General features: G+C 59.0%; 40 protein-coding genes and 1 pseudogene. 23 read left to right on the plus strand and 18 right to left on the minus strand.

All coding sequences use genetic code 11. The features are described 5' to 3' along the window. Positions 1-125 precede the first annotated feature (125 nt). Complete coding sequence (locus AAF555_08205; protein ID MEM6911554.1) at positions 126-272, plus strand: hypothetical protein; 147 nt, start codon at positions 126-128, stop codon at positions 270-272. Between the two features lie 2 nt (positions 273-274). Here the strand turns inward: AAF555_08205 and AAF555_08210 are convergent, their stop codons facing one another. The 3 genes from AAF555_08210 to AAF555_08220 all read right to left on the minus strand — a co-directional run bounded on the left by AAF555_08210 (position 275) and on the right by AAF555_08220 (position 2,209). Then, complete coding sequence (locus AAF555_08210; protein MEM6911555.1) at positions 275-694, minus strand: transposase; 420 nt, start codon at positions 692-694, stop codon at positions 275-277. A gap of 522 nt (positions 695-1,216) precedes the next feature. Then, on the minus strand, positions 1,217-1,768 hold the full coding sequence (locus tag AAF555_08215; protein ID MEM6911556.1) for a thermonuclease family protein: 552 nt from the start codon (positions 1,766-1,768) through the stop codon (positions 1,217-1,219). Between the two features lie 48 nt (positions 1,769-1,816). Continuing rightward, positions 1,817-2,209 (minus strand): helix-turn-helix domain-containing protein, encoded by a 393-nt coding sequence (locus AAF555_08220; GenBank protein ID MEM6911557.1) that lies wholly within the window; start codon positions 2,207-2,209, stop codon positions 1,817-1,819. Between the two features lie 64 nt (positions 2,210-2,273). Between AAF555_08220 and AAF555_08225 the strand changes: the two genes are divergently transcribed. Further along, positions 2,274-3,263, plus strand: coding sequence for a zinc-dependent alcohol dehydrogenase family protein (locus AAF555_08225; GenBank protein ID MEM6911558.1), 990 nt, complete (start codon positions 2,274-2,276; stop codon positions 3,261-3,263). A 253-nt stretch (positions 3,264-3,516) separates the two neighbouring features. On the opposite strand, the gene AAF555_08230 is transcribed toward AAF555_08225, so the two are convergent. Together AAF555_08230 and mqo are read right to left on the minus strand one after the other, a co-directional pair. Continuing rightward, positions 3,517-4,194 carry a nitroreductase family protein gene (locus AAF555_08230; protein ID MEM6911559.1) on the minus strand — a complete coding sequence of 226 codons (678 nt, stop codon included), beginning with the start codon at positions 4,192-4,194 and terminating at the stop codon, positions 3,517-3,519. A gap of 4 nt (positions 4,195-4,198) precedes the next feature. Continuing rightward, complete coding sequence (gene mqo / locus AAF555_08235; protein MEM6911560.1) at positions 4,199-5,716, minus strand: malate dehydrogenase (quinone); 1,518 nt, start codon at positions 5,714-5,716, stop codon at positions 4,199-4,201. Between the two features lie 180 nt (positions 5,717-5,896). Here mqo and AAF555_08240 point away from each other — a divergent pair, with 180 nt between their 5' ends. The 8 genes from AAF555_08240 (at position 5,897) to AAF555_08275 (ending at position 13,837) form a co-directional block, all read left to right on the plus strand. Then, complete coding sequence (locus AAF555_08240; protein MEM6911561.1) at positions 5,897-6,805, plus strand: DUF1080 domain-containing protein; 909 nt, start codon at positions 5,897-5,899, stop codon at positions 6,803-6,805. A gap of 33 nt (positions 6,806-6,838) precedes the next feature. Beyond that, on the plus strand, positions 6,839-7,411 hold the full coding sequence (gene msrA / locus AAF555_08245; protein ID MEM6911562.1) for a peptide-methionine (S)-S-oxide reductase MsrA: 573 nt from the start codon (positions 6,839-6,841) through the stop codon (positions 7,409-7,411). A gap of 153 nt (positions 7,412-7,564) precedes the next feature. Further along, positions 7,565-8,125 (plus strand): elongation factor P, encoded by a 561-nt coding sequence (efp, locus tag AAF555_08250; GenBank protein ID MEM6911563.1) that lies wholly within the window; start codon positions 7,565-7,567, stop codon positions 8,123-8,125. A 12-nt stretch (positions 8,126-8,137) separates the two neighbouring features. After that, complete coding sequence (locus AAF555_08255; GenBank protein ID MEM6911564.1) at positions 8,138-8,980, plus strand: hypothetical protein; 843 nt, start codon at positions 8,138-8,140, stop codon at positions 8,978-8,980. 38 nt (positions 8,981-9,018) lie between these two features. After that, a complete protein-coding gene (gene pyk / locus AAF555_08260) occupies positions 9,019-10,443 on the plus strand; it encodes a pyruvate kinase (protein MEM6911565.1) in 1,425 nt (474 codons plus the stop codon). A gap of 52 nt (positions 10,444-10,495) precedes the next feature. Then, complete coding sequence (locus AAF555_08265) at positions 10,496-11,422, plus strand: hypothetical protein (protein ID MEM6911566.1); 927 nt, start codon at positions 10,496-10,498, stop codon at positions 11,420-11,422. A gap of 2 nt (positions 11,423-11,424) precedes the next feature. After that, entirely contained in the window at positions 11,425-12,066 is a 642-nt protein-coding gene (locus tag AAF555_08270; GenBank protein ID MEM6911567.1) for a class I SAM-dependent methyltransferase, read from the plus strand. Between the two features lie 46 nt (positions 12,067-12,112). After that, positions 12,113-13,837, plus strand: a complete 1,725-nt coding sequence (locus tag AAF555_08275; protein ID MEM6911568.1) for an ABC transporter ATP-binding protein — start codon at positions 12,113-12,115, stop codon at positions 13,835-13,837. Between the two features lie 225 nt (positions 13,838-14,062). On the opposite strand, the gene AAF555_08280 is transcribed toward AAF555_08275, so the two are convergent. The 3 genes from AAF555_08280 to AAF555_08290 are packed head-to-tail and all read right to left on the minus strand — an operon-like array spanning position 14,063 to position 20,168. Then, the gene (locus AAF555_08280) at positions 14,063-15,319 is read right to left on the minus strand and encodes a hybrid sensor histidine kinase/response regulator (protein MEM6911569.1); all 1,257 of its coding nucleotides are present in this window, start codon (positions 15,317-15,319) and stop codon (positions 14,063-14,065) included. Positions 15,320-15,323: 4 nt separating this feature from the next. Then, complete coding sequence (locus tag AAF555_08285) at positions 15,324-18,101, minus strand: ATP-binding protein (protein MEM6911570.1); 2,778 nt, start codon at positions 18,099-18,101, stop codon at positions 15,324-15,326. 60 nt (positions 18,102-18,161) lie between these two features. Continuing rightward, positions 18,162-20,168: a class I SAM-dependent methyltransferase gene (locus tag AAF555_08290; GenBank protein MEM6911571.1), complete on the minus strand. Its 2,007-nt coding sequence runs from the start codon at positions 20,166-20,168 to the stop codon at positions 18,162-18,164. Between the two features lie 132 nt (positions 20,169-20,300). Here AAF555_08290 and AAF555_08295 point away from each other — a divergent pair, with 132 nt between their 5' ends. After that, complete coding sequence (locus AAF555_08295; protein ID MEM6911572.1) at positions 20,301-21,557, plus strand: outer membrane protein transport protein; 1,257 nt, start codon at positions 20,301-20,303, stop codon at positions 21,555-21,557. A 208-nt stretch (positions 21,558-21,765) separates the two neighbouring features. Beyond that, entirely contained in the window at positions 21,766-22,149 is a 384-nt protein-coding gene (locus tag AAF555_08300) for a response regulator transcription factor (protein MEM6911573.1), read from the plus strand. 199 nt (positions 22,150-22,348) lie between these two features. On the opposite strand, the gene ahcY is transcribed toward AAF555_08300, so the two are convergent. The 3 genes from ahcY to metK are packed head-to-tail and all read right to left on the minus strand — an operon-like array spanning position 22,349 to position 25,374. Next, positions 22,349-23,773: an adenosylhomocysteinase gene (gene ahcY, locus AAF555_08305; protein ID MEM6911574.1), complete on the minus strand. Its 1,425-nt coding sequence runs from the start codon at positions 23,771-23,773 to the stop codon at positions 22,349-22,351. A gap of 30 nt (positions 23,774-23,803) precedes the next feature. Next, positions 23,804-24,172 (minus strand): four helix bundle protein, encoded by a 369-nt coding sequence (locus AAF555_08310; protein MEM6911575.1) that lies wholly within the window; start codon positions 24,170-24,172, stop codon positions 23,804-23,806. Between the two features lie 26 nt (positions 24,173-24,198). Then, a complete protein-coding gene (gene metK / locus AAF555_08315; GenBank protein ID MEM6911576.1) occupies positions 24,199-25,374 on the minus strand; it encodes a methionine adenosyltransferase in 1,176 nt (391 codons plus the stop codon). A gap of 52 nt (positions 25,375-25,426) precedes the next feature. Here metK and AAF555_08320 point away from each other — a divergent pair, with 52 nt between their 5' ends. Beyond that, positions 25,427-26,362 carry a metalloregulator ArsR/SmtB family transcription factor gene (locus AAF555_08320; protein ID MEM6911577.1) on the plus strand — a complete coding sequence of 312 codons (936 nt, stop codon included), beginning with the start codon at positions 25,427-25,429 and terminating at the stop codon, positions 26,360-26,362. 37 nt (positions 26,363-26,399) lie between these two features. Beyond that, the gene (locus tag AAF555_08325) at positions 26,400-27,494 is read left to right on the plus strand and encodes a M42 family metallopeptidase (GenBank protein ID MEM6911578.1); all 1,095 of its coding nucleotides are present in this window, start codon (positions 26,400-26,402) and stop codon (positions 27,492-27,494) included. 222 nt (positions 27,495-27,716) lie between these two features. On the opposite strand, the gene AAF555_08330 is transcribed toward AAF555_08325, so the two are convergent. Next, positions 27,717-29,129: an RNA polymerase sigma factor RpoD/SigA gene (locus AAF555_08330; protein MEM6911579.1), complete on the minus strand. Its 1,413-nt coding sequence runs from the start codon at positions 29,127-29,129 to the stop codon at positions 27,717-27,719. 338 nt (positions 29,130-29,467) lie between these two features. On the opposite strand from AAF555_08330, the gene polA reads away from it, so the two are divergent. Continuing rightward, positions 29,468-32,236 (plus strand): DNA polymerase I, encoded by a 2,769-nt coding sequence (gene polA / locus AAF555_08335; GenBank protein ID MEM6911580.1) that lies wholly within the window; start codon positions 29,468-29,470, stop codon positions 32,234-32,236. A gap of 32 nt (positions 32,237-32,268) precedes the next feature. On the opposite strand, the gene rpsU is transcribed toward polA, so the two are convergent. From rpsU to AAF555_08360, 5 genes are all read right to left on the minus strand, one after another. Continuing rightward, complete coding sequence (rpsU, locus tag AAF555_08340; protein ID MEM6911581.1) at positions 32,269-32,508, minus strand: 30S ribosomal protein S21; 240 nt, start codon at positions 32,506-32,508, stop codon at positions 32,269-32,271. Positions 32,509-32,657: 149 nt separating this feature from the next. After that, entirely contained in the window at positions 32,658-34,979 is a 2,322-nt protein-coding gene (gene secD, locus AAF555_08345; GenBank protein ID MEM6911582.1) for a protein translocase subunit SecD, read from the minus strand. A gap of 130 nt (positions 34,980-35,109) precedes the next feature. Then, positions 35,110-35,478: a preprotein translocase subunit YajC gene (gene yajC / locus AAF555_08350; GenBank protein ID MEM6911583.1), complete on the minus strand. Its 369-nt coding sequence runs from the start codon at positions 35,476-35,478 to the stop codon at positions 35,110-35,112. Between the two features lie 24 nt (positions 35,479-35,502). Next, positions 35,503-36,642 carry a tRNA guanosine(34) transglycosylase Tgt gene (tgt, locus tag AAF555_08355; protein MEM6911584.1) on the minus strand — a complete coding sequence of 380 codons (1,140 nt, stop codon included), beginning with the start codon at positions 36,640-36,642 and terminating at the stop codon, positions 35,503-35,505. Beyond that, the gene (locus AAF555_08360; protein MEM6911585.1) at positions 36,639-37,328 is read right to left on the minus strand and encodes a hypothetical protein; all 690 of its coding nucleotides are present in this window, start codon (positions 37,326-37,328) and stop codon (positions 36,639-36,641) included. The genes tgt and AAF555_08360 overlap by 4 nt, the downstream gene beginning before the upstream one ends. 111 nt (positions 37,329-37,439) lie before the next feature. Between AAF555_08360 and AAF555_08365 the strand changes: the two genes are divergently transcribed. Then, entirely contained in the window at positions 37,440-38,045 is a 606-nt protein-coding gene (locus AAF555_08365; GenBank protein ID MEM6911586.1) for a methyltransferase, read from the plus strand. Positions 38,046-38,150: 105 nt separating this feature from the next. Here AAF555_08365 and AAF555_08370 read toward each other — a convergent pair whose 3' ends face one another. Further along, entirely contained in the window at positions 38,151-38,486 is a 336-nt protein-coding gene (locus tag AAF555_08370; GenBank protein MEM6911587.1) for a hypothetical protein, read from the minus strand. A 113-nt stretch (positions 38,487-38,599) separates the two neighbouring features. On the opposite strand from AAF555_08370, the pseudogene rpmH reads away from it, so the two are divergent. From rpmH to smpB, 7 genes and pseudogenes are all read left to right on the plus strand, one after another. Further along, positions 38,600-38,725: pseudogene (gene rpmH, locus AAF555_08375) on the plus strand (50S ribosomal protein L34). A 90-nt stretch (positions 38,726-38,815) separates the two neighbouring features. After that, positions 38,816-39,172 (plus strand): ribonuclease P protein component, encoded by a 357-nt coding sequence (locus tag AAF555_08380; GenBank protein MEM6911588.1) that lies wholly within the window; start codon positions 38,816-38,818, stop codon positions 39,170-39,172. Between the two features lie 13 nt (positions 39,173-39,185). Further along, complete coding sequence (gene yidD / locus AAF555_08385; protein MEM6911589.1) at positions 39,186-39,458, plus strand: membrane protein insertion efficiency factor YidD; 273 nt, start codon at positions 39,186-39,188, stop codon at positions 39,456-39,458. Between the two features lie 12 nt (positions 39,459-39,470). Further along, complete coding sequence (gene yidC / locus AAF555_08390) at positions 39,471-41,300, plus strand: membrane protein insertase YidC (GenBank protein MEM6911590.1); 1,830 nt, start codon at positions 39,471-39,473, stop codon at positions 41,298-41,300. Between the two features lie 64 nt (positions 41,301-41,364). Beyond that, positions 41,365-41,829: a R3H domain-containing nucleic acid-binding protein gene (locus AAF555_08395; protein ID MEM6911591.1), complete on the plus strand. Its 465-nt coding sequence runs from the start codon at positions 41,365-41,367 to the stop codon at positions 41,827-41,829. A gap of 102 nt (positions 41,830-41,931) precedes the next feature. Beyond that, on the plus strand, positions 41,932-42,210 hold the full coding sequence (locus AAF555_08400; GenBank protein MEM6911592.1) for a DNA-directed RNA polymerase subunit omega: 279 nt from the start codon (positions 41,932-41,934) through the stop codon (positions 42,208-42,210). Between the two features lie 49 nt (positions 42,211-42,259). Further along, a complete protein-coding gene (smpB, locus tag AAF555_08405) occupies positions 42,260-42,730 on the plus strand; it encodes an SsrA-binding protein SmpB (GenBank protein ID MEM6911593.1) in 471 nt (156 codons plus the stop codon). Positions 42,731-42,907 lie beyond the last annotated feature (177 nt).

Raw genomic sequence — 42,907 nt, forward strand, 5'->3', positions numbered from 1 at the left:
CACGCCACTACCCGTTGGCTACAAGAGTTCTGGTCACACCCACAACGCATCTTCTCCCTCATCGGTCGCGGTTGGATGCTCTCTCAAGCAAACTCTTGCTCCGTATCTTGTTATACCAATAAATAATGTGGATTGGTATTATGTGGGGCGATCATTTCAATGCTTTGCTGGGCGAGAGTCTCGTCCAGTTCATCGGAATCATAGGCAGCGTCTCCAATGAGGCGCCCGGGGCTCACCTCCACCACCGAGAGATCCAAGGTCAACTGCACTAGCTTTACTTCGTGGTGTTCATTGGAAGCCCCTCGCGATCAACGATAGCCATGATCTTGGTTCCTTTGCCCTTGTAGCCGAAGCCTACTTCTTCTCCTCCCAATCGAGCTGGGACGAACATACCGTCGATGTAGGCTTCATCGTAGCCTTGGACATCTCGTTCTCGCGCTTCATTGGCCAAGTCCTTAAAGATATTCCGCAATACTTCGCTGTCGCACCAGCGTTGGAATCTACGATGCACCATCTTGTAGTTGGGAAAGCTCTGCGGGAGCATGTGCCACTGCGCTCCTGTCTTCAAGATCCACACTACGGCCTCCAGAATCTTACGCGTCGCCACGGGTTTTGGCCCTGGTTTGCTCTTCTTCTCACCTTCTTCCGGAAAATGATGGCGCATCCTATACCATTGAGCATCAGTGACTTCCATGCCTCTCATAAGAGCAAATTTAACGCCCATACTACTATATAATATCACTTAATTAATTTGAGATAGGTTCAAGAAAAAGGGCATGCCGGATTTTGCGCTAGAGGCCAAAAGCGAAGCAAAGAATTAGACGAAGCGAGCACTTGGCTCATGTAGACAAAGTCCTTAGAAGCGGTATCGCAAATAGAAGTCGTATTCTTTGTGAGGTGTATAAGAGTCGTCGATGAATAGGGTAGAGAACCAATTGGATATCGCGAAGACTATCCTAGCAGAAGCCCTCCGAAAACTACAGTAGCGAGCTTTCTCCGGTGGCCCGCGACGTCCCCGGCGCGGTGGGGGGAGACTTCTTGTTCTGGGTGCAGCTGATCCCAAGTGATAGGTAGCCAGAAAGGCCTTGGGTAGGTGACTTGTTCACGAATTAGCTCATCGCACCCGCCGCGCCGGGGACGTCGCGGCCCACCAGTACTAGGCGGTTTCAAAAAGCGGTCTCCATGAATAGAAATCGTTCTATTTATGAGACCGCTTCTAGAACATCCAAGCCCCGCGCCGCGCCTCTTTCGCTCTTCTTTCGAGCGAATAGAGTTGCTCTTTATAGGCTCGCCATGATTGCCCTTTCGGGGTCTCTTCCCCGCGCGTGTGGATGCGTCCGAGGCCTTCCCGCACCAGCAGCTCGGTGAGGTAGATCTTCTCGGAAGGTTTTTGAGGATCATCGATTTCGACGAACCCGTGGTAACGATCCCCGTCATAAACCTGTTCCCAAGCGGTGTAGACAGTGAAGCTTCCCTGTTCTTGGAAAAGCCTCTCGACATAGGTTTTCGCTACCTGTCCGAGAGCGATGGTTTGATCTAAGCTGAGCCCAAAGTAGTCCGCTTGCTCAGCGACTCGCTCTCGCTGTTTCGCATGCTCGTCGCTAAGATACTTCTCAGGTGTATCGACATAGTAGAGACGCAGCTCAAACTCGTCCTCCCCATGACGGACCAAAAAACTATCGCCATCGTTGTAACGATGCTCCAGCGGGCAAACGCCCGTCAGCCTGTAGTAAGATCCGATGCGTTCGGTAGAGTATTCGGGCTTCATGGCGCTTCTCTGCCCCGTCTCTTTACCGAGCGCAACGCTCGGGATTGACTACCCTCCCTCTTTCTGTTTTGACTTTCGCTCTTCCAGCAGGCGAAGCGCGTAGCCGTCTCCCCACTTTTTTAGCTCCATCAGAAGAGGCCGGAGAGACTCTCCTTCGGAGGTGAGTTCATACTCCACCCGTGGAGGCACCTCGGCGTAGACGATGCGATTCACCAGCCCACTCGCCTCCAACTCTCGCAACTGCTTGGTCAGCATCCGTTGGGTCACACAGCCGATGGCCCGCATCAATTCACTAAAGCGCATCTTTCCCTCCAGCAGGTAAAAGAGAACCATGCCTTTCCATTTGCCTCCAATCAGCTCCAAAGTTGCCTCCACCGGGCAAGCTGGCCTTCCATAACTGGAGTGCCGGGAACCACCTTCTGCTGCGCCTTTGGTATCCATTCTGTAACTACTAGCCCAAATTGTGCGTTATTGCCAAGATGCAAGTAGTGGCTAGATGAACGGGATGAAAGCCATGTTGCTCCCAAGCTACGGAAACGATGCCCCCTTCACTGCTGCCGAGATCGCCGAACCAGAGATCCGCGCGGGGCATGTGAAAATACGAATCGCCGCCTCCAGCGTCAACACGGTCGACACCATGATCCGCCAGATGGGGAAGGAACTTCCCCTCTCACCCGACGCGCCCGCCCTCCTCGGTATGGACTTCGCCGGAACGGTCGTGGAAGTAGGCGACCAAGTCGCTGGCTTGGCCGTGGGCGACGAAGTTTACGGCTGCGCAGGGGGCCTGGCCGATCTCCCGGGCACCTTGGCGGAGTTCATGGTGGCCGACCAGAACCTGGTGGCACCCAAACCGAAAAATCTCTCTTTACGCGAGGCCGCCGCGCTTCCCTTGGTCGCCATCACCGCCTACGAAGGCCTGATGCGGGCCGGGCTCCAAGCCAGGCAAAAAGTGCTCGTCCACGGAGGCTCGGGCGGGGTCGGGCACGTCGCTCTCCAGATCGCCCGACACCTCGGCGCAGAGGTCTACGCCACCGGCGGCGGCCCGCCTCAACTCGACCTCATCCGAGAACTCGGCGCCACTCCCATCCACTACAAAAAAGAAAGCGTGGCAGACTATGTCCAGGCCCACACCGGCGGAGCCGGCTTCGACCTGGTCTTCGATTCGGTAGGCGGACTCAACATGAGCAAGTCCTTCGAAGCGGCCGCGCTCAACGGTCAAATCGCCTCGACGGTCTCCCTCTGCGAAATCGACCTCACCCCCGCCCACTTCAAGGGTCTGTCGCTGCACGTCGTCTTCATGCTCCTACCGATGCTGCACCATCACCGCCGAGAAGAACATGCCCAAATTTTGCAAGCGGTGGCCGAAATCGTGGAAGCCGGAGGCTTGCGCCCCATCCTCGACGAAACCCGCTACTCCCTGGAAGAAGTCGCCGCCGCCTACGCCCGGCTCGAAAGTGGACAAGGCATGGGAAAAGTCGTCATCGACCACCCCTAATACCAAGGTGCAGAATTGGCTGGTAGAATGGCCGAGTGGATTTCGGGCCAGACCAAGGCGCGACGAGGGCGCGGTGCAGGCACCGTAACCGAGCAGCAACGCGGGGCTGGCTCGAAAGACTCCGGCTCTTCCTTCCCCGCGCTTCAGCGCCTCTTCCCCACAACACCTTCCCTCCATTCTACCTGTGAATTCTGGAGCTTGGTATAATACCGGGTTGCCAAAGCAAGCAAAAGAACAGCCGCGCCCAAAAAAATCAGAAATCGAAACTCGAATCCCCCACTTCCCGCACCCAACCCCTCCCTCGGCGATCACGCAGGGCTCCCGGTTTCCTCTGGAAGCCCTCTTCCCGCATCTCAGGATACTCCAGAAACAAGGCCGCCAAAAGACGCTCCTCCGGGCCCACGCCCAGATGAGCCAAGACCTCCTTCTCCCGGAGCACCCCTCCACTCGACCAATAATTCCCGATCCCCTGCTCGGTCAGCAGCAGCAAAAGATTCTGCACCATGGCGGCGGTGGCCGCGAGGTGCTCTTCGTCGCGAGTGCGCTGTCCTTCTTCTGAGAGCGGGGAGGCTCTCTTCTGCTCGGGCTCGCCAAACTCGGGCAACCACGTCACTAAAAGCAAGGCCTGGCAGGCCGCGGCCAACTGCGGTTCCTTCGTCCGCACGCCCCGCTCCTCGCGCAAGTGGCAAGCGAGTTTCCAAGCCGCTTCGTCCCATAAGACATGCACCCGCCAAGGCTCGGCCAAGCCCCCCTCCTGCCGGGGGTGATGAAAGGGGGCCCAACCCGCCGTTTCGATGGCCGCCAGCACCCAAGAGCGATTGCGAGCAGCCAACTCCTTCGGGACAGCTCGATGCGAATCGACTTCGCCCAGCACCTTCACGGTGCGCCGAGCCCGGATCCAGTGGGTCAGATCATGAGGCGAGGTCGACATGAATTCACTGAGAAACCGCCTTGACCAGCGGCGGGGCTTCTTCCCTCAAGCCGAGCACCTCGTCAGTGGCGCTCCGGATGGGGTGGTAGGCGGCGGCGTCTTCCGCGAGCGAGCGCCGGTAGGAAGGAACCATCACGGCCAAACGCTCTTGCCAAGCTTCCGAGCCCATCTCCTCACCGAAACAACGCTCCAGCACTTGCAGCATGATGGAGACCGCCGTCGAGGCGCCCGGGGAGGCACCCAAAAGGGCGGCCATCGAGCCATCGGCAGCCGCCACCACCTCGGTCCCAAATTGGAGCACCCCCCCTTTTTTAGGATCCTTCTTGATAATCTGCACTCTCTGGCCAGCAGTCGCCAGCTTCCAATCGCTCGCTTCCGCCTCTGGAAAAAACTCGTGCAGCGCCTCGATGCGGGCGGCGGGCGACTGCAAGACCTGCTTGATGAGATAGATCGTGAGCGGAAGGTTGTCCTTCGCCACCGTCAACATCGGAAGAAGATTGTCCAGACGGACAGAAGCCGGAAGGTCGGTCAGGTGGCCCGTTTTGAGGAACTTGGGAGAAAAGCCGGCAAAGGGCCCGAAGAGCAAGCTGCGTTGGCCATCGATGTAGCGGGTGTCCAAATGCGGTACCGACATGGGCGGCGCGCCGACCGCGGCTTTGCCGTAGACCTTGGCATCATGTTTTTTCACCACCTCGGGATTGGAGCAAATCAGCCATTTCCCGCTCACCGGAAACCCGCCAAAGCCCTTGCCTTCGGCAAGACCCGCCTTTTGTAAAAGGGGAAGGGCCCCGCCGCCTGCTCCTAGAAAGACAAACCCGGCTGAGAACTGAGAGACCTTCCCCGACTGCCGATCCCGCACCCTCACTCGCCAGTCGGAACCAGCCCGCCGCAGCTGCGTCACTTCGTGGGAAAAGAGAATCTCCACCTCCTCGTCGGTCGTCAAGGTTTTGGTGAGGGAGCGGGTCAGGGCTCCAAAATTGACATCGGTCCCGCTGGCGACGCGGGTGAGCGCGAAGGGCTGGGAGCGGTCGCGTCCCTGCGCTAGGAGGGGCGCCCATTCGGCGGCTTGGTCCCAATCGGTCGTCCATTCCATCTCCTGAAAAAAATGATGCTGCCTCATGCTCTCGAAGCGGGCGAGCAGCGAAGTGACATTCTTCTCCCCCAGCACAAAACTGAGGTGAGGCACCTTTTGAATGAAATCGCCGGGCTCTCCCAGCGTCCCCTCCCGGACCAAGTGCGCCCAGAATTGCTTCGACTTTTCGAACCCCTCGAAAATTTGGATGGCCTTGGCGGCATCGACCGTGCCGTCGGGTCGCTCCGAAGTGTAGTTCAGCTCACACAGCCCCGCATGGCCGGTCCCCGCATTGTTGAGCGCATTGGAACTCTCCAGACCCGCGCTATCCAGGCGCTCAATGATCCGGATGCGGAGCGAAGGGTCGAGCCTTTTCAGCATCGACGCCAGCGTCACGCTCATGATCCCCGCGCCCACCAAGATCACCTCTTTTTCTACCTGGTTCCCCATCATCAAAAAGCGCCTACGTTTCCTCGGGCGGGGCGGAGAGTCGCTGCGGAAGCCACGAGACTCAAAAAAAAGTTTGGAGAAAGCCCACTTTCTCCCGGAGGTCCCCTCTCTGCCGGGAAGCTTCACTGGACAGCCGCGTCGTCTGGGCGGAGCCATCCCTTCCGACCCCTTTCCCCTGCCATGAAAGCCCTGTCCGCCTCCGCCCTCTTTTTTTTCTCGATCCTACCGAGCCTCTCGGCTGAGGAAGCTCCAGCCATCCGCGCGCTCGACGGACCGCTCGACCTGCTCGACGCCGAGCTGAGCCAATTCGAAATCTGGGTGGGCGTTCCCCATGCCACCGTCAAAGGCCTGCCCGAAGGCACCTTCCAATCGCGCAACGTTCACAAGGGTCGGCCGATCGGCTTCGATCGTGAACTGAAGGGGATCTTCACAGTGCAAAGGGAAGGGGACGAGCCCGTTCTGCGCATCAGCGGCGAAATCTATGCCGCCCTCAGCACCCTGGACGCCTTTGCCAACTATCACCTCAGCACGCAATTTCGCTGGGGAGAAAAGAAGTGGGCTCCCCGTCTCGAAAAGAAACGGGACAGCGGCATTCTCTACCATTGCTACGGCGAACACGCTCGCTTTTGGCAGGTCTGGAAGACCTCGCTGGAGTATCAGGTGCAGGAAACTGATTTTGGCGACTTCATCCCTCTGGCCGGCAACACCGCCAAGCCGAAGAAAGTACCCGGCCCGCTAGTGGACATTCGCGGAGGGCAACGCCAAGACCGGGAACAATTCCTTCCCGATCAGGATGAGTATTTCACTCCCAAAGGCTACGTCGATGCCTCCTCCGAACACGACGCTCCCCATGGCGAATGGAATCTGCTCGAAGTCTTTGTCCTCGGGAACGACGCCGTCCATCTCATCAATGGACACGTCGTCATGGTGGTGGAAAACGCCCGTCAACCCGATGGCACGCCGCTCACCTCGGGGCCGATTCAAATCCAATCCGAAGCAGCCGAATGTTACTACAAGCAGTTGCGGCTTACTCCCATCACAGAATTCCCGCCGAGCGTCCTCGAAAACGTGCGCTTTCGAGAACCTTGAAATTTCTGGCGCGTCCCGGGGCTCTCTCTTGGCATGAGACCCACCTTCCTCGCCCTCGCCCTTCTCGTCCTCGGCCTCCATTCTGAGGCCCTCGCCGACCCGCCCACTTCAGAAAAAGCGGTCTTGGCCGCCGGCTGCTTTTGGTGCCTGGAAGCGGTCTTGGAGGGCCAACCCGGAGTGCTCGACGCGGTCTCGGGCTACGCTGGAGGCGCCAAGGACCATCCCACCTATCGCGATCACGGGCAACACGCCGAGGCCGTCGAAGTGACTTTCGACCCCGCCCAAATCAGTTTTGCCGCCCTCTTGGAGGTCTACTGGAACTCCTTCGACCCGACCGACGGGCGGGGCGTCATCCCCGACTTCGGCCCCTCTTACCGACCCATCCTTTTTTTTCTGAACGACGAGCAAAAACGCATCGCAGAAGCCTCCAAGGCCGCCGTGCAAAAGCGCTATCCAGCGCCCCTTGCCGTCCCCATCGAGAAACTGGACAAGTTTTGGACAGCGGAAGGCTACCATCAAGACTTCGTGAAACGCAATCCGGAGCACCCTTACGTCGTTCGCTGGTCCTACGAGAGAATGCGGGCAGTGGGCCTGAAAACGCCCTAGCCGAGGCGCCAGGCGGCCGCTTGCACCCCAGTGCGCCGTCCAAGCACCTATCGGAAATTCGCTTGCACCGACCGGGAGCGCGTGGTTTCTCCCAGCCCGCGATTGACGCGGATGCTTAAGTAAACTTAACTACTTCACCGCAGAATTTCCGCCATGGCCGTCGTCGCTACCAACCTCAAAAAAGGGCAGTGCATCAACTACAAGGGAGAAATGGGGGTGGTCCTCGGACTCGACCATCGCACCCCCGGCAAGGGCAACGCCCTCATCATGGCCAAGATTCGTTCCTTCCAAACGGGCAAAACCAAGGACATCCGCTTCGCCTCCTCGGACAAGGTCGACATCGTACCCGCCGAGCGCAAGAAAGTGGAATACAGTTACGCCGACGGCACGGGCTACTTCTTCATGGACCCGGAAACCTATGACACCTTCGAAGTGCCCGGGGACATCTTGGGGGAAGACGCCGGCTGGCTGACTGAAAACATGGAAGTGGAAGTGCTCTACGTGGACGGCAAGCTCGTCTCGACCGAACTCCCTCCCTCCATCGAAATGGAAGTGACCGAAGCGGCCGAAGGACTCAAGGGAGACACCGCCAACAACCCGCAAAAACCCGTGACCCTCTCCTGCGGCAAAACCATCCAAGCCCCGCTCTTCGTCAAAGAGGGCGACCTCGTCAAGGTCGATCCCTCCAGCGGCGAATACCTCGGCCGCGCCTGAGGCCCTCCCGTGATGCCCGCCCGGAGAAATCGTCGCAAGTCGACTCCGGCCCGGAGGAAGCCCCCTTCTCCTCGTCCCGCCTCCAACGCCAGGGGCCCCAGCAAGCGCGATCGGACCCTCCGCGCCTTCCTCCGCTCGGAACGGTCCGGTGCGGCCGCCCTACGGGAGCTGCGCATCCCCATCACCTGGCTCCATCTCCTGGTCGGAATCGTCCTGCTCCTGCCCTTGGCCTGGATCACAACGAGCGCCTTCTTTGAGACCTTTGTCCGGATGACCCGGGAAGGCGGATTCTGGCGAACCGAAGAGTTCTGGTTTTTCTCACTCGGGGCGCTCCTCTGGCTGGTGGCCCACGTCGGTCTCCGCGGGCTGGACGTGGTCTACGTCTTTGGACATGAGATGACTCATGCCATCTTCGCGATGCTGAGCGGGGGGCGGCTGGGGGAGGCTGCCTGGACCAGCGAGGGTGGCTACATCGAAACGGACACCTCAAACTGGCTCGTCTCGCTCTCCCCCTACTTCGTCCCCTTCTACTCCGTCCTGAGCGTCTCTCTCTTCAGCCTGCTGCAACTCTGGCTGCCCGTCCCGGAGGCCACTCGATGGCTCTTTTCCCTCATCGGCTGCACCTGGTGCTTTCACCTCTCTTACACCCTCCTCATGCTGACCCGGACCCAACCGGACTTGAAGGAAAACGGGACCGTCTTCTCGCTGCTCCTGATCTACTTTGTGAATCTCCTGGTCTTGACGGGCTTGCTCCTGCTGGTTTCGCCCTCCCTGGATGCCACCACCTTTCTCTCCTCTTGGCTTGACCAGGGGCAGGCTTTTTCTGGCCAGCTCTTGGCTTGGCTCGGACTCTAAAGCGCCCCGCTGGCGCGACTCATGCTCATTTTCCCGCCGTGCCCTCCTACTACCGACATACCAAAATCATCGCCACCCTCGGACCCGCCACCGATGCGCCCGAGATGCTGGAAAAGCTCATTCGGGAAGGGGTCGATATCCTGCGTCTGAACATGGCCCACACCACCCCGGAGTGGGTCGCCGACACCATTGGCCACATCCGGGCTGTCTCGGAGAAGGTGGATCGGCATGTGGCCGTCCTGATGGACGTGAAGGGTCCGGAAATCCGGACCGCCCGCCTGTCGGAAAACATTCCGCTCGAGTTGGGCGATTCCCTGGAATTCTACATCGAGAGCAGCCAACCCACCAGCCAAGGCAAGGCCGTCTCCGTCAACTACCCCGGGCTACCGGAGGATGTCCAAATCGGCGCCACCGTCCTGGTCGATAGTGGCCTCCTTCGCATGAAGGTCGTGAGAAAAACCGCCACCAGTCTCTTCTGCGAGGTCCTCACTTCCGGAAGCCTCGGTTCCAAACGGCACATCAATCTGCCCGGGGTCCACGTCAATCTCCCCTCCCTGACCGCCAAAGACGAAGCCGATCTGGAACATGGGATTGGCTTGCCGTCGGGAATCGATTTCGTGGCCCTCTCCTTTGTCCGCCAAGCGGAGGACATCGCCACGCTCCGCCGCTTCCTGACCGAGCGCGGCTCGCGCGCCCGCATCATCGCCAAAATCGAGGACCAAGCCGGAGTCCGCAATATGGAGGAGATCGTCTCGGCGGCCGATGGCATCATGGTGGCCCGGGGCGACTTGGGAATCGAAATCGCCTACCCGAAACTCCCCCTGGTCCAGCGGGAAATGGTCGCCTCCTGCCAAGCACAGGGCAAGCCGGTCATCATCGCCACCCACCTGCTCGAATCCATGATCACCTCGCCCATGCCGACGCGGGCCGAGATTTCGGACGTTTCCAATGCCATCCGGGAACAGGCCGATGCCGTCATGCTCTCCGGCGAAACCACCACCGGCCGCTACCCTCTGGAAGCGGTCCAAACGATGAAAGAAATCATCGAGAGCATTGAGCCCTCCGTCCGCCACCCGCTCAACAAGCGAATCCAACTCCACGAGCCCAAGGCCAAGATGCTGCGTTCCGCGGCCGTCTTGGCCCAAGAACTGGGGAAATCCGGGATCGTGGTCTTCTCACGCAGTGGCTTTCTTCCCTACGTCTTGGGCGCTCTTCGCCCCTGCGGCCGGCCGATCTTCGCTTTCACTGATGACGCCGAAATCTTCCGCCAACTGACCCTCCCCTGGGGAGTGGAGCCCTTTCACATGCCCTTCTGCGAGAACCCGGAAGACACCATTCTCGATGCCTTGGCCTACCTCAAGCGGGGGGACTGGGTCGAGCCGGGAACCTGGCTCGTAGTCATCACCAATGCGCTGGCGCACGAAAGGGTCATCGATACCCTGCAATTGCGCCAAGTGGAGTGACGCTCCCGGAAAGCCGCCCTTTACTTCGAGGGCCGATTCCCCACTTTGGCGCGTGCCATCTGCTCCTTCGAAAAAAACCCTCCCGTGGTGGCTCTATCCGAATCTTGTTAGCCTGGACGCCCCTTTGGTGGCCCTCGTCTGGTTGAAGCTCTATGAAAAGGCATTCCAGCTGGCCATTCCGCTGGAAATCTTTGTGACCCTGGGGGCGACCGTTTGGAGCATCTATGTGGTCGATCGCCTCCTGGACGCCCGCCTGACTCAGCGCCGCTCGCCGGCGGGCGCTAAGTTAGCTGCACGTCATCTCTATCACTGGGAGCGACGCCGCCTTCTGGTCCCACTAGTGGGTCTGGTTCTCTTGCTGGTTTTGTGGACCGCCTTCTTCCGCTTGCCTCAATCTCTCACAGCGGCCGGGCTCATTCCGGGCTTGCTCATTGGCTTCTACCTGGTGGGGGTCTCCCAGGGGCAGCGTTCTCTCAGCGGCCTCAAAGAACTGGTCTCGGGTCTCCTCTTCGCCTTTGGCACCAGTCTTTCAGCTTATTCCTACGCGGGGGTCCTGCGCTCGCTCGACTTCGGCCTGCTCGGGAGCAACGGGGAAACCCTCGCTGCCATGGAAGTCTTGAGTGCCCTTCTCCTGGGCGCCGTCGTGACTTTTGGCCAAATCCTCTTCAAGGCGGAAGTCCTTTTCTTCGGCCTCCTCTGCGCCCAAAACATCTTCGTCATCCACCTCTGGGAACAGCCCAGGGAAACCCCCGCCAAATGGGACTTCTATTGCTGGATCAATGCGCTTCTCTCGATCCTCACCCTCACGCTGGCCCTCTCCGTCAGTCACACCGGCCTGCCCCTGCTCTTCGGCGCCATCAGCCTGAGCGCCGGCCTTTTGGCAGTTCTCCATCGCTTCCGCAAGCGCTTTCGCCCCCGCCTCTTGCGGGTCTTGGCCGACGTCGCCCTCTTGACCCCCTTGCTCTTTCTCTTGCTTTGAAAGTGGCCAGCTACCAGGCCGTGGCCCCTTGGTATCGACTCTTGGAGAAAAGCGTTTTCGGAGGCCAGCTCGACGAAGCCCGCCGTCAAGGACAAGCCCTCCTCACCCCCGCCCGTGCCCCCCTCCACCGCCTTTTGGTCCCCGGGGTGGGGAACGGAGCCGGTCTGCAAGACTTGGCGCGAGGATGGAAAGAAGTGGTCGTCTTCGATCCCAGCCCGGGCATGCTGACACGGGCCCGAAAGCGCCTTGGCGATGCCTTATCCTACCTCCGTCTGGAGGAACTCTCTACCATCGAAGAGCCCTTCGACGCCCTCCTGACTTGCTTCGTGCTCGATCACTTTCAGCCCGAAGAGCAGCAGGAAGCCATTGGCACTTGGGGGGAGCGTCTCCGCCCTGGAGGCTGGTGGGTGGATGTCGACTTCCAGCCCGCTCGGCGGGTGGCACCCGGATGGTCTCGCTGGAAGGCGCGGGGACTCCTTGCCCTCATGCTCCGCTTCTTCCAGCTGACTTGTGGGATTTCCGCCAAGCGCCTGCACTCGCCGGAAGACTTCTTTGCGCAAAGTGGCTTCACGCTGGAAACGATCTGGCAGTCTCGCGACCGCTTTCTTCGGGCGCACGCTTGGCGCCTAGCGCCTGACGCGTAGCTATTCTCTTTTTCCAGCTCTTTTTCCAGCGTAAGGGGTGGGGCAGATGAAGTCGGTTCTTCGGGTTTTCGGATACCTCCAACGCTACCCCCGCCTGGCCAGCCTCCAGTTGGGCTGCGCCGTTCTCATGACCGTCATGCTCTTGGTCTTTCCGGAGACCACGGAATACACCCTGAAAACCGTGCTCCCCCAGCGGGACTACCGCCTCTTTTTCATCATGATCGGAGCCGTCTTGGTGGGATTCTTCCTACGGGATGCGCTCAATTCAGCCCGCATTCTCATCAACAACGAATTCGAGCAGAAAGTCATTTTCGACATCCGCTCCGAGCTCTATGAGAAAATCCAGAGACTGCCGCTCCGCTGGTTCCAGGGGCGCCAGACCGGCGATATCCTCACTCGGGTGACCGAGGACGTAACCGCCATGGAGCGCGTCCTCATCGATGGGATTGAGCAAGGCGTCGTCGCTCTCCTCCAAATTCTCATCGTGGGCGTGATGCTCTACCTGACCGACTGGCAGGTCGCCCTCTGGGCCACCCTCCCCGTGCCCTTCCTGCTGACAGGGGCCTACCTCTACACCTCCAAGGCCAAGGACCGCTACCGGGCCCAAAGAGAGGCCACCAGCGACATGAATTCCCTCCTCCACGACAACCTATCGGGCATCTCGCAAATCAAAATCTTTACCGCCGAGCGCGCCGAGCACGCACGCTTCAATGCCTCCTCCCAAGCCCTCCGTGAGGCCTCCCTCCGGGTCATGCGTTGGTGGGGCATCTACTCTCCCGGCATGTCCCTTTTGGGCACTTTCGGCTACGTCCTCGTCTTTGCTTTTGGCGGTTGGGCCGTCATGCAAGGCCAGATGGAGCAGCCCCAGCTGGTGAAATTCTTTCTCTACCTGGCGCTCTTCTACGAACCCTTTGGACGACTGCACCAACTCAATCAAATGGCTCTCTCAGCCCGCGCGGCCGGGGATCGGGTCTTCGAAATTCTCGACTCCCAAGACGAGCCGAACCTCCGCTCTGGAAAGGCCCTCGCCGAACCCATCCGGGGGGAGATCGTGCTGCAAGACGTCTCCTTCGCTTACGACGACACGCCCACCCTCCGCCGCGTCTCCCTCCAGGCCCAGCCCGGCCAAACCATTGCCTTGGTCGGACCGACCGGGGCGGGGAAATCCACGCTCGTTTCCCTCCTGACGCGATTTTACGAAAAGGACGCTGGTTCGATTCGGATCGATGGCCAAGAGATCGCCGAACTCTCAAAAGAATCGCTCCGCCGGGCCGTCGGGCTCGTGACCCAGGAGCCTTTTCTTTTCAATGGCACCGTGCGGGAGAATCTGCTTCTCGGCCAACGCCAGGCCACCTCCGAAGAAATGAAATCGGTCTTGGCGGCCGCCAATGCCCTCGCCTTCGTGAAGGGCCTTCCCAAGGGGCTGGAGACCAATGTGGGCGAGCGCGGCGTGAAACTCTCTGGAGGCGAGAAACAACGGCTTTCTATCGCCCGCGCTCTCCTGCGCAACCCGCCGATCCTCCTCTTGGATGAGGCGACAGCGTCCGTTGATAACGAGACCGAACGACTCATCCAAGAAGCGCTCGAAAGGCTTTTGGAGAACCGCACCTCCCTCGTGATTGCCCATCGCCTCTCCACCGTCCGCTCCGCGGATTGCATCTACGTCCTGCAAGAAGGACGCGTCGCCGAAAGTGGCACCCACGAGCAGTTGACCGCGCAACAAGGCCCCTACGCCAAGCTCTGCGCCAACGCCTACATCGGGGCAGGGTAATACCAAGCTGCAGAATTGGCTGGTAGAATGGCCGAGTGGATTTCGGGCCAGACCAAGGCGCGACGAGAGCGCGGTGCAGGCACCGTAACCGAGGTGCAACGCAGCGCTGGCTCGAAAGACACCGGCTCCCCCTTCCCCGCGCTTCAGCGCCTCTTCCCCACAACACCTCCCCTCCATTCTGCCAGTGAATTCTGGTGGTTGGTATAAGGGTAGCAAACAGCCGGATCAGCTCACCCCCACCACGCGGGACTGAAGATTCTGCCAGCGCATCTCAAAATCCTTCATCTTTCCCAAGAAACTCTCTGCATTCCCCTCCGTTCTCGCACTGAACTTTTGGGGGAGCCAGACCCTCAAACGCGTTCCCCCCTCCTTCCAAGGCTCCGCCTTGATCCAGCCTTTGTGATGAAAAATGATGACGTAGCAGGCGGCCAAATTCACGCCCAGCGCATTGGAATCCTTAGCCCGCATGTAGAAGGGATCAAAGACTCGGCTGGATTGGTCCTCCGAAATCCGCGGACCATCGTCTTCCACGCAAATGAGCACTCCCGGCTCCCCTTTCTCCTCCACTTCCACCGCTGTGATGAAGAGCTGGCCGCCTTCTGAAATGACACTGTGCTCCTCTTCTAAAAGAAGACGGAAGAGCTGCACCATCTGGCTGGCGTAGGCTTCGATGGGGGGGAGATCGTCCTCGATACTGATCTCCAGAGTGATCTTCTTCTCGAGAAACTTTTCCTTGAGTAAGGTCGCGGACTCTTGAATGACCTCTGACAGCGATACTTCCGCCTTGTCCTTGCGCGTCCGGTGGTAAGAGACCGACCACATCTGATCGAGCACCTCCTCCATCCGATCCACCTGACTCACGACCGCCTCTCGAAACTCGACCCAAAAGTCCTCGTTGCGCAGGGCAGCCCCGTCCAAGGTGTCCTCCAAAGTCTCGGGAATCATCTCCAGGAAAGTCCGCAGGGAAGTGAGTGCATTGCGGAAATGGTGATTCATGCCCTCCGCCAGAATGCCGACCCCAGCCACCCGATCCGCCATGAGAATGTTCTGGATGGTCGAAGCCTTTTCGGCCAGCAGCTGGTCCCGCTCCCTCAAAAGATCGTGCCACGCCAGGGACTGCTGCAGAACCTCCTCCAAATGATCAAACTCCCAAGGCTTCTTGAGATGCTTGTGAATGCCTCCTTCATTCACCGCGGACATGGCGGCGTCGTAATCCGTGAAAGCCGTCACAAGAATCCGCACCATGCTGGGATTCAATCGACGGACCTTCTCTAAAAACTCCACCCCCGTCTCGCCGGGCATTCGCTGATCGCTCATCACGACCCCAATGGCCTCCGCATTCTCTTCCAGAATCTGCAGACCCTCGCGCGCGCTCTTGGCCACAAAAATCGGGAAATCCTCCCCAAACAATTGGGAAAAATACTCGAGCGACTTCTCCTCATCATCGACATAGAGGATCGCTGGGCGGGGAGCGGCCTTCATCGCGCTACACTGTCAGATCTTGACGCAAGGTAAATTCATTTGAGGACGGACTGGCTTCCGGGAAGAAGAGTTGGAACTCCGTAAAGCTCCCCGGCTGGCTCTTCACCTGGATGGTGCCGCCATGGTCCTCCATGATACGATGGCAGATGCTCAATCCCAAGCCCATTCCTTCTCCCACTTGCTTGGTCGTGAAAAAAGGATCAAAGAGCTTGCTGAGCGCGTCATTCGGAATGCCGGTCCCTTCATCTCGCACTTTCAAAAGCACCCCGGCGTCCACCTCCTCGGCCAGGATGGCAATCTGCGGCGCCTGGTTCAGCTTGGTCGCTTGCAAAGCGTTTTGGAGCAAATTGAGCAAAACTTGGATCAAACGGTTTTGATCTCCCATCACCTGAATGGATTCGGGAATGCTGGTCTGGATGTCGGCATTGGCATCCCGGATGGATTTCACCAAAAAGCGGAGTGCGGAATCGACCACCCCATGCAGCGGAAGGGGAGAAAGCGGTTGGTCCCCTGGATGGGAAAAAGATCGCAAATCCTGCACGATGCTGGAGATGCGGGCCAGCCCGTCCCGAATGTCATTCACAATGGCCTCCCAACCCGGCACGGCTTCCGTCTCCAAACGATTGAGCTTCTTGCGTAAGACTTGGGTGGCGGTGCCGATGAAATTCACGGGATTGTTGATCTCATGGATGATCCCCGCGGAGAGTTGGCCCAAAGAAGCCAGCTTCTCGGACTGCATCAGCTGGGACTCCGTCTCGCGGAGTTGCCGCAAGCTGCTCTCGAGATCCCGATTGGCCTGGCGGACCTCCTTCTGAAGTCGATACCCCTGAATCAGATGCCTGACACGAATGTGCATCTCGGTCACGGAGTAAGGCTTGATAAGCACATCACTTATGCCCGCAGCCAAGCCGTTGAGGCGGGTTTCCTCATCCGCTCGGGCCGTCAACAGCAAAATAGGAATCGCCTCCGTCGCCGGATCGCTTTTCAGCTTGCGAGCGACGGTCAGGCCATCCATCCCGGGCATCATATAGTCCAGCAAAATAATCTCGGGATCTTCGAGAGCTACCGCCTCCAAGGCCTCCGTGCCATCCCCAGCCTCCACAATCTCAAACTCCGATTCCAGCTCTTCAGCCAACAATCGCCTCATTTCAGGTTCATCGTCCGCGACCAGCACTCGCGGCTTATCTTCAAACTGTATGGCCGGCTGTTCGTCGAGCGTGGGGGTAAAAGTTTCCGAAGGATTCAGCCGATGATCTGGAACACGCAATGACGACCGCTTGCTGGGGATCACCGTACCCTCTCGATTCGCCTCGCGAAAAAGATCGCCCAACCAGCTCTCATGGGAACCCTGTTCTCCTACCTCTGCCGAAAAAACAGCCTTCTCGGGCGCCTTCGCTGGCAGGACGAAGGAAACTCGAGTCCCGCGGCCGAGGACACTCTCGGCTGAAACATGGCCATGGTGCGCTTCAACGGTCTCTTTGACCAAAGACAAGCCGATTCCAGTCCCTGCTTGCGTGCGCTGGATAGAGGAATCCTCTTGCCAGAAGCGATCAAAAATGTGGCGCAAGGCCTCGGGGTCGATGCCTCGGCCGGTGTCGGAGACCTCGAAAGCAATGCTGTCCTTGGAAGGCAGGCTTACGGTGATGGTGACGGATCCCTGTTCTCCAGTGAATTTGATTGAATTGAAGATCAAATTCAGCAAAACCTTCTCAATTTTTTCCTCATCGGCTTCAAGGATCGAGGGAACCGCATCCTCTACCTCACTAGCCAACTCAATTCGTCGTTCTTGAGCGGTTCCGCTCACTGAGCGCAAGATGGCGCTTAAGAAGGAGCGCAATTCAAATCGCTTATACTTCAGTGACAACCCCCCTGCTTCGGCCTTGGAGACATCAAGAAGATCATTGATCAATTTGAGCAACCTGAGCGACTGCTTTTGCATCGTATCGAGTGTCAAGGAAACCGCGTTGCCTTGACTCTCTGGCAGACGTGCTGGAATCGATTCACGAAAACGCTTCAGATGCCCGATCACTAGAGTGAGAGGCGTGCGCAGCTCATGACTCACATTGGCAAGGAAATCCGTTTTGATCCGATCAAGCTCCCGAAGCTTAGCGTTGCTTTCGCGAAGCTCGTCTTGTCGCTCAATGGCCTCACTCCGAAGAACGAACTCCCGAATTCGAAAGCGACTCAAGGCAAAGCCGCTGACCACGATGAAAACTCCATTCAAGGCGATGAAAATGACATTGTTCAAAAAGAGTCCACTTGCGTCTGTTCGCTCTCCTAAGAGCGGCACCAAATTCGCCAACCCATAGATGAAAAAGGTCAGGAGCAAGATCACATTGCTTTCTCGATAAAGCCAGGGAAACATCAAACCGAAGGCCACCAAGGCCAAGGTGATACCCGCGTAGTAGTGACTCGAAGGATCTCCGGTCCGATAAATCATCAGAGAGATCATTGCAATCGCAATGATCGGGATGACGCAGGCAGTTGCACGATAGTGCGCCTGCAAGAAGGGACTGCGCAAACAGACCGTGTAAATCAAGAGAACTGCACTGCCCAAACAGCGTAAGATAAAGAACTCTTGCGCAAGTTCTGGATAGGCAAAGACGTCCAAGACAACCGCGACCATGATGAGGCCGACAGCAATGAAGGCTGCCAACTTCGACGCAGCCAAGGTCGCTTGCCGCTCTTCCTCGACAAACGACTGACGGAGCCTCTCGGGAACTTCCTCGCTTGCTTGGTGACCCAACGACCGAAGCCACGCCAAGGCGGACTTGACCGTCATTAGAGGATCAACCGGATCTTTTTTTTGAGAGTTGGCTCGGATGGGCATTGAGAAGCTTCGTCACTTCTCAAGCACCAAGTATGCCTCTGCCCCGCTGGTCAATTGGAAACACTGGCAGGCGCAGTTCTCCTGGACCGAATCTGGAACCAACTTCAACATGTCCGTCGCAGAGCGGTAGATCAGATGCCAGTCGAGCACATACTTCATCGTCATGCGATTCGGATTCTCTGGAAGGAAGTTGCAGGCCATGATGCTTCCATCCTCGGCCAGTGCCCGATAGAAAAAGTCGATCAGGCTGCTGTTGACCTTATCAGGGAAGTAATCAAAGAGACCCATGCAATAGATGAAATCAAAGCCTCCTACCGGCATGCCTTGTAGAGCAACAGTCCCTTTTTTAGCTGCTCTCACCGCGTGTTTGATCACGCTTTGAACACTCTCATTACGATAAAAAATCTTGGTCGTTCGAGAATGATCAGACCGAGTCTTGTCCAGTCGCGCTTGAGCTTCAGCAAGGGTTGATTTATTGAAGTCGAGGAGATGGATTTCGGCATTGTCGCTCAGATCAGACTTTTCCAGGAACCGCTTTACCTCGGTCGCGGCCCCACATCCCAAGCTGAGAATTTTTACCACTCCATTCTTGCGAACTGCCCTGCGAGCTTCGGAGATGAGACGCTCTTGTAAAAGCTGGATTCTTTCTCGGTAGGCCTCACTGGCTGGCGTCGTGACAAACCAGCCGTTTACCAGTTTTCCATACATGCTCAGCCCCTGCCATGGGGTCTCAAGCATTTTGTCCAACATCCCATAGTCTCCCGCAAAGCCCAAAGGCTTCTCATAAACGCGATTCAAGAAAGGCGCACAAAGAATAAGAGGATGAATCTCGCGCTTCACAAGTAAGTGACAGGCATCGTCGATTCCCTCAGGTAGATTCGCCGCCACCGCCTCAAATCGAGCGAACTGCTGAGAAAGAAATGCCAACATCTCTGGAGCGATCTGAGTCAATCGGGCGCCTTCCCAGGTGCACCTTTGATCGGCAGCCACCTCGGGTGAGAACAATTGCTCGCCCGCCAAAAGATGTTTGAATTCTTCCAAACAAAAGCGGATTGAACTCACTACTTTCCGAAACTCGGCCGGAATCTTCTCCATCCGGTCGAGCTGCGCATAGAGAGTCTCGGAAGCTTCTGAAAGAATTCCCTGCGCCTTTTTCTGCCACTCCCCGGAGATTCCGTTGAAGGAAATTTCAGCGATTTGAGAGTCATCCGTTTTGATGACCTGCCGGATCACGCACTCAGGACACAACATCCGCTGCGTTTTGTGCGCGATTTCAAAAGCTCCCATCTTTTCGCCCTCCGCCAAAACAGCCTGAGGCTCCCGGAAAATAACCGTTAAAGATTGCGCCTTCACTCGAACGATCTCGCCAGAAAGAGGCTGCCCAGTCAAATCATGGCAAATTACTTGAAAGGCGTTGTCTATGGGACGGGAAAGATCCCGCAGCTCAGCGCCAAAGGTCTGAAAGAAGGGATGGACGAATTCCGCCGCCTCTACTGAAGGCGCCGCCTCTAGACCACGTTGGGGTTCCGGCTTGCGTGACTTCCTCCGAGACCCTCGTGCCGACATTTCCCCGGGCAATTCCGTCCACTTATCAAGCAGCTTTCTTAGCTCGGAGGCGGAGGATGGCGCTTTATTCATTGCGTCCAATCCGATATTCTTTTGCAGCTCCCCCTTATTAGACGTCCTCGCTCCCCGAGCCGCAAAGGCGATCACAGGTGAATTCTGGTATTGATTTCGAAGCCTCCCAACGAACTTCGGATCTAGTTCCTCGGCCGGTTTGCCAGCAATGACCACTAAATCAGGGACTTGATGGATACATTGAACCCGATCGTCCATAATCTGATCTGCTGTCACATAAACGGGGGAAAAATTGGTATCCCGGACAGCCGCAGTGAGATTTTCTGAGAAATTCTCAGGCAAGTCCGTGCCGACAATCAGAATCTTTGATACCGACCCGATACCAGTAGAAATCTCCTGACTCTCGAGCGCTTTGACCTCTTCGGGATTGGGCAATTTCATAATAGAAAGGGCGATTCCAAGATATGCGACCCAATATTTAAATAAATCTAAATAAAAAGCAATGCTTTTTAAAAGTTTTTCTTAGAATTCTTTTTGACATCGATAATAAAGTTTGATTTATTATAAATTTATATGAACTCCATAACTTTTGGGCCCATCTCTAGATTCTCCCTCTTGGTTTTGGTGGCTCTGCTTGGGGCCGCCGGTTTGGTGCAGGCCGATTTCAAGGCTCCCGATCCTTCTGCGGCTGCCATCGGGCGGTCTGGAGGCAACTTGGCCAATGTCAGCGATAGCTCGGCGGTGGCCATCAACCCAGCCAGGCTGACCGAGCTGACCCAGAATGAAGGGCAGTTTTCCGCCATCTTGGTGGACGCGCCCACCGAAATCCGACCTGAGGTCGGCTTCAAAACCGACTCGCGAAAGGACCTCAAGCCGCTTGGTTCCTTCTTCGTAGGCGGGCCCATTCCCGATTCGGACTTCGCTTGGGGTCTCGGCCTCTACATGCCCTATGGCATGTCCAGCATCGTTTCCGAGTTCAGCCACTTTCGCTATACCCAGGCCCATTCGACCAAACTGACGTATGTCAATTTGGCGCCCACCATCGCGGTTTCTTTAACCGACAAGTTTTCGGTGGGCGGTTCGCTGGACTTCGTCTACTCGGAGGTGGAATTTGAGCAGGCTTATCCCTGGGCCTTGGTAACCGGTTTTCCCGGCCTGCCCGATGGGGAGGCCACGCTGGAGGGGGATGATTGGACGCTCGGTGGGACGCTCGGGGCCAATTATGATTTGAGCGACCGGCAGCGACTCGCCTTCAAACTTCGTCTTCCGACCGATCTCGACTACTCGGGCAGCACCGAACTGACCGACATCCCTGCCTTGCTGCCGAATCCCACGGTGACCGAGTTTGGGGCCCAAATCCGTTATCCAATGGAGATCGGCTTGGGGTATGGGATCGATGTGACCGACAAGCTCAACGTCGGAATCGATATCCAATGGATTCAATTTTCACGACTGGAGACCATGAACATCAACGCCGGTGTGAACAGTCCTCTCTTGACGACGAGCGTTCCCTTCAATCTCAAGGATGCCTGGCATGCGGGCATCGGCGTGGCCTATGAATTTCTTGATGGATGGACGCTGCGGGGAGGTTATCGCTTCGAAGAAAGCCCCATCGAAGATCGCTTTCTGACGGTTTCCCTGCCCGGTTACGACCAACATATCGTGAGCGCGGGGCTGGGCTATCGTTGCGAAGCCTACTTCGTGGACCTTGCCTACTCCCACAGCTTCTACCCTACCCGCGAGGTGAGCAATAACGTGGTTCCAAGCGTCAACGGCGAATACGATTACCACTTCAATACCTTCGCCATGACGGTCGGCTTCTCTTTCTGATGACCTGGTTTTTTCCAAGTCGTGGGGTGGGTAGCTGACGGAGGAGGTGGGGGATTCCTGGCCCGCTTCCATGCCAAGAGAAAACGCCGCTCTTAGCAAGGGTCGGGGCTGCCTTTGTGAATAAATTCTTAAAATTATGATAATTATCTTGAGGTTGATTGCACACGAAGGTAAACTGTCGCGGTAGTCTCTTTCCTTTGTTCTCGAGATGAATGCCGCCGACCACCCAACGATTCTAATTATCGACGACGAGAAGTGCATCCGCGATGCCCTTCGCATGCTTCTTCGGAAAAATTTCGATGTGCATTGCGCCGAGGATGTTCCGAGTGGCCTGCTCGAGTTCACGGAGTGCCAGCCTGACTTGGTCATCATCGATTACTACATGCCCGGGGAAAACGGCATTCAAGGGATCACCCGTCTTCGTCAGAGTGATCCTCACGTTCCCATTCTCTTCCTGACCGGTTTTGCCGACGACGAAACCCTGGAACGGGCGACCGAGGCGGGGGCCACTGGCTTCATGCGCAAACCCTTCGACATCGCAGGCATGCACGGCACCATCCGCCAGTTCATCGGTCAAAAAGCCGCAGCCTAATACCAAGCTGGAGAATCTACTCGGCTCTTCCTTCCCCGCGCTTCAGCGCCTCTTCCCCACATCACCTTCCCTCCATTCTTCCAGTGAATTCTGGAGGTTGGTGTGAGAGCAAGCGATTGGCAGGTGAGTAGAAGAAAGCCCACTCCGGAGAGTGGGCCTTTTGCTCGGGCGGTGGTGACTTCTTGGTCGGGATCGGCGATCAATAACGGTAGTGCTCCGTTTTGAACGGACCTTCCGGAGAGACGCCAATGTAATCCGCCTGCGCTGGGCTGAGTTCAGTCAACTTGCAGCCGATCTTTTCGAGGTGGAGGCGGGCCACTTCTTCATCGAGGTGCTTGGGCAAGACTTTCACTGAAATCTCCCCGCTGTCCTTGGTCGCCCAAAGCTCTAGCTGGGCCAGGACCTGGTTGGTGAAGCTGTTCGACATGACGAAGCTGGGGTGGCCTGTGGCGCAGCCGAGATTCACCAGGCGACCCTCTGCCAGCAAAAAGATGCTGTTCCCGGCCTGGAAGGTGTATTTGTCGACCTGAGGTTTGATGTTGGTTTTGGTGACCCCATTGAGCGCTTCCAGCTTGTCGACTTGAATTTCATTGTCGAAGTGGCCAATGTTGCAAACGATGGCTTGGTCCTTCATTTTTTCCATGTGGTCGGCTCGGATGATGTCGAAGTTCCCGGTCGTGGTGACGTAAATGTCCCCCCAGCCGAGGGTGTCTTCGAGCGTGAGGACGCGGAAGCCCTCCATGGCGGCTTGGAGTGCGCAGATGGGATCGACCTCGGTCACCACCACTTGGGCTCCTTGGGCTCGGAGGGCCTGGGCGCAGCCCTTGCCGACATCACCATAACCGCAGACCACGCCCACCTTTCCGGAAATCATGACATCGGTGGCGCGCTTGATGCCGTCGACCAAGGACTCGCGACAGCCATACAGGTTATCGAATTTGGATTTGGTGACCGAGTCATTCACATTGATGGCGGGCACCAGCAGGCTGTCTTTTTTGAGCATCTCGTAGAGCCGATGGACTCCGGTGGTGGTTTCTTCGGAGACGCCTTTCCATTCGGGAACCACGCCATGCCAGCGCTGGGGGGTCTCCGCGTGGATTTCTTTCAGGAGGTCCTTGATGACGCCTTCTTCTTTGGATCCGGAGGGAGTCTCGACCCAGTCGGAGCCGTTTTCGAGCTCATAGCCTTTGTGGATGAGGAGCGTAGCATCTCCCCCATCGTCGACGATCAGTTGCGGCCCGCTCCCGTCCGGCCAGCGGAGCGCTTTGTTGGTGCACCACCAGTATTCCTCCAAGGTCTCTCCCTTCCAGGCAAAGACAGGAATGCCCCGGGCGGCAATGGCGGCCGCGGCATGATCCTGGGTCGAGAAGATGTTGCAAGAGCACCAGCGGACGTCGGCCCCGAGAGCGTCCAAGGTCTCGATGAGGACGGCGGTTTGGATGGTCATGTGGAGCGACCCCATGATGCGGACCCCTTGGAGAGGCTTGTCGGCGGCATACTTCTCGCGCGTGGCGATCAGCCCGGGCATCTCGCTCTCGGCGATTTCAATTTCTTTGCGACCAAAATCGGCAAGGCCGATGTCGCGGACTTTGTAGTCTTGGATGGCTTCGGTGGTGGTGGTCATGGTTTTGGAGAAGGGTTCAGATGGCTGGCTTCAGGGTTCAGGTTCTTCTTGGATGCGCCTCTGACGGTATTGAATCAAGGACTGGAGCATGGCGCTACTCTCTTTGGCCTTTTCGATGAGATGACTGGATTCGATTAAGCCGAGTCCCTTTGCTAGATAGAGCTGTGTTCGAAGCTCGGCGCTGGAGCCTTGGGCGATCTTTAGAAAGCGAAGCGTATCCGGACCGCTAGCGCGATCATAGCCTTCTGCGATGTTGCTAGGAATCGAAATCGCGCTGCGGTTCAGCTGATCTCGCAGCGCAAAGTCTCCTTCCCAAGACCGAGTGAGCTTCAAAATATCCAAGGCAAGTCGCGAACTCCGTTTCCAAACATCCAGATTCTCAAAGGACTCAAAGCTCATTTACCTGAACCCCGCACCCTGAAACCTCAAAAGGCATCCCTCAGCGCCTCCACCTTATCCTTCTTCTCCCAAGTCAAGGCCCCGAGATTGTCTTCCCGCCCGAAGTGACCGTAGTTGGTGGTGTGCTTGTAGATGGGGCGAAGGAGGTCGAGCTGCTCGATGATGTCGGCCGGCTTGAAGCTGAAAGTTTCTTTGACGGCTGCCTCGATTTTTTCCTCGCTCACTTGCGCGGTGCCAAAGGTGTCGATGCGAATGCTGACCGGGTGGGGGTGGCCGATGGCGTAGGCGACTTGGATTTCGCACTTTTCAGCCAAATCCGCTGCCACCACATTCTTAGCGACCCAGCGGCAAAAGTAGGCCGCTGACCGGTCCACTTTGGAAGGGTCTTTGCCAGAGAAGGCCCCACCTCCATGGCGTCCCATGCCGCCGTAGGTATCCACAATGATCTTCCGCCCGGTCAGCCCGCAGTCTCCCTCCGGTCCCCCAATCACGAAGAGTCCCGTGGGGTTGATGAGGATCTCTGTCTCCGGGGTCAAGAGCTCGCTCGGGATGACTTTGTCAATCAACCCGGCTTTCAGCTTCTCGCGAATCTCCGAAGTGGTGACCTCCTCGGTGTGCATGGTCGAGATCACCACGGCGGTCACCCGGACCGGCTGGCCGTCGACATACTCCATGCTGACCTGGGTCTTGGAGTCGGGCCGCAGCCAGGGGAAGGTGCCGTTTTTGCGCAATTCGGTCAGAGCCCGTCCCAACTGATGGGAATACAGGATGGGGGCCGGCATGAGCTCGGGGGTTTCCTTGCAGGCATAGCCGAACATGATGCCTTGGTCGCCCGCGCCTTGCTCATCCGTGGTCTTGTCCTCGGCTGCCTTGGCGTCCACCCCTTGGGCGATGTCGGGAGACTGTTGCCCAATCAGGTTCACGAAGAAAAAGTTGGAAGCGTCAAACTTGCAGTCGCCCGCCGTGTAGCCAATCGACTCCAAGGCGCTTTTGACCACCTCCCGGTAGTCAAAGACCGCTTGGGTGGTGATTTCACCGCCCAGCACCACCACATTGTCCTTCACCAGCGTCTCACAAGCCACCCGGCTGGCCGGGTCCTGCTCGAGGCAGGCGTCGAGAATGAAGTCGCTGACCGTGTCAGAGACTTTGTCCGGGTGACCTTCTGTCACGGACTCGGAGGAGAAAATGTAGGAATTGGACATGAGGAACTTTTGATATTAGAAAATCAAGATACGTTGATGCCTTGGTAGACTTATGTCGTCAACACTGAACTCCCTGAAACTGCTCTCGGATCCGACCCGCTTGCGCCTTTTCCTGCTTCTTTCAGAAGAGGCGCTCTCGGTGGCGGAGTTGCAGGCCATTCTGGCCATGGGGCAGAGCCGGATTTCGACCCAGCTGGGCTTGCTGCGGCGGGGTGGCTTGGTGCGCCTTCACAAGGACGGCAAACGCAGCTTGTATGAGCCCGTCCCTCCGCAGTCTGAGGCGGAAGCAGGTCTCCGGCGGATTTGCGAGGCAGCCGCCTTGGAACTCGAGGAGGCGGAGCCCGATCGGCGGGCCTTGGATCTGGTCCGGCAGCATCGGGCGGATGCTGCCCGGGACTACTTTGACCGGCTAGCGGGCAAGTTTGGCAAGGGCTACATCCCGGGGCGCTCTTGGAAGAGTCTCGCCGAGACGCTCTTGCAGCTTCTGGCGCCGCTTCGGATCGCCGACCTGGGGGCGGGCGAAGGGACTCTCTCGCAACTCATGGCGCAGAAGGCGACCGAGGTCATCGCGATCGACAACTCCGAGAAGATGGTGGCCTTTGGCAAGGAGACGGCGGCCAAGAATGGCTTCCAAAATCTGCGTTACCTTTTGGGCGATCTCGAGTCCACTCCCATCGAGGACGAAACGGTCGACCTCGCCCTCTTCAGCCAGGCCCTCCATCATGCCGCTCACCCCGGGGGCGCGGTCAAAGAGGCTTTTCGCATCGTCCGTCCTGGGGGGCGGGTGGTGATTCTCGATCTCTTGAAGCACAATTTTGAGGAGGCCCGGGAGCTGTATGCCGATCTCTGGCTGGGCTTTGCCGAGGTCGATCTCCATCGCTTTCTCTCGGACGCTGGCTTCGTCGACCTTCATCTGACCGTGGTGGATCGGGAGCCGGAGTACCCTCATTTCCAGACAGTGCTCGCCATCGGTCGCAAACCTGAATAGCGTTTGCCAGCCCGAGTCCCGCCCCGTAAAGGCTGGCATGACCAAATCGTCCAAACGCTTCCTCCTCGATCTCCTCTCCACGCCCAGCCCCACGGGCTTCGAGGTCGCCGGGCAGCGCAAGTGGGCGGAGTATGTCCGGGGCTTTGCGGACGCGGTCGAGAACGATGCCTACGGAACGGCCTGGGCCACGATCGAGAGCGCTGAGAGCAAGACCAAGAAGCCCATGCCGACCCTGATGCTGGAGGCACATGCCGACGAAATCGGCTACATCGTAAAGCACATCACCAAGGAGGGCTTTCTCCGAATCGACCGGGTGGGAGGAAGCGATGCGGCCACCGGTCGGGGGCGTCGCCTGACCTTTTTCGGGGATCAAGGGGAGGTGACCGGCCTCATCGGCAACACCGCCATCCACCTCCGCAAGGACAGCCTAGGCAAAGAAAACGCGCCCCAGATCAATGAGCTTTATGTCGACATTGGCGCCTCCAGTGCCGAGGAGGTGGCCGAGCGGGGGCTGCGGGTGGGGCACCCGGCTGTCTACCAAGACGGCCCGGAGTTTCTCGGCCAAGACCGACTGGTGGGGCGTGCGCTCGACAACCGCGTCGGCGGCTTCATCATTGCGGAAGTCACGCGGCGACTGGCCGCAGCCAAAAAGCGCCCCTCCTGCCGCACCTACGCGGTCAACGCGGTCCAAGAAGAAATCGGCGGCCTCGGCGCCAAGATGGTGACGCATCGACTCATGCCGGATCTCTGTGTCTGCCTCGATGTGACCCACGCCACCGACACTCCCGGGATCGACCACTCGAAGCACGGCGAAGTCAACCTCGGGGGAGGCCCCACCATCCAGCATGGCGCTTGCAACCACCCCGAAGTGGTCGAGCGACTCATGACCGTGGCCGAGAAAGAAGGCCTCACCCTCCAGCACGAATCAGCCGGACGGTATTCCGGGACGGACACCGACCAAATCTACCATGTGCAGCAAGGCGTCCCCAGCGCGCTCGTCTCCCTGCCGCTCCGCTACATGCACTCGGTGGTGGAGACGGCCCATCTCGGAGACATCGAGCAAGTCATTCAGCTCCTGACCGCCTTTGTGAAATCCCTTCGGCCCGGAGACCAGTTTGGCGTGCGTCTCTAATACCAACCTCCAGAATTCACTGGAAGAATGGAGGGGAGGTGTTGTGAGGAAGAGGCGCTGAAGCGCGGGGAAGGGAGAGCCGGTGGATTTCGAACCAGCCCTGCGTTGCTCCTCGGTAACGGTGCCTGCACCGCGCCCTCGTCGCGCCTTGGTCTGGCCCGAAATCCACTCGGCCATTCTACCCGCCAATTCTGCAGCTTGGTATAAGCTCGAGGCCCTCGTCTATTTCCGCTTCTTGGCGGCTTTTTTCTTGGCCGGTTTTTTGGGGGCCGTTTTCTTGGCCGTGGCCTTCTTTTTCGCCACTTTTTTGGCTTTTTTAGGCGCGGTCTTCTTCTTGGGAGCCGCCTTTTTGGGGGCGACCTTCTTTTTGACTGCTTTTTTGGCGACCTTCTTGGGCTTGGGCGGGGTCGCCTTCTTCTTGGTGGCCGCCAACTTTTTCTTCGGTGCCACCGTCTTGGGCGCCACTCCCTTCTTTTTGGCTAGGAGGGGCTTGGCCTTGGAGGGGGTGGCTGGTTTCTTTTTCTCTTTCGGCTTGGCTGCGACCGCTGAGGTCTTTTTGACGACGGGAGCGGGCTGAGGTTCGGGCTCGGGCTCCGGTTCAGGGCTCGGCTCGACGGCCTCGGGCTCGGGGGGAGCGGCGTCTTCCAAGTCTTCCTCCTCGTCGTCTTCGCCCAAATCCATCGGGGCGGCACCGGCCAGCATTTCCACCAAGGTCCCCAGGGCGCTTTCGCCAGCGGCCGTGTTGCTGGCGGCGACCTTCTTGGCCTTGTTGGCGCTCGGGCTGCGCACCAGATTGGTGGGCAGCTTGTCGACTGGCTTGGGACCCGGTTCCTCGCGTTTTTGGAGGGCTCGGCGAAGTTTTTTAAGGGCGATGTTTTGAAGCTGGCGAATGCGCTCCCGCGTCACGCCGAATTCCTGACCGACCTCTTCCAAGGTCTTTGGCTTTTGGCCGCTCAGGCCGAAGCGTGCGTCGATGATGCGCATTTCCCGCTCGTCCAGCACCTCCAAGAGGCCGTCCAGCTGGAGGTGCATGTTTTTGTGCGTCAGCACTTCGAGCGGCGTTTGGGCGCGCTCGTCGCCGATGATTTCTCCGAATTCGGTGCCGTCGTCATCGCTGATGGGAGCATCCAGCGAAGCCGGGCGGAGAGCGGCGCTTTTGAGGTGAGCCAGCTTGGCCCTTTCGATCCCGATTTCAGCCGCCAGTTCTTCATCGGTCGGTTCCCGGCCCAACTCCTCGGCCAGCACCATGGCCACCCGACGCATCTTGGCGATCTTGTCGACCATGTGCACCGGCAGACGGATCGTCTTCGATTGGTTCGCGAGTGCGCGCTTGATCGACTGCTTGATCCACCACGCGGCATAGGTCGAAAGCTTGCCCCCTTTTTCCGGGTCGAAGCGCTCGACCGCCTTCATGAGCCCAATGTTGCCCTCCGAAATCAAGTCGAGTAGCGGAAGGCCGTAGTTGGCGTAGTCCTGAGCGATCTTCACCACCAGCCTCAGGTTGGCCCGGATCATGTGATCCCGCGCTGCCTTGTCCCCATTCTTGATGCGCGCCGCCAACTGCACCTCCTCCTCGGGGGTGAGCAGGGGCGTTTTGCCAATCTCGCGTAAGTAGATCTTGATGCCGCCGTCCATAAAAACTAAGCCGTAGCCAGAGAAGTCTCCGGTATCCCTCTCAACTGATTACGCGTGTCGCCGACACGCCCGCAATTGCTCCCCCCCAAGGTCACGAGACGTTCGGTTGCCGGATCGACTTTTGGCCACTTCGCGAACGTTTCTCCGATTGACTGGTTGGAAAGGGGCCCCGTTCTCCATGTTTTTGCTTTGTTTTGCAAGCTTTTTCTTCCCAATTTGCCTGCCTCCTCTTTAGCGAGGCGTCGCCGCTCGCTCGGCTTGTCCGATCGGCTGGGAAATCCCAGGCGCTTTCACCTTGCGGAAAAGACGCCCCGCGCATTGGCTGGCGTACTCTTCTCATGGCTCAGCGACTCTTTTTGATCGACGGCATGGCGCTCGCCTACCGCTCCCACTTCGCCCTCATCAACAGCCCCATTCGGACCACCCAAGGAGTGAACACCTCCGCCGTCTTTGGCTTCGCCAATGTGCTCTTGGACCTCTTAGAGAAGGAATCTCCCACCCATCTGGCGGTCGTGTTCGACACCAGCGCCCCTACCTTTCGGCACCAGCAATTCAAGGAATACAAAGCCCAGCGGGAGGACATGCCGGAGGAGCTGGCCGAAGCGATCCCGCTCATCAAGCGCTTGGCAGAGGCCTTTGGCTTCCCCGTCCTGAGCCTGGATGGCTATGAAGCCGACGACCTCATCGGGACGCTCACTCGCATGGCCGACGAAGCAGGCGGTTTCAAGAGCTACATGGTCACTCCCGACAAGGACTTCTGCCAACTCGTCAGTCCCACCACCTACATGTGGAAACCCGGGCGGAAAGGGGGCCAGCACGAAGTGCTCGATCTGGCCCGCGTGCAGGCCGACTGGCAAGTCGAGGAACCCGATCAAGTGGTCGATGTGCTCGGGCTCATGGGGGACACCAGCGACAACATCCCCGGCGTGCCCGGCATCGGCCCCAAAACCGCCATGAAACTCATCAGCCAGTTTGGTCGCCTGGAAGTGCTCTTGCAACGCACGGCGGAACTCAAAGGCAAGCAAAAGGAACGCCTGGAAGAACACGCCGAACAAGCGCTTCTCTCCAAGCGCCTCGCCCGCATCCACCGAGAAGTGCCACTGGAAGTCACCCTAGACCAGCTCCTCATTCCCGAGCGCAAGCAAGACGCCCTCCAGTCGCTCTTCGTGGAGCTGGAATTCAACACCCTGGGCAAGCGACTTTTTGGCGACGCCTTCAAGGCCGGCCGAGGTTTTTCCGCGGCCGCAGAGAGCCAGGGGGAGCTTTTGGAGGCTTCCCTGAAAACGCTCGCGGACGTGCCCCACCATTACCGAGAGGTGTCCACCAAGCCGCAACGGACCGCCCTCCTGAAAACGCTCCAAAAACAGAGTGCTTTCTGCTTCGACACCGAGACCACTTCGCTCGACATCCGGGAGGCACGGCTCCTCGGCATCGCTTTCAGTTGGCAGAAGGGAGAAGGGCATTTTTTGGTGCTACCGGAGGAAAGCCAGGAGGCGGCTGAGGTGCTCCAAGAGTTGGCTCCGCTCTTCGCCAGCCAAGCGGAGAAGATCGGGCATCATCTCAAATATGACTTGGCCGTCCTACAAGAAGCGGGGTTGGCGGTCAACGGGCCCTTCTTTGATACCATGTTGGTGCACGCCTTGGTGGAGCCGGCGCAACGTCACACCATGGACTTCCTGGCCGAGTCCCTGCTCGGCTACACCCCCGTCTCCATCACCAGCCTGATCGGCGATAAGAAGGACCCCCAAGGACAGCTCGACATGGGGGAAGTGGTCGAAAAACGACGCCAGGAGTTAGTCGCTTACGCTTGCGAGGACGCCGATGTCACTTGGCAGCTAGCCGAAAAGCTCCGCCCCCGATTAAACGACTCGGGCCAAGCGGAAATTTACGCCACCATTGAAGCCCCCTTGCTGCCCGTGCTCGTCCGCATGGAGCGGGAAGGCATCCGCTTGGACCAGGCGGCGCTCGCCGAAATCCGGATCGAGTTAGGCGAGCGCATTGAGGAACTGCGCGCCTCGGTCATGGGCCACGCGGGAGAGGACTTCAATCTCAACTCGCCGAAACAACTGGGAGAAATCCTCTTCGAGAAACTGCAGCTCATCGAAAAGCCCAAAAAAACCAAGACCGGGCAATACGTCACCAATGAGCAAGTCCTCACCTCCCTGGCCGATCGCTTCCCCATCGTGGCCGAGGTGCTGGAGTATCGGGAAGCGAGCAAACTCAAAAGCACCTACGTCGATGCCCTCCCGGACTACATCGCCCGCAAGACCGGTCGCATTCACAGCGATTTCCAGCAATTGGTGGCCGCCACCGGGCGGCTGGCCTCCGCCAACCCCAATCTTCAAAACATCCCCGTCCGAAGCGCGCTGGGTCGCCGGGTCCGAAGGGCCTTTGTTCCTCGCGGCGAGGGCTTTGTCCTCTTCGCCGCTGATTACAGCCAAATCGAACTTCGCATCATGGCCGCTCTCAGCGGAGACGAAGCCATGCAAGAAGCCTTCGCTCAAGAAGCGGACATCCACACCGCGACCGCCGCCCGCGTCTATGGAGTGGACCAAGAGGGGGTCCTCCCGGAAATGCGGCGCGCGGCCAAGATGGTGAACTTCGGCATCATTTACGGCATTTCCGCCTTCGGTCTCAGCCAGCGACTCGGCATCCCCCGAGGCGAGGCCGCCTCCATCATCGAAGCCTACTTCAAGGAGTACGCGGGCGTGCAAGCCTTCATGGAGCGGGCGGTGCAGGAAGCGAGAGAACGGGGCTACGCCGAGACCCTGCTTGGTCGGCGAAGACTCTTGCCGGACTTGAAGTCCAAGAACGGCAATGTCCGCGGAGGGGCGGAGCGCATGGCCATCAACACTCCCATCCAGGGGAGCGCCGCCGACATGATCAAGCTGGCCATGATCGGAGTCGAGTCACTTTTAGCCGAAGATGGCTGGCGGAGCCGGATGCTCTTGCAGGTGCACGACGAGCTGGTTTTCGACCTGGCGGTGGAGGAGGCGGAGGCCTTGGTCCCGAAAATCCTGGAAGCCATGAAAACGGCTCTCCCCCTGGAAGGCGTGCCCATCGTGGTCGATTCCAACCAAGGCACCAACTGGCTCGAAGCCCACTGACCCAGCCCAGCCCCACACAGGCCAGAAGACAATCAAGCTTCGGCGCTCTCCTTGGCCTCGGCCTTCTTGTTCGGATCACTCAAATCGAGGCGAAAACGAACCCGCCCTTTCTTGGCGGCGGCCCGGGCCTTGCGACGACGTGCTTCGGTCGGTGTCTCAAAAGCCCTGCGCCGGCGCATCTCGTCCAAGATGCCCTCGCTCTCGAGCTTGCTCTTCAAGCGCTTGAGCGCGCGGTCCAGCGGTTCACCTTTCTTGACGTTGATTTCGGGCATGGGTTCTTCCGTTCCTTTGAGATGGGGGCGGGATCGTAGTGCGGCCGTCAGAATATGCAAGAGAAGGTTTTAAGCCGTGAGGACTCCTGCCCAAAAAGACTCCCACCCAGGCAGCCACCAGACTGCTGAAAGGATCAGCCCCCACCTGCTCACCCTTCCGCCAACTTCTGGGCCACCTCTTCCTGGGCGTCGATGATTTCCCGGCGGAGGTCGTGCTTGCGGGTCTTGAGCCACCAAGCCACCACGGGGCTGGCCACGAAGATCGAGGAATAAGTCCCCACCAGCACGCCGATCAAAATCGCGGCCGAGAAGCTCCGCAGCTCAGGGCCTCCGAAGAAGAGCAGCACCGCCACCGTGATGATGGTGGTGCCCGAAGTCAGCAAGGTCCGGCTGAGCGTGGCATTGATCGCGATGTTCATGATCTCCTTCACATCGCCCTTTTTCAGGAGGAGCGTCTCACGAATGCGGTCGAAGACCACGATCGTGTCATTGATGGAGTAGCCGGCGATCGCGAGGAAGGCCCCCACCATAATGAGATTGATCTCAAAGCCCAAGGCCACCAAACCAATGCCGATCAAAAGATCATGGAAGAGAGCGGCAATGGCGCCGATCGCGAAAGCAAACTCAAAGCGGAAGCTCACGTAGAGCAGAATGCCGACCAGCCCTATACCGAGCGCAATGAGGGACTCCACCATCATTTGCTGCCCGAGAGCCGGGCCCACATTCTCCTCCTGCATATCGTCCTCAATGCCCGGAAAGGCGATCGCGAGGGCAGCGAGAATGGCCCCCTTGTCCCCAGCCGCGGCCCGCACCGTGATGAAGCGCTCATTGGCAGTCTTTTGCTCTTGGACCGCTGGCTCCCGCTGGAGGTCAACGCCGCGGAGGGTGTCTTTGACTTCGCTCACCGTGGCCACCTCTTCGCCCGCCAAGAAGGTCAGGCGATCCCCCCCCGTGAAGTCGATTCCCAAGGCCCGATCCCCTTTCATCACCAAGGTGCTGACCGAGAGCACGATGAGCGCGCTCGAGACCACCAGGCGAAGTTTGTTCATCCCGAGGAAGTTGATGCCGAGCTGTTTCCACAGCCCCCCCACGGCCAACTTGGTGAGAAGCTTGGCGTCCAAGAGCCAACTGAAGCAGACCCGGGTGAAAATGAGCGAGCTGAAAAGCGAGGCCACGATGCCGACCGTCAAGGTGATGGCAAAACCCTTGATGCTCCCACTCCCCACGAAGAAAAGAATCACCGCGGTGATGAGCGTCGTGATGTTGGCGTCGAAGATGGCCGAGAAGGCCTTGTCGTAAGCAGAGCGAATGGCCGCCCCCAAGGATTTCCCGACCTTGAGCTCCTCCTTGAGTCGCTCAAAAATGAGGACGTTGGCATCGATGGCCATTCCAATCGTCAAAATGATGCCCGCGATTCCCGGAAGGGTGAAGCTGCTTTGGAACATCGCCATGATGCCAAACAAAATCACGATGTTCACCCCGAGACCGGCCAAAGCGATGACACCCGCCAAGCGATAAAAGATGATGACGAAGAGGAGCGTGGCACCGAGTCCGATGAGGCCGGCGGTCAACCCTTGTTCGATGGTGTCTTGGCCCAAACTAGCCGATACCGATCGCTCCCGTGCGATTCGCAGTCCATTCTCAAGGGGGTTTTCCAGGCTGTTGGCCAGTTGCTCCGCTTCGCTGCGGGAAAACTGCCCCGTGATTTCGGTGTTTCCATTGATGGCGGCGTTGATGCGGGGATAACTGACCACCTCGCCATCCACCATGATGGCCATGAGACGACCCACATTGTTTTTGGTCAGCTCGAAGAAGAGGCCGCGTCCCTCATTGTCGTAGCTCAGGCTGACACTCCAACCGACCGCCCCCTGCACGGCCCGGGCATCGGTTACATGTTTGCCTTCAAAAGAGATTTTCCGGCTGACCAAGATGAAATCGCTCGAGATCGGCTCGCCCTCCTCGTCGAACTCCGTCACCTCCTTCAGCTCGTAGCCGGGAGGGGTCACTCCCTGGGCCACCAAGCTCTGCGTGTCGTCGTGCACCATGCGGAAATCGAGCTTGGCCGCTTTCTGGAGAATCTGGCGGATCTCATCGCGCTGGGCTGCCTCGATCCCCGGCATCTGAACCAGCACTCCATCGCGGTCTTGCGGCACGATCAAGGCATCGGAAGTGCCGTAGAGATTCAAGCGCTCGGTGAGCACCCGGATGGCCTGCTCTTGAGCCGTGAGGGAGATTTCCTCGCCGGGGTTGGGCTGGAGTTTGAGGACAAATTCACTGCCCCCGGCCAGATCGATCCCGAGCTTGAGGTTCTTGTCCGGCGGGTAAATCGCGGCCAGGCAAAAGGCCGCCAGGAGAGCCGTCAGGACCGAGCCAATGATCTTGCGGCGGGCGCTCAGGTCAGTCGTGCAATACCAGAAAAAGAGAACCGCGATGGCAAGGGCGACGAGGAAAACGACGATTTGGTCGGTCATGAAAGTGGCGAAACGTGAGGGGGGCAAGAGGTAGCGGCAAATCGCCGACGTGCAAGCCTATCCCCCGAGGCAAGTTCGGGGAAAGAACTCACCCGCAGTCCGCCACCCCCAAATCCGAAAATCGAAAATCCTACTTCTTCTTCTCTCCCACCACTTCCGCCTCAGCCTCCACCGTCTCCTCTTCATTCCCCTTCCCCTTCTTGACCACCCGCGTGATGGAGGATTTCTCGAAGACGATCTTGGTGCCCTCGCAGACCTTGATGGCGGCAGTCGTTTTGCTCACTCCCATAACGATGCCGTGGATGCCCCCGGCCGTCACCACCTGGTCGCCCGTCTTCATAGCCGCCACCATGGCCTCGGTCTCCTTTTGCTTCTTTCTCTGCGGGCGGATGAGGATGAAATACATCGCCACGAAGATCAGGATGATCGGGAGAAAGCTCTGGAGCGGATTGGGGCCCGGAGGAGCGTCTTGAGCGAGGATCGTAAAAAGCTGGGTCATCTTGTGGATCGGGGTGAGCGCGGATCAGGCAGCGCGGTAGCGTTCGTGAAATTCCTTCCGAAAGTCGCCGAAGCGATTGTCGAGCACCGCCTGGCGAGCCCTTTCCGTCAGGGCGACATAGAAATGCAGATTGTGGAGGGAAAGCAACCGCAATCCGAGGATTTCCCCTGACTTGATCAAATGATGCAGGTAGGCGCGGCTGAATTCGCGACAACAAGGACAAGCGCAATCGGCCTGCACGGGCGTCTCGTCCAAGCGGTGCTTGGCATTCTTCAAGTTGAGCGGCCCGTCCGCGGTGAAGGCCGTGCCATGTCGGGCGTAGCGGGTCGGCAGCACGCAATCGAAAAGATCAATCCCCCGGGCGATCATTTCCACCATTTGCGGCGGGGTGCCCAAGCCCATGGCGTAGCGCGGGCGCGTCTTCGGAAGAAAGGGCACCGAATGCTCGACCGCCCGCATCATCTCCTCTTCCGGCTCGCCCACACTCACGCCCCCCACCGCGTAGCCATCGAAGTCCAGATCTACCAGCGAGCGGGCCGCCCGCTCCCGGAGATCGGCGTAAACCGAGCCCTGCACGATCCCAAACAGCCACTGCCTTCCCTCCCAGGGAAGATGGCTCCGGTGCGAGGCCGCATGCCACTCCCGACAGCGCCCCGCCCAGCGAGTGGTCAGCGCGAGACTCTCCTCCGCGTAACCGCGCTCGCAGGGGTAGGGCGGGCATTCGTCGAAGGCCATGGCAATGTCGGCCCCGAGCGTCGCTTGGATTTCCAGCGAAACCTCGGGACTGAGAAAGGTCTCCGCTCCATTGAGATGATTTTGAAAAGTGACTCCCGCCTCCTGAATCTGGCGAAGCTTAGCCAGCGAGAACACCTGGTAGCCACCGCTATCGGTCAGAATGGCCCGGTCCCAAGCCATGAAGCGATGCAGCCCCCCCATTCTCTGAATCACCTCCAGCCCGGGACGAAGAAATAAATGGTAGGTATTTCCCAAAAGGACGCGGGCCTCGACCTCCTCACGCAGTTCATGGGGGCTAACCGACTTGACGGTGCCTTGGGTGCCCACCGGCATGAAGCGCGGGGTGGGAATGAGACCGTGGGCCGTGGCCAATTCGCCTGCCCGAGCCAAAGAATCCGCGTCCTCGCGTAGAAGGGAAAACGCACTCACCCCGCGTAGGCCCAAGCCCCCCGCCTCGCCTGCCGCGCCTCTTCCGCCAGGCCTCTGAGATATTCCCGGTAGTCCTTCTCCGGCTCGAGGAACGGCGTGCTGTGCCCCTGGGCCGCGGGGCGAGCATACCCCCGCTCCACCAACATCTCACTGAGGTAACTCTCCCCCCCGTCCTCATTGCGAAAGAGCAGGTAGCAATAATACTGCACATCGCTCGCGAGCGACTCCCCTACCCGTTCCCATCGAGTCACCAAACGGAACTCGCGCGTTCGCAGCTGCTCGTGGACGAAAGCCTGCGCCTCCTGGCCCACCTCCAAGAGCTTCTCCACCGGGAGGCCGCCGAAGTAGCGCTGTTGGTCGCGCAAAATGGGATCGAACCCCGTGTAGGCACCCCCTTCCAAAGCCAGCAACTCCGGGATCTGGGGCCGCGGGCAATCCACGAAATAGAGTCGATACTCGTGGGTCTCCCGGTCGATGTGAAACCACAACAAATGGGCCGGAGTGGCAGCCGAGCGGTCCTCTAAAAACTCCGGATTGCGATCGTCAAAGAAATCGCCCAACACCTGCCGCAGATAAGTCACATTGCCCCCGGAAAGACGCGCCTCGCTCCCGAGCTTGTTCTGGTAAAACCAAGCCCCCCAAACCAGCAAAAGCAGACTGATCGGCAGAAATACTTTCAAACCCATAAGGCGACGTAGCGGGACCCCGCCCGTGGCAGCGAATAGCGCCTCGCTTCCCTCGCCGCAAGGGGAAAGAAACCCCTCGCCCAACCGGCCAGCCGCCGCTACCCAAAGCCCATGACAGAGATCCCTCCCGACACCAGCAGAGCCCGGGACTGGGAAGGCCGGTATCAAGAAGGCCACACCCCCTGGGACAAAGGAGCCGCCAGCCCTGGCCTACTCGATTTTCTGCGGACCCACCCCTGGCAGGGCCGCCGCGTGGTCGTCCCGGGCTGCGGGCTGGGGCACGACGTCCGCGCCCTGGCAGCGGCTGGCCTGGAAAGCGTCGGTCTCGACATCGCCCCCTCCGCCATCGCAGCGGCCCAGGCCGCACCGGCCGTGCCCTTGGCTAGCTTCCATCAAGCCGACCTCTTCCAGCTGCCAGCTCGCTGGCGAGGGGCCTTTGACTGCGTCTGGGAGCACACCTGTTTTTGTGCGATTTCACCCCTTCATCGCCAGGAATATGTCGCGGCCATCGCCTCCCTCCTGCGCCCCGGCGGAACCTTCCTGGCCGTCTTCTTCCTCGATCCCGAAACCCAGTCCGGCCCACCCTTTGGCACCACCAAAGAAGAACTCCACCGCCGCTTCGACCGCTCCTTCGAGGTCGAGCAAGAATGGCAACCCGAAAACGCCTACCCCGGCCGGGTGGGCCGCGAATGGATGTGGCGAGCCCGCCTTCGCTAAAAACCCGCCCTAGCAAGCCGCTAGATCAAGCCGGAAAGCGGCCCCACGCCTCTCTTCCTCGCACCCGAAACCCGAAACCTGAAACCGGAAACCAATCGCCTGCCCTCAATCCTTCCGCCACCAATCGCCCTCTTTCTCCCACGGTTCCCTCTCCTCGGCCGCACCTCCACCCGCAGGCAGACGGGGCGGACGGCGCTCTTCCTCCGCCAAATCCTCGAGCCCTTGAAGAGTGGGATGCGGCTGGCGATGCCGACGGAAGAGGTGCAGGGCCACGAGCGACACGCCAATCGTGATGACGGCCACCGTCGCCAACAAAACCAAGGCCATGGCATCGGTGGCCTCCTGATAATTTTGCATCCCGATCTTGTTCTCCCCCGCGGAAATTCCCGGCACAGCCGAAGGACCGATCCCGGCGAAGAAGCAAAAAAGGAGGGACGACATGGAGACCACAGTTACGGCAAGGGAGTGGAACGCAGTTGACAGCCAGCGTCAAATGAATACCCTCCCTGCCGCTGTCCTCTCGGGCAGGGAAAACGCCGAACTGCCATCGAATTATGAAACGCACCTTCCAGCCCTCCAAGCGAGTCCGCAAGCGCCAACACGGCTTCCGGGCCCGCATGAGTTCCAAGGCCGGGCGGGACATTCTTCGCAACCGTCGTCGCCGTGGTCGTAAGCGCCTCATTCCCAAGGGGGCGGAGATCCACTACAAACGCCACGCAGGCAGCTAGTCCCGGCCCTCCTCACTCTGGACCTCCCAGAGATGTTCGCGAATGCGCCTGCCTCGAAACCGCCGCATGAGCGGCCGCGGGGAATTCCTGCTCACCCGCGCCGAAGGCAGCTCTCGCAAGACCCGCCGCCTCATTCTGAGCGTCCACCGGGATCCCGCCTTGAGCAGCCTGCGTGTGGCCTTCATCACGCCCAAACACCTCGGCCAAGCAGTCCTGCGCAACCAACTTCGCCGTCGCCTCCGCCACATCCTGCAAACCTCCGGCCTCGACCCGGCGGCTCCCCTGCGCATCGTGACCATCGCTCGTCATCCGGCCAGGGACGCCCCCTTCGCTCAACTGCAAAAAGACTGGCTCTACCTGGCTCGCAAACTGGAGCTCCCCCTCCTCGCTCGCCCTTGAAACATCGCTGCCCATGAATCGCCTGCTCCAGCTTTTCATCCGCGGCTACCAGCGTTTTGGCTCGCCCATTTTGCACGCATTGGCCGGCCCTCTTTGCGGCTGTCGCTACTCGCCCACCTGCTCACAGTATTTCCTTGATGCCTTGAAAATTCATGGAAGCCTTCGAGGCCTCGCGCTGGGGCTTTGGCGGCTCTTGCGCTGCCAGCCGTGGGGGGGCAGTGGAATGGACCCGGTCCCGCCCCGCCGCCCGGCCTCTCGCGCCTTCCTCGACACCCTCTCCTCCTAAGAACGCCTCATAATGGATCGCAAAGCCTGGATCGTCATTATCATCTGCGCCGTCCTCTTCTTCGTGAACATGTGGGACGTCAGTCGCAAACAACAGGAGCGCGAGGCCTGGGAACGCGAAAATCGACCCCCTCCCGCCGAACAGGATCCCACCACCATCGCGGAAGAAGCCCCCGGCGAAGAGGCCCCGGACGGCTCACTCGTGCAGCCAACTCGCCCTCCCACCCCGGAACGCCCCGCAGAGGAATTGGCCACCCTCAGCACCGACGAAGCCAAGTTCATCTTCACCACTCACGGCGGAGGCATCAAGGCGGTCGAAATCCTCAATGATGAAACCACCTCCGAGGGCGAATTCGGCCCCGTCACCCTCAATCGCTTCGGCAACCACCCCATCGGCGCCCTCACCCGCGGCGTGGGCAAAGTGGACGACACCCCCTTCACCCTCCTCAGCCAGACCAATGACGAAGTTGTCTTCCAAGGAACGACCCGAGACGGCCTCGCCATCACCAAAACCTACCAACTCACGCAGGGGGACCTCGAAGGCGATCTCTACCGCGTCGACCTCCACCTCCGCCTCGCCTCCCCCCAAGGCGTCTTCTCCTCCGAAAGCCTCGGCCTCTACGCCGGCAGCCTCGGGCCCCTCCAGGAAAGCGAATGGGAAAACCAGACAGGCTTCGCCATTCGCGCGGATGGCGATAGCGAATACAAGGACGTCAACTACTTCAAAAAAGGCTGGTTCCGCGCCGCCCGCGAGAGCTACAACCAATCCTTTGAAAAAGTCGCTTGGGCCGGGGTCACCAACCAATTCTACGCCACCCTTCTCCACCTCCCGGAAGCCAAGGACGCCACCGTCTGGGCCATCCGCTACGCCGCGCAGATTCCTGGGAGCGACAAAGAAAAATACCGCGCCGCCCTCTCCCTATCCTTACCGGCCGTCAGCCTGAATCCCGAAACCCCAGCGCAGGAATTCACCTTCGAAATCTTCGCCGGACCCAAGAAATATCCCATGCTCACCAAAATGGAGGGAGAGTGGTCTGAAATCATGCTCTATGGCGAGCTGCCCGTGGTCGGCTGGCTGGCCTCGCCCTTCAGCAAGCTCCTCAACCGGGGAATGAATGGCATCGAAGGCTTCTTCCGCTCGGTGCCCGGCTCCTTCGGGATCGCCATCGTCCTCGTGACCCTCCTGATTCGGATCGTCCTCTGGCCCCTCCATCACCGTTCCCAGCGGACCATGAAGCGGATGGCCAAGCTCGGGCCCATCATGAAAGAGCTGCGGGAAAAGTATCAGGACGATGCCAAAAAGCTCAACGAAGAGACCATGAAGCTCTACCGGGACTACGGAGTCAATCCCCTGGGCGGCTGCCTCCCCATGCTCCTGCAAATGCCCATCTTCTTCGGCTTCTACCGCATGCTCATGAACGCGGTCGAACTTCGCCATGAAGCCTTTCTCTGGGTGGGGGATCTCTCGCAGCCGGACACCATTTTCCAAGTGCTCGGTTTCCCCGTGAATGTCCTGCCCCTCCTCATGGGGGCCACCATGATCTGGCAGATGAAAGTCACCCCCCAGGCGGGCGACCCCACCCAGCAGAAAATCATGATGTTCATGCCACTGATTTTTCTCGTCGTCTGCTACGGTTTCGCCTCCGCCCTCGCGCTTTATTGGACCACCCAAAACATCTTCAGCGTGGGCCAGACCTACCTCACACGAAACCTGCCCGAGCCCGAGCTGAAAAAGAAGCCCCCTCAGAAAAAGCGCTCTCTCCCGCAGCCGCCCTCCCCCTGCCAAAATCCAAATCAGAAGCCCAAAAAGAAAAAAAAGCGGCCCCCACGCACCGGCGGCTAAAAATTTTTGCGCAAGTCGCGCCCTCTCACTGGAAATTTCTCCAGCCTAAGCCATCATCCCCTTCATGGCGGATTATGTGGCAAGCGCACGGGACATTCTCCGGGAAACCCTGGATCGGCTCGGCTTCGGCGAGCTGGAGATTCAGGAGGAGAACGCCTTTGGCCAGCCAGCCCTCCAAGTGACTGGGAAGGGGGCCGAAGCCCTGGTCGGCCCGGAGGGAGACCGCCTGGATGACCTCCAATACTTGGTCAACCGCCTCCTCTCAGAGCGCTTGCCCGACTCCCCCAAAATCCGGGTCGACGCCGCACGGCACCGGACCCAGCAAGACGAAGCGCTCCTGGCCGGGGTGAAAGAAGCCGTCGAACAAGTCCGCGCCAGCGGCAAGCCGGTCCAGCTTCCCCCCATGAATTCCTACCATCGCCGGATCGTCCACAACGCCCTCTTGAAAGACAAAACCATCCTCACCTGGAGCCCGCCCGAAAAGCAGCGCATGAAGCAAATCACTCTCATGCCGGCGCGCAAAAAGTAGCCGCGCCCTTCCACCGACTTCCCGCTTGCGCCCTCATCAAAGCGTGCTAAGCACTCCATCCCCTCCGGCCAACGGGTCGGGAGAACGTTTTTTCGAGGATTTATGAGCGACGACACCTTTGCGGAAAACCCCATCCCCACGCCCGCCTTCAGCGGGAACTTTTTCCGCTCCTCCATGAAGGCCAACCTGGTGCAGGATGCCTCGAAAATCGTGGAAGACCCCCGGGTGCTCATCAACATGGTCTCCAAACGAGTCCGCCAGTTGAACGCCGGCAGCCCGGCGCTCGTGCGCCAAGAAATCGGCATGGGGCATTCCGACGTCGCCCTCATGGAAATCATCGAAGGCAAAATCGTGCTCGATGACGAAGCGGCCGAGGCCTGAAGCCATCCGGCCCCTGCCGGTCCTTGCGAGACCGTAGGACACCCCAGCCATGAGCAAAAAGCGAGGCGGAGAGAGCGACATCGCCGTCAATCGCAAGGCCCGTCGGGATTACCACATCCTCGACTCGCTCGAGGCAGGCATCGAATTGCGCGGGACCGAGGTCAAATCCATCCGCGCAGGCAAGGTCAACCTGGGCGACGCCTTTGCCCGCGTCGAGAAAAAGGGCGTATTCCTCCACGGCATGGACATCCAGCCCTATGAAAATGCCGGGATCGAACAACACGCCGCCAAACGCCCTCGCCAGCTCCTCCTCCACAAAAAGGAAATCCTCCGCCTCGCCCAAGCGGAGCAACAGAAAGGTCAAACCCTCATCGCCCTCCGGGCCTACTGGAAAAACCAATTCGTGAAAATTGAAATCGGTCTCGGCAAGGGCAAGAACCACGGGGACAAGCGCCAAGACCTGAAGGCCAAGACCGAAAAACGAGAAGCCGATCGCGAAGCCGCCCGCTTCAACCGATAATTTCCTCGAAGCCCGAACCCCGAAACCTCTCCCCTTATACCAAGCTGCAGAATTGGCTGGTAGAATGGCCGAGTGGATTTCGGGCCAGACCAAGGCGCGACGAGGGCGCGGTGCAGGCACCGTAACCGAGGAGCAACGCAGGGCTGGCTCGAAAGACTCCGGCTCTCCCTTCCCCGC

It is taken from the genome of Verrucomicrobiota bacterium, assembly GCA_039027815.1.
Taxonomy (GTDB): Bacteria; Verrucomicrobiota; Verrucomicrobiia; order Verrucomicrobiales; family JBCCJK01; genus JBCCJK01.

Coding starts and splice junctions, on each gene's coding strand:
- AAF555_08205 (MEM6911554.1), top strand. CDS start 126: ATGTGGATTGGTATTATGTGGGGCGATCATTTCAATGCTTTGCTGGGC.
- AAF555_08210 (MEM6911555.1), bottom strand. CDS start 694: ATGGAAGTCACTGATGCTCAATGGTATAGGATGCGCCATCATTTTCCG.
- AAF555_08215 (MEM6911556.1), bottom strand. CDS start 1,768: ATGAAGCCCGAATACTCTACCGAACGCATCGGATCTTACTACAGGCTG.
- AAF555_08220 (MEM6911557.1), bottom strand. CDS start 2,209: ATGGATACCAAAGGCGCAGCAGAAGGTGGTTCCCGGCACTCCAGTTAT.
- AAF555_08225 (MEM6911558.1), top strand. CDS start 2,274: ATGAAAGCCATGTTGCTCCCAAGCTACGGAAACGATGCCCCCTTCACT.
- AAF555_08230 (MEM6911559.1), bottom strand. CDS start 4,194: ATGTCGACCTCGCCTCATGATCTGACCCACTGGATCCGGGCTCGGCGC.
- mqo (MEM6911560.1), bottom strand. CDS start 5,716: ATGGGGAACCAGGTAGAAAAAGAGGTGATCTTGGTGGGCGCGGGGATC.
- AAF555_08240 (MEM6911561.1), top strand. CDS start 5,897: ATGAAAGCCCTGTCCGCCTCCGCCCTCTTTTTTTTCTCGATCCTACCG.
- msrA (MEM6911562.1), top strand. CDS start 6,839: ATGAGACCCACCTTCCTCGCCCTCGCCCTTCTCGTCCTCGGCCTCCAT.
- efp (MEM6911563.1), top strand. CDS start 7,565: ATGGCCGTCGTCGCTACCAACCTCAAAAAAGGGCAGTGCATCAACTAC.
- AAF555_08255 (MEM6911564.1), top strand. CDS start 8,138: ATGCCCGCCCGGAGAAATCGTCGCAAGTCGACTCCGGCCCGGAGGAAG.
- AAF555_08275 (MEM6911568.1), top strand. CDS start 12,113: ATGAAGTCGGTTCTTCGGGTTTTCGGATACCTCCAACGCTACCCCCGC.
- AAF555_08280 (MEM6911569.1), bottom strand. CDS start 15,319: ATGAAGGCCGCTCCCCGCCCAGCGATCCTCTATGTCGATGATGAGGAG.
- AAF555_08285 (MEM6911570.1), bottom strand. CDS start 18,101: ATGACGGTCAAGTCCGCCTTGGCGTGGCTTCGGTCGTTGGGTCACCAA.
- AAF555_08290 (MEM6911571.1), bottom strand. CDS start 20,168: ATGAAATTGCCCAATCCCGAAGAGGTCAAAGCGCTCGAGAGTCAGGAG.
- AAF555_08295 (MEM6911572.1), top strand. CDS start 20,301: ATGAACTCCATAACTTTTGGGCCCATCTCTAGATTCTCCCTCTTGGTT.
- AAF555_08300 (MEM6911573.1), top strand. CDS start 21,766: ATGAATGCCGCCGACCACCCAACGATTCTAATTATCGACGACGAGAAG.
- ahcY (MEM6911574.1), bottom strand. CDS start 23,773: ATGACCACCACCACCGAAGCCATCCAAGACTACAAAGTCCGCGACATC.
- AAF555_08310 (MEM6911575.1), bottom strand. CDS start 24,172: ATGAGCTTTGAGTCCTTTGAGAATCTGGATGTTTGGAAACGGAGTTCG.
- metK (MEM6911576.1), bottom strand. CDS start 25,374: ATGTCCAATTCCTACATTTTCTCCTCCGAGTCCGTGACAGAAGGTCAC.
- AAF555_08320 (MEM6911577.1), top strand. CDS start 25,427: ATGTCGTCAACACTGAACTCCCTGAAACTGCTCTCGGATCCGACCCGC.
- AAF555_08325 (MEM6911578.1), top strand. CDS start 26,400: ATGACCAAATCGTCCAAACGCTTCCTCCTCGATCTCCTCTCCACGCCC.
- AAF555_08330 (MEM6911579.1), bottom strand. CDS start 29,129: ATGGACGGCGGCATCAAGATCTACTTACGCGAGATTGGCAAAACGCCC.
- polA (MEM6911580.1), top strand. CDS start 29,468: ATGGCTCAGCGACTCTTTTTGATCGACGGCATGGCGCTCGCCTACCGC.
- rpsU (MEM6911581.1), bottom strand. CDS start 32,508: ATGCCCGAAATCAACGTCAAGAAAGGTGAACCGCTGGACCGCGCGCTC.
- secD (MEM6911582.1), bottom strand. CDS start 34,979: ATGACCGACCAAATCGTCGTTTTCCTCGTCGCCCTTGCCATCGCGGTT.
- yajC (MEM6911583.1), bottom strand. CDS start 35,478: ATGACCCAGCTTTTTACGATCCTCGCTCAAGACGCTCCTCCGGGCCCC.
- AAF555_08360 (MEM6911585.1), bottom strand. CDS start 37,328: ATGGGTTTGAAAGTATTTCTGCCGATCAGTCTGCTTTTGCTGGTTTGG.
- AAF555_08365 (MEM6911586.1), top strand. CDS start 37,440: ATGACAGAGATCCCTCCCGACACCAGCAGAGCCCGGGACTGGGAAGGC.
- AAF555_08370 (MEM6911587.1), bottom strand. CDS start 38,486: ATGTCGTCCCTCCTTTTTTGCTTCTTCGCCGGGATCGGTCCTTCGGCT.
- AAF555_08380 (MEM6911588.1), top strand. CDS start 38,816: ATGCGCCTGCCTCGAAACCGCCGCATGAGCGGCCGCGGGGAATTCCTG.
- yidD (MEM6911589.1), top strand. CDS start 39,186: ATGAATCGCCTGCTCCAGCTTTTCATCCGCGGCTACCAGCGTTTTGGC.
- yidC (MEM6911590.1), top strand. CDS start 39,471: ATGGATCGCAAAGCCTGGATCGTCATTATCATCTGCGCCGTCCTCTTC.
- AAF555_08395 (MEM6911591.1), top strand. CDS start 41,365: ATGGCGGATTATGTGGCAAGCGCACGGGACATTCTCCGGGAAACCCTG.
- AAF555_08400 (MEM6911592.1), top strand. CDS start 41,932: ATGAGCGACGACACCTTTGCGGAAAACCCCATCCCCACGCCCGCCTTC.
- smpB (MEM6911593.1), top strand. CDS start 42,260: ATGAGCAAAAAGCGAGGCGGAGAGAGCGACATCGCCGTCAATCGCAAG.